Here is a 57671-nt window from a genome sequence, read left to right as displayed (position 1 = left end):
TGCCGAGCAACCAACACGATTTTTAGCAACCGCTGGCAGCTTGTATGGGGTGAAGAATATGTGTGGGAGCGTTTTGGAGAGGTTTCTGTATGCTTTCAACCGGCCAATTTTGCACAAGCCAACCTTTCCCTTTTTGAAGAGCTTCTCCAGAAAATTAAAGAATGGGTTCCTGACGGGGCAAAGGTTGCAGAGTTTTTTGCTGGAGTGGGGGTGATCGGTTTATTCATTGCTTCTAAGTGCACTTGGGTAAAGTGCGGGGAGGTCAATCCTCACGCCAAGCTCTGCTTTACCCTTTCACGGGCAAAGCTCCCCGCCGATGCGGCAGACAAAATATCTTTTTATACAGGATCTGATGAAGAAACTCTGGGTCTGATGCAAGCAGCCGATGTCGTCATCGTCGATCCTCCGAGGAAAGGTTTGAGCGAGGCTTTTATCGGTTCGCTGAAACACTCTTCTGTCAATCAATTGATTTACGTGAGCTGTGGATGGGAATCTTTTAAGAAGAACTGTCAACAACTGGCTCTAGATGGCTGGAAATTGGAAGATTTAGATGGGTATGCTTTTTTTCCAGGAAGCAATCACATTGAATTACTCGCTCGATTTATAAGGTAATCTTCCATGCACCCTTTAATTCCCTTTAATTTTTTAATATGGTGCGGTGATAGAGTATGACGTGGATGTTCATGCTTGGAATTGGCTGTTATTTCGTTCTTATGGCTTTCGTTGGATCGATGGGCAGCAAAAGAGTCAAAACGCTAGAGGACTATCTCCTTGCAGGAAGGAGCTTGCCCATCTATCTAGCTGTTCCAACAGTCGTGGCTACTTGGTTTGGAGCAGGTTCTGTGATGGGAGTCACAGGAACAGTATATTCGGAAGGTTTCTATGGAGTCTTGGCCGACCCATTTGGGTGTGCCTTTGCACTGCTGATTGGCGGGCTTTTCTTTGCTGCTCCTTTCAGGCGGATGCGCCTATTGACAATATCCGATTTGTTGCACAAGGTCTATGGAGGAGCTTTTGAGAGAGTATCAACCATAGTGGTCCTTCCTTTCTATGTTGGAACCCTTGCTTCGCAAATGCTGGCCATGGGGTATATTTTTCAAATTGTATCTGGGTCAGGTTTTGAGTTCGGAGTTGTGATCGGAGCCTTAATCGTCGTCCTCTATACGGTTTCTGGTGGAATGTGGGCGGTTACGCTCACAGACTTTATTCAATTGAGTTTGTTGAGCATTGGTTTGATTGTCATTGTCCCGATTTGTTTGAATAGAGTTCCTGATCATACTGTTGTTTTTGATAATGTATTGCAGGAGTTTGGCAATGTTTTTCCGCAAGACCCATCCTCTTCCTTCAGCTGGCTAGCTTATGGAGGACGCCTCTTCCTGACGGGACTTGGTGGAATCATGGGACAAGACTTGCTGCAGCGATTTTTGGCGAGCAAATCTGAAAAAGTTGCCCGAAATAGCGGTATTTTGGGAGCTGTTTGCTATGTATTTTTAGGCCTCATTCCCCTTTTTATCGGAATTGCAGGCCGCGAAATCTATCCTGTTTTGGAAAAACCCGAGCATCTCATCCCCCTCCTCGCTAAAGAGTTTTTCTCTCCTTTACTCTTTACCCTCTTTGCCTGCGGTTTATTTTCAGCCATCATGAGCACGGCAGATAGTTATTTGTTGGCGGGAACCTCGCTTGTTACACACAACATTGTTTTAAAGGTGTGGCCGGTGCAAGAGGAAAGAAAGAAAATCATCGTCATGCGCTTTGTCAACGTGGGTATCGCCTTGGTGGCCCTGATGCTGGCCTTTAGCGGTCAGTCCATTTTCATCTTGATGGTTCATTCGGGAGCCACCCTGTTTGTCGCAATTTTTGTGCCTGTTTCGGCTGCCCTTTTCTGGAAGGGGGCGAATGCTGCTTCGGCTTGGATGGCGATGATCTCTGGAGTTCTTGGATGGGCTGGATTCATCTTGCTGAGCGAATCTACCGGGGGAGTGTCAGAAGACTTGCTGTTTGCAGCTTCTGCATTTGGTGCTTTGTTATCATTGGGGGCCTATATTTTGACCTCGTGCTTAAAAGCCGCAGGTAAAAGAATCGAGCAATTTGAACACCTTTTTCCAAGTGGAACAGATTATCCGGTCCCCATTTTCCTGGCCGATGAATGAAACAGACTTTCTCTTTCGAGCAATCGCTTTTTCCGCTCGATGCCCCAGCGGTAGCCGTTGATCGATCCATCGTTTCTAACGACTCGATGGCAGGGGACTACAATGGCTAAGGCATTAGCGCCGCAGGCGGTTCCTACTGCACGAACCGCTTGCGGAGACCCGATTTTTTGAGCGATTTCGGTATAGCTGACGGTGGATCCGCAAGGAATTTCCTTAAGTGCTTTCCAAACTCTTTTTTGAAAAGAGGTTCCTCGTTCATCAAAAGGCATGTCTAATGATTTAGAAGGGTCTTCGATGCAGCCGATTACTTGGGTTAGTAGAGCTGTGGCAGCATCGCTCCCTTCGATCAATTCTGCTTCGGGGAAGCGGCTGCGCAATTCGCTTTTAAGCTCGTTGGGCTCATTGCCTAGCAAAACGGCACAGAGCCCTTTAGGGCTTTGTGCGGCAAGGACGTATCCGAGCCATGAATCGTCAATGGCAAATTGAATGTTTTCTTTGTTTGATCCGGTCATAGTTATTCCTCTCTTGTTAAAACCTAGGGTTGTCAGATTCCAACCCTGGCCATCCGTAGGTAGCAAGTCTGGTTAAGCCTCCCATCCTGCTTTCTAATCTACTATACCTGCCTTGTCAGTTTTTACGCTGGCCATTTTCGGACATCTAAGTCTTGGTTACATGTCCGAAAATGGCTAGCATTGCTTTATTTTAGTGGGGTATAATCAATGCATGGAAACAACAAATCCGATTTTTTACAAAGCCTATTGTTCACGCGACCCTCGCTTCGATGGAGTCTTTTATGTCGGTGTGACCTCGACGGGCATTTATTGCCGTCCGATTTGCCCAGCCAAGACTCCCAAGGAGGAGAATTGCCGGTTTTTTAAGAGCGCCGAGGCGGCTGAAAAGGTTTCTTTTCGCCCGTGTCTACGGTGCCGTCCTGAATTGGCGCCTGGAAATGCCCCTGTCGATGACGCCCATCGTCTGGCAAATTTAATCATCCATCGCCTCAAAGAGGGGATGCTAGATGAAGAGGAGAGCCTTGAGGAAATTGCCCACCACTTCAATTTGAGTTCCCGTCACATCCGGCGCATCATACAGCAAGAATTTGGCGTGTCCCCCATGGAACTTCTATTGACCCGTCGCTTATTGTTAGCCAAGCAACTTTTATCGGAAACGAGTCTATCAATTACTGAAATCGCCTTTTCCAGCGGATTTTCAAGTTTGCGAAGATTCAATGATGCCTTTAGCAAGCGATATGGTATGCCTCCAAGCCGTGTTCGCAAAGGGATAAAACAGCGATTCGTAAAGCCAGTACCATCCGAGACAATAACCCTTCAGCTTAACTATCGCCCTCCATTCGATTGGGAGGCTCTTTTAACATTTTTAAAGGCCCGCTCGCTCAAAGGAGTGGAATATATTTGGGATGGCAATTATGCGCGCACGGTTCAACTCGGACAACAGCGTGGCTGGGTCTGTGTCCGCCATGCACCTGAAAAAAATGCCCTCTATGTCGAGGTTTCTCAATCGCTCTTGTCTGTTCTTCCAGCCTTGCTGGGGAGACTGCGCAATCTATTTGACTTGAGTGCAAGACCGGACTCCATTGCAACTCAGCTCGGACAGGATCCCTTGTTGGCAGAGGCTTTGACTAAAAATCCGGGGCTGCGCGTTCCAGGGGCATTCGATGGGTTTGAATTGGCTGTTCGGGCTGTATTGGGTCAGCAGATCACGGTAAAGGCTGCCACAACGTTTGGCGGACGTGTCGTAAAGGCCTTTGGAGAATGCATTGAAACCCCTTATCCGGAGTTGTATCGATTGGCTCCAACACCGCAGCGGATGGCTTCTTTAAGAGTCGAAGAACTGACGGCGCTTGGCATCATCCAAGCGCGCGCTAAAACGATTATCACTTTGGCAGAAGAGATGGCTTCCAATCGCTTAAAAATCGAGGCTGGTTTGCATCCTGAAGAGACGATCAAGCAATTGATTGCACTGCCTGGAATAGGGAAGTGGACGGCTCATTACATTGCTATGCGAGCCCTTCGATGGCCAGACGCCTTTCCCAAAGAAGACATTGTGCTGCGCAAAAAATTAGGCGGGGTATCAGCCTCGCAAGCAGAGATTTTATCTCAAGCTTGGCGTCCTTGGCGCAGCTACGCGACGCTCTATCTGTGGCTGCTGTAAAACTCAGTCTTTTTTGTATTTTTTTGATTGAAAGAAGGCGTTCTTGTTTGTTAAAAACACAAGCTGTCAAATTTTTTGCTTTTTTCGAAAACACACTGTAATGGAATGAAAATGAATCACGATCTAACCATGATTTCCCATTTCGAAGTCCTGTTAAGGCTCATGCTAGCAGCCATCTTAGGTGGCTTGATTGGACTCGAAAGAGAACGGACAAGCTGGTTTGCCGGACTCAGGACGCATATGTTGGTGTGCATGGGGTCGACGCTAATCATGATCGTTTCCCAATATGGTTTTCAAGACGTATTGCAAAAACAGATGATCATTCTCGACCCCTCACGTGTCGCTGCTCAAGTGGTCAGCGGGATTGGATTTTTGGGAACGGGTACGATTTTATTCTGGAAAAATACGATTAAAGGACTCACCACGGCCGCCAGTTTGTGGGCGGTTGCCGCGGTCGGCCTTTCCATTGGAGGCGGTCTTTATCTGGCAGCCGTTAGCATGACCATCATGATTTTCATTGTCCTGGCGGGCATAAAACCGCTCGAAAAAATATTGTTCAAAAGAAAATTCACCAAAGAAATCAAGCTGTCTGTCAAACCTACTATCTCTCTCAAAAACGTAGAAGAGATCCTCACTCAATTAAACCTGCGCCTCTATCTGGTCAACTTTCAAGTCGATGTGGAAGAGAATCGAGAAATTATCCGCCTATATTTTAAGTCGAGTCCTGACATCGATCCCTTAATCATTCTCGACGCCTTTAAAAATCTTCCCGGAATCGAAAAATTAGAATCTGTCGAATAAAAATTTATAAAAAAAGCAGTTCCAAACAGTTAATGCTGAGCTTTCCTACGACTCGTCTTTGGTTAATGCCGAAAGAGCGACTGATCCAGCATGAGTTTTAAGAACAGCCAAAAGATGTTTAAAAAAAATCAGATCCCTTAATTAATTTTAGTTTGTTGTTTTAAATAAATGATTGAATTACCATTTATTGGTTGTTAATTATAATTTAATAAGGTTTAATGTGCTTAATTTATCAAACATTTTTAACTATCCTCCAGAGAATCATGCTCTTGTTTGCGAGTATTTAGACGTTGAGACGCTAACCAAGCTGAGAAGTCTCAACAGCGATTGGAAGTATTTAGTCGAACATCCAACGAATGGAGCGTGGCCTAATCTTTATTTAAAGCTTTGGGGTGAAAGAGTTACATCCCATAGTTTTCCAGGTCATTCGCCTTATCAACTTTTCACCCATCGTTTTAAGTTGCTTGGTTTAGATTCTCTTTGCCAGCGTTTAGCGCCTTTGGGTGTGTCACATATTGCCGCTCAGATTGGAATGATAAGGAAAAATAACAGTACAGTCTTTTTGAATACCCGGTTGATTCAAGAGAAAAGAGAGGAGATCTTGGAGCGCTGTCCGGCTACCCTTCATTTTTTTAATACGAATCCTGTTGTGATGAATTTGGCTAATTTAGGCGTTAGTCAATGGGAAGCGAATGAGTGGTTGACAACTGAACATGTGTATCGACAGTATAATGAGATAGAGTCCCATATTAATCGAGTCAATATAGCGTTGGTGGTCCATTTTGTAAAGACTCCCCTTTCCATTTCCCTGGACCGCTTGGAGGCTAAGTGGTTGTTAAAAGAGGCCATTCTATTGGCTCATTACCAGAATAACGCTTTTTTCTTGCACGACACGCAATACCGGCGCGATTTTAGCTGGTTGGCCAACAATTCTTTGGGGGATTATATCAATACCGAAAATTGTTTGACCATTTGGCAAGAATTGGCCCCCGCCTTTTTTGAAGTCAACACGAGAGAGCTCTTGTTTGTGGCGGCTAAAAGAGGATGTTGGACAGCCATCATTCCTCTTCTTTTTGAAAGAAATTGCTCCGCGAAGGATCAGAAATTGAGAACGGCTCTTCATTATTTAAGTAAACACCATGTTACAGAAAAGAGCGCTACTTTTTATGGTGTTCTTTACGCGCTAATGGAGCAGGGATGCTCTCCTTTGCAAAAAGATGCAAAGGGCTACTCCCCTTTAATGTTAGCAATGAAGTACCGCTCTCTCGATGCATTGGCTTTCTTTTTAGATCGATTTGAGGAAGAGGACTTGGAAGAGGCCATCGAGCAAATCGTTGAGGTATGCCATGAGCGCACTGAATCATATGATGAATATGATTTGAAGGTACTAGAATTGATCGTTCAAAAAGGACTACCTCTCGGTTACGATTCTCTCTTATTTCGCAGCCTGTTGCTTCAGAGCGAATGGAAACTCCTTTTATTTTGCTACAAGCATAGTTCTGAGGTGGAACTCGAAAACATCTTCGATAACCTCTTTACTCTCATGGCTTACGACAGTTCGCAAAGTTGCGATATCTTATCCCGATGCAAAAACTTTAGTACGACTCTTCCTCGAATGGAAAAATTCATTGCTAAAATGATTGAAAGATTTGGTGTAGATTATATTCATCGGGAAGGTAAAACTCCTCTACATGCCTGCATCGGTTTCTTCGAAAAAGAGATCAAAGAAACCAGGGAGATGGCTTTCAATGCAGATATCGACTTTGACGATACCTCTGATCAACTCTTAATAATGCTCGAAGAATCGTATCTGACTTGCGTAAAGCTGCTCGCTACACCCAAAAATCTTACCCTATTAAATGGCGACCAACAAGCTCCCTTGGACTTGATTTTAGACAGAGACAGTTCTGTTTACAAATACCTATTCGATGGGCTTAACCCCAAGAAACGAGTCAGGTAATCTTATCTTTGAGAGGTTGAAAGCCTCTCTCTCTAAACCCTGTCTGAATCTACGACTCAATCACTTTTCTCTTGTTTTATGTTATATATAATATTTAAAGAAAATAATGTAATCGTCAATACCTTGTTTTTTTGATTATTGATAGAAATCAATTATTGAAATAGAATTACCACCTTTTAATGTTTTTTAGTTTAAAAATAAGGTTAAATTAATCATGGCTAATTTAGAATTAAATTTATCTACGACCTTTAATTTTCCTGTAGAGGTCTATGGGCATATGCTAGGGTATATGAGTGTGGCGAGTTTGAATGTACTGGGAGGTGTTTCTCGTGATTGGCGCCACTTTATCAATCAACATCCCTATAATCATGCATGGGATGACCTTTTTAAAAAGCTCTGGGCAGAATCAATAACTTCTTACGCTCATTTAGGCTATTCTCCTTATAGACTGTTTATGCATCGCTTTAAGCTGCTTGGATTGCATGAACTAGATCAAGGATTGAGGCAGATTAATGCTCCGGACGCTGTTGCTCAACTTAATACGATCAGAAAAATTGCAAGCTTCTCTTTTTTCAATACTCTCCTTATCGAAAAAAAAAGAGAACAGGTTTTTAATCATTGCTCTCATTATCTTGGCAATTTTCTCATTCAAAGTGTGGCATTCAATCTGGATAGCTTAAGAGTTGGCCAAGAGGAGGGACAACGTTGGATGAGGGCCGCTACTTCCTACGAAAATTATCAGATTCTTGCCCCCTATTTTACTCGGGTCAATAGTGTCTTGATGGCTCACTGCACCAACTCCCCCCTCCATTCCATGTCGATTCCTCGCTTGAAAGCTCAATGGTTTTTGCATGAAGCGGTTATCTTAGCAAATAGGCAGAACAATGCTATCTTTCATCAGTCAGCCCCCCATTGGCGCAATTATTCGTGGCTATCGAACGACAAGGACTACATCTATTTAAATTTTATAAATACGCAAAATTGCTTGACCGTTTGGAAACAACTGTCTCCAGATAATTTTGAAGAATATTCAAAGAAGCTGCTGTTTCATGCGGCAACAAGGCAGCACTGGGAAGTCATAGCAGCTCTGATTGCTGAAAGAGACTGTTCTGTGAAAGATGATAATGGACGGACTGTCTTACACCACCTTTCTACTTTATCGGTCCGAGAAGATATGCATGAGCCTATCCACGATACTCTCAAAGCCTTGATTGATGAGGGATGTTCTGTTTTAGATTTGGATAACGATCGCTCTTCTCCATTGATCTTGGCTGTTGAGCAGAATAATTTAAAGCTGCTCGATTTCTTTTTAGACCATGTCAAGGTTGAAGAGAGAGGCAAAGCATTGAGCCAAATCGCATTCATACTAAATGATCATATTGATGAATATGATGATAATGAGTTGGATGTATTGGAGTGTATGGTACGCAAAGGATTCTATCCAGATTTGGGTTCACCCCTATTTTTAGAAATTCTTGTTCAAAGCGAATGGTACCTTCTTTCTTTTTTGAGTTCGGAAAGTCATCTCCAACAAACCCTTTTTTCTCACATTTTCGACTATCTCGAATACGACAGTTCGCAGAATTGTGACATCTCCGGGAAGCTGGATGCTTTCACTGCAATACTGCCCAAAATAGAGACATTCATTCATCAAATGAGTGGACAGATGGATCTTGATCTCAAAGGCACAACTCTTTTACACGAATGCATTCGATTCTTTGAAAATGAAATGGAAGAAACAGACCTCATATTTGAACAAACGAATCAACGAATCGATTTTGAATTGCCCCCAAATATGCTTTTTGACAGCTGCTTAAATCAAGCAAGCACTGATCTGAATGCAGTATCGATGGGAGGAGAAGAAATCGAAGCGTCTGATGAAATGATCGATGCTTCCCTCCTCGAGGAGTATGAAATGTTGACGGCAATCCTCAAAGAATCGTACCTGAGTTGCGTTAAATCTCTGGCTACGCAGGCGGGCATTAAACGTGCCGATGGCAATGGCCACACTCCTATCGATTTGGTCAAAGATATGAAATCGGATGTCTATAACTATTTATTCGAGCTGCAACGCTATCCAAAAAGACGACGGATCGATAACAGCATGAGCTAGTCTTTACCCTAAGATAAAAATCTTTTGTTCAGATTGATTGACAAATTTTAATCCTCATGTAAAAAAACATGGCAGGGACATATAGATATGTTCAAAAGTCTAAACAAACCAGTTGGATAATGAGGGGGAATATCCCCTCATTAGATTCATAATTTAAATTACTAGGAGGCGCTATGCAACGTAAAGCAAGTGCTGTTTGGCAGGGAAATCTGGCCGGCGGTAAGGGCACTATTTCAACCGAAAGCCGAGTCTTGAAGCAAACTCAATATTCATTTAGTACTCGATTTGAAAATGGCATCGGTACCAATTCGGAAGAGTTATTAGCTGCAGCCCACGCTGGATGCTTCTCCATGGCTCTTTCTGCAGAACTTGGCAAAGTTGGCATGACTCCCGATAGTTTGGAAACAACGGCAACTGTCTCTATTGAGAAGAGTGAAGGGGGCTTTACGATCACAAAAAGCCATCTGGATCTCATTGCTCGCATTCCGAATGCAGATAAGGCGAAATTTGAAGCTGCCGTCAAAGCTGCTGAGCTTGGATGTCCTGTTTCCAAGCTTTTCAAAGCCGAAATCAGCGTCTCAGCACAATTGACTTCTTAAACGTCTAGAGATCTTTCTTTCCAGGAAAGGTCTCTGCTTTAATGGACAGTTGTAAAGCGGCTTTACATGCGTGCTATCGGCAATCATTTTCTTGTTTGCGAATGATTGCCTTAAACATGGGTTCTTTGATTTTCCGATATTTTTCACCGTCATGATTGGCTTCTAAGGCTGCCTGCTGCTTTAAGGCAGCATAATCTTGAACGGCCTGTGGATTGTTTAACAGATGGTCCCTAAAGGCAATCAAGTTGTGCCAGTCAGGGCTTTCTGGGTAAGTCAGGTGGAGATGATACCTCCTCTTCGTTTCTTCTGGATCGGGCAAGAAAATGACAAAATAGGCGCGCGTTGGAGTGCTGAAAGTGGGCCGGAATTCGTAGCCCAGGCTTTGCAAGAGTGGGATGGCGGCTTCCATGTCTGTTTGTTTGACGGCAACGGCGATATCGATGATTCCTTTTCCTCCAAGGCCTGGGATAGCGGTGCTCCCGACATGTTCAATGGCTAAAGCATTTTTAAGGTAGGGCATCAGCCTCTCCTTTTCCATTTGAAAGAGAGTGGGGAAAAGCGGGCTATAAGCTTTGAAGAGGTACTTGTTCATGATTTTAACGGCAATTGTTTAGATGATGGGATTAAGGATTTTTTCCATCTTAAAATTGGTGAGTTGGACGCCATCTTTAATGACACTCTGTTCACAGATTGTGGAAAACCTTTGCTTTTCGAAGAAGGGCTTCGCGGTAATGCTCACTTCGGCAAATAGGCGAGTTACCTTAATGCGCTCGGCTTCTATAAAAATGTGGTGCATAAGGGCTGATCCAACCCCTTTGCCGATCCAATTATGGTGGCAATAAAAACAGTCGATGTGGCCATCGGGCTCAAATTCGGCAAAGCCAACGATTTCCTGGTTGATGACGGCAACGTAAGGATTAGTTTTTAGGAACTTTTTTGCCCATCCTTCGCCTTCTAAACTGGTTAGCGGTGCCCATACATCTACTTGTTCCTTCGTATAGTGCTGAATATTGATTGTATGGATAGTGTGATAATAGATGCACGCCAAAGCCTGCGCATCTTCGGGTTGGTAGTTGCGGACATGAATCGGTTGAGCCATTTTTTACCTAAAAAGAATCTAGTATCGAACTATACTAAAAAAACTCTCTTTTCTATTCAATTGGTCATTATTTGCTCCTTGTTAGAACAGGAGCTAAAACGGCTTTTAGGGCGCAAGGCGTAGTAGCTCATGGCGATGAGCGCCATCAAGGCTGTCACAATTAAGCTTAAAGGGCAGCAGCAATCCTCCGCCAAATAGGCGGATTATGGCATCCCCTAAGCGGATGTTTTATAGAGCGTTCCCAACCAATGCTTTTATTAACAATTGACCGAGCCATTGTTCATAATCGTCCGAAGTCCATGCTTGTTCAATGACTAACATGCGGTAGAGATCTCGCCCCGTGAAAGCCCACAAGATATCGCGTGCCTTCGAAAGAGTGAGCCCTTTTTGAAGCGAATTTTCACTAATCATCTGCTTGATAGTCTCTTCTTGACGTGTGTAGCGGCGCATCTCTCTTTCTTTTTCGAGCTCCTTGAATTCTGGAGCCAACATAGAAGCACTGTGCAAAAGGTCGATTTGTGCTTTTTCCGCATCGTAGATGTGGCGGGCAATTTTAGCCGAAATCATCAGCCTTTGCTGCGGCGACCTTTCTGCTTTCGCTTGATTTACGAGAGCCTCAAATTGCTCGACTGGTAGCACCTCATCCAATAGGGCGCGCAAGACGCCACGCTTCGATTGAAAAAGAGCATAGATCGTAGGGGCAGAAACGTCGGCCGCATGTGCCAGCTTTTCAATCGTGACGCATTCAAAGCCATCACTCTCAAAGAGGTGTTTGGCAGCCGTAAGGATGCGTCCTCTAGTTTTGATGGCTTGTTCGAGGCGTCCTTCTGAGCGGTAAGCTCTTTTCTTTTGATTTGACATATTGGGTATAGTTTACTATATTTAATATTAAATCTCAAAAATCCAAAGGAGGATCTATGAGCCAGAATCATGCAGCCACAATTGAAGCTTACTATACAGCCCTTGCTGGAAAGAATGTATCGGCATTAGAAAAATATCTTCATCCTAATGTTCAATTCCTAGGACCGTTTGGCAGGGCAACTGGAAAAGAAGCTGTTTTAGGAGCCACGACTCATTTTGCGAATCTTTTTAAGAGTCTCAAGATACGTACCACATTTAGTTCTGAGGATCAGGCCATGATTGTGTATGACGTTGATTTTCCAGAGCCGGTGGGCCTCATTCGCACGGCTGCGCTCATGACCTTTCCAGGTGAGATAATAACCAAAATCGAAGTTTTTTTCGATGCTCGCCCGTTTGAAAAAATGCAAACAGTCAAATAGCTCGTTAATGTTTAGATTGTAAAAATCACAACACAATCCTACTACGAATATCTGTAAGCTCACTCAAGTAAACAACTAACCGCGGAGCGTCAGCAATCAGGATTGTGTCGATCAAAGGTGAATGCTTTTTTACTATTCACCGGATAACATTTTGCCAATTTCTGTGTCTTGAGGATCGGTTAAGAACCCATCTGGCTCATTAAATGGCATGGGGATGATTCGCAACGCAGCCCTAGTATGACCAAAGTTGAAGGTGTGCATAGCTAATGATCTCAGCTGCAAAGCGATTTTAGTGAACTATTCTAATAGGAACAGGGGCACTTTCTACGTCGTCTGAATTCACAGCTACAATTTGATAATTTTTAGCTTTATTTTTTGAACCCAAATAAGTTGTGAACTTGAGCTGACGTCTTGCTGAGATCTCCTCTATCAAATGCCCATTTTTATAAATCCGATAAAGTATAACGTTGGTAGAGGGGCTGGCATCCCAATGCGCTTTCAGTACATACTCTGTTTTATCTATAAATCTGTTCTTCTTAACCCGACCGATAAAGTGAGAGGGGGGAAGCGGAGCTGGGGGTGCAGTTTCTATGTAAGTGTATTGACCAGCAAAAACTATCGGTGTAACGCCAAATGGTGTGACCACTATGACATCAACTGTCCCCACTCCTGGCGGCACGGTTACAGTCATAGAAGTATCGGAAATGACTACAACATTCGTTGCGGCTATCGTCCCAAAATATACAGCTGTGTTGCTGCTAATGAAGCCAGATCCACTAATGGTTATTGTATTCCCCCCCACAAGCGGACCAAATGCTGGATTTATATTAGTGAGAATGGGTGATGCTGGAATAATAAAATCTAAAACCAGCCCGAGGGTAGGATCATTATGTTGGTCAAATATTTTTGTTAAAATTTGATTGAACTCGGCAAATGTGATATGCCCAGAAATTAATCCATCAAAGGAAACTGTTGCCGTAGATGGCCATACATCATTTGGAGCTGTATAAGGAGATGTCATTTCCTGAATATAGTATCCATTTGTACCTGTGAAAGAATCTCCATTCATGGTAATGAGCGGCCCGGTAGAAGGTGTGCCTGTCTTTCCATAGATAAGCAGACCGGTTTGACCGCCTATAAATTGATTATTCATCAATTGAAAAGGTTGATTTGTTCCATTGATCGTTAAGAGTTCCATGTTAAAATCGCGGAGGTCCATCACATTAGAAGTTAGGGTCGTAAGCCCGTTTGTGTCCCGAACAATAATGCCTTCGGCAAAGTTGACTCCTGGAGTGATGGTAAAACTTAAGGCATTGTTTTGGATTGTGAGATTATTCCCACATTGAGTAGCAAATATTCCAATATCATTATTACTGATGACGTTTCCCGAAATCATGACATTTGGGCCTGCGGTGGGAACATTAATTGCTGTGGATGAAGCTCCCAAGACGGTGGCAATATTACTTTCCACAAGATTATTTGTAATGCTTCCGATAGCGGAACCGCCAAATGTAATGCCGTTTGGTGTAGCTGTGGTAGTATTGGGTGTCAGAACATATCCACGATTAACCGTTGTATTAGAGATATTGGCCGTTAAATTAGGCCCCATGCAAACAATCCCATTTCTTTGATAAAAATCGACGAGGCAGTTATCGACATTGAATAGCGCAGTTCCACTATCAACTATATTAACAATCCCGCCTCCTGCCAGTTGTCCGAAATTGGTTGAATTCCTCGTATTGGTTGTGTGAACATTTTGGATCGTACCTCCGGCATTGTGATAGCCAATAGCAAAAAATCTATTTGAAAATCCATATTGGCCCGTTGAAGGAGGGGGCAGGGTCGCCGTATCTTGCTGATGATCTCCGTCAACCGTTAAATCCTTAATATTGACAGTCTGAGGAGATGGCGCTGCTAGATTGTTAACCATCAGTACGCACCAAATGTTAGGTCCGCTATTAAAAAATTGAGTCAGTGGTGTAGCGGGTCCTGGCGATTGAATAATGGTACTATTTCGGCCTGTGCCGGCGATATTCAAACTTTTAGAAATAACCTGTACTTGCTCAATATAGGTGCCGGTGGATAATTGAATCGTATCTCCAGAGTTAGCGCTATTAATAGCTGCTTGTATGCTGGCTGGAGGGGGGCCGACAAAAATAGTCGCGGCAATAAGTTTTCCTAAAAAACAGGCGAAAAAGCAGCCTAAGGAAAAAGAATATTTAAAGAAACGGCTGGACAAAAGATTAGAATGACAAATAAATTCCATAGAGACCTCATCGCCTGTCGAAAAACCATTGAAACATTCAAAGAATGGAAATGGAGGGGTTATATATTTTGCAACGTTAAGCAAATAAGACTGGTAGAGTCAATAAATTTCTAATCTAGAATCGCAAGCATATAAAAGCATACTTGAATAACTATGAAGCGAAAGCCCAAAATGTAATGAATACAAAGAGAGTCTTTAATGTTTAGTAGCAGAGGATCTTCTTGCCATTTTTGCCCTTTTTGCGAATTGTGAGATGAATGAAATGCAGATAAATAGCCCATTGATTGAACCCATGATTAAGCAGCATGAATAGAAAAAATTCTTGAGGCAATTCCTTTGCTTATTTCATCAAAGAAAAGGATAAGGAAACAAGAAGCATGGATGCAAACGGCTCTTAGAAACAACTGCAAGAATAGTAAGATCAATAGTCAATTCGCGAAGATTTTAAGGAATTGTGTAGGCTGGTGGGGATTTGACAATTACAAAGCTGGATTGTCGGGGCGAATTATCGAAAAAGACTACTATTTCAACTTGCCTCCAAACCTTTCAAAAAGAGTAGCTGGGATGGCTATTATCAATATTCTTCTCAATAAGAAATCTCCTGAAAATGCAGGAGAATTGCAGATATTAGGACAATTCCAGAACAGTCAGGTAAAGCAAAAGGCACAATGAATCGAGCTACGCTTGCCTTTTGAAGAGCTTACAGTGCGATTTGGATAGTTTCTATTAATTATTTTTTTCAAACATTAAAGCTATCAAGCGCCTCGTTAAAAGACAATGCTTCGCATCTTTTTAAAAGTTCCCCTAATGCATAAACTGCACCTTTTTGCCTTGCTTTGGGAGAAGTATCACCAAAAGGCATTATGAGAAAAGAAGGAAGGGCCTCTTTAGAATCCAACATTTTTTCCATTTCTTCTTTAGTTAGACGTTCTTGAGAAAGACCCTGAGTATATTGAGCTGATTTAAAGCGAACGATTACTATAACCATAAGAAGTGCAAGATCCATTAATTCAAAATGCGCCTGCTCTTGTCTTGTTGGAAGACGCTCTCCAACATACTCAGATAGCATATCCATGCGGCATTTTTGAGGCAACGCTACGGAGAATTTAACAACATCAAAAAGAGGGTCACCAATTGACATGGAGTCAAAATCTATTAGAAAGGGTGTTAACCTTCTTTCTTTGGATAGAAGGACATTTCCTTTGTGAAAATCACCATGGCAAAGAGTTGCATGATTCTTTAACCATGGCTTTAATCGCTCATAGATAATTTTTACTTTTTTTAATGCTATCGAAAAATGCATAGGCATGTCTGATGATTTTTCAAGGTCTTCGCTTTCATTAAAAATAAGCGTAAAAGGTGCATAAGGAATTTTTTTATCTGTGGAAAGATAGGGTTGCATATTCTCGTGAAAGCATTTCAATGCTTTCATTGTTGCTTTATAAGGTTGGAAATTCTCTTCGTAAGCGGGCCAGGGCACGTGTTCAATATATTCTAAAAGCATATGCTGATTATTTCTGTCTTCGCCTAAAATCTGTGGAGATATGCTGCATGTAAATGCCTTTTTGGATGTTTCAAGAATTTGTATGAAATCAGATGGTTTGTTTTTCTGTTTTGGTGAGCGAAGTATATAGGACCTTGTCTCTGTATCAATTCGCCAAAGATTGTTAGAGAAGCCCCCTTCTACTTTTTCAATTTTTTGAATGCTTTCACCTCGGGGCAACATTTGTTTGATGCATTCGTCCACATTCACTATTGAAGTCGCATATTTTTTTCGTCTAGCAAAATGGTAAGTTGCAGCCAGCAACAAAAAAGCTCCAAATGCTATTCCTGCAGTGATTTTTGTTTTGCTAGAATAAAGGTGAGAAGTAGCAAAAAGTAAGAAACGACTTATATATGAAGAACTGCTAATGGGGAAAAGATTACTATTCATCTGCTTCCTCTATATTGTTTGCGCACCTATGATACTGTGTATCATCCACCATTCGGAGAAAAAGAAGAACTTAAGAAAAGCGGTCAAGCTTTTGTAAGAAAAGAATCTGGGTGAGAAGATTTGAAATTCCGACCCCTTGCACCCCATGCAAGTATTTTCCTGTATTTTCCAATTGCATTCAATCTCATCTCCCACTCAAAAATAGACCTTAAAGCTATCTCTTGTCTTGATTTACATCAAGATTTTGTTGCATAATGTGCGATCCTTTATTAAGTGGTCTTATCCACCACCTGTCCACCACCCAAGACATGAGATTGATTATGAAAGAGATTATTCCGAAAACAAACGCCGATGACTACTGCCAAAAGCTTCAGCCTAAAGAAAAGCCCTATTACGTACGCGATTCACAGGTTAAAGGTCTTGTCTTACGAGTCAAACCAACCGGGTCTAAGTCATGGATTTTTTGTTATACGGTTCCATGCCACAAGCGTAAATGGCGTGAACGGAAAAAAGGACTTGGATGTTTTAAGGGTGGGCGCACTGGTGTTGCAGGAGTCAGCGTCAAAACAGCGCGGACAGAAGCCGAAAGGATGAAGCATGAAGTAAGGCATCATGGAGCAGATCCGGTAGAAGATAAGCGAAAGCGGGCAGCCGAGGTTATTCGCGAACAAGCGAGTCGGGTATTGGTAAAAGATTTATTTGAACGTTGGGCCAACACTGACCTAGTGAACCGCAAAGATAAGGGGGCTGAAGCGCGTCGAATGATGCTAAAGGACGTTATTCCCTCTATAGGAGAACTCAACATTAAAGAAGTCAGAAAGGGTCATATTACTGAAATCACGGATCAACTTTTACAAAGAGGCGTCAACCGAATGGCAAAAGTTGTTTTTAGCCTCATCAGGCAGATGTTTCGATTTGCCGTCACACGAGACCTTCTTGAATTTGATCCTACAGCCGCCATTAGCAAAACGACAATTGGAGGGGCCAATGTTGAACGCGATCGCGTATTAAGTGAGGATGAAATCCAAGAGCTTGCAGTAAAACTTTCATCTGCCGGTTTGGCAAATACAGCAACCATAGCAATTTGGCTTGTGCTTGGCACGTGTTGCCGCATAGGGGAACTCTTGAAAGCACGTTGGAGCCATTTTGACCATAACCGTAAGCTGTGGCGGATTCCTCATGAAAATAGCAAAAATGACCGTGAACACATTGTTTTCCTTTCTCCTTTTACTTTTGGTCTCTTCACTCAACTCCACGCAATCACAGGTGAAGGAGAATGGTGTTTTCCTGCCAGTCGTCTTGATAATCATCATGTTTGCCCTAAAACTATTACCAAGCAAATTACAGACCGTCAACGCTCTTTACCTAATCTCAAGAACCGGACAAAAAATAATGCGGCCCTTGTGCTTTCCCGAGGCCTTTGGAAACCGCATGATTTACGCAGAACGGGCGCTACAATGATGACTGCGCTTGGAGTTCTCCCTGAAGTTGCTGAGCGTTGCCTTAACCATACTGAAGAAAACCGTGTGAAGCGAATTTACCAGCGTCATACCTATGAATCTGAAATGAAAATGGCTTGGGAAAAATTGGGGAAACATCTTGAGACGCTAATGGGAATAACAGTAGATTTTGGAGTGGGAAATGGTTAAAACTTTCAAACCGGTTATTTCGGCGAATTTTTTAAAAATGCTAGAAGATAGCCGAGTAGGGAAAGCCCTTATAGAGGTTACAGGCTTTAGCGTGTATAAAATGCTTACCCGATTCAGCCTGAATTTGCCGACATTGTCAAACCCTACAGGTTGGTCGCTAGACTGTTATGATGTTAAACTTACTTATAATCAACCTGACGTCATCCTTTTTTTGAAGTATGCATGGCTTTATTCGGAAACAGAGACAAATGAGCATATTGATAACTTAATACATGCTGTAGCCCAAGACATAACAGGTTTTGAGAAAAATCTTTCGATTGAAGATGGTCAAAGAAAATTGAATGAAACAACTAAAATATTGAAAAACCAGGAAGGAGTAATCGTTCAAAAAAACGATGATATTAGAGCAGCTCATGATGAGTTAGAAAAAACTCATTTAGAATTAGAGACCAAAAAAACTCAAATAAGCCAGCAAGAAAAAAAACTGAGACAGACTTGTAAGGAACTGGAAGTCAAATTGCAAAAAGAAAAAGAAACCAGCATTCGAAATTCCAAATCAGCTAGCGAGCCTCGTGGTTGTGAGGAAGTTAATGAATACCTTGAGGAGTTAGTGCAAAAAAATCCCAAAAAAGGGCCGGCAGAATTATGGAAGCTTATTCCCAAAGGAAGAAATGGGAGCGACGTCTTGATAGAATTTGGTAAAATAACTCATGAAGAATGCGGTTGCACACACTTTGGTAAGAAAGCTTTTTATGCACGAATCCAAAAAAATTAAAAGAAAAATACCAAAAAAAATTCCAGCTAGCGCCGCTAAATAGAATTCGGTGTGAGACGCTGTAACACATAGTAACAACAAAGGAGACTATGTGGAAACGCAACCTACACCATATTTAAAGGATACGCAAGTTGCCAACCGTTATTCTGTTGACAGGTCTACAATTTGGCGATGGGTCAAGGAAGGAAAATTACCTAAGCCATGTAAGCTTGGGATTAGGTCAACACGATGGCGTATTGTTGAGCTAGAACAATGGGAAAGCTCACGGTTTTCTCGGGAGGATAAATGATGTCAAAATCAAATCCTACCGAAAAAAAAGATGCCGTCCGGGCAGTGGACGGCAATCTTATAAATCAGAATCCTGATTCAATCGACACAAAGTATATCCAAGATAGCCCTAAGAAACAACACAATGCTTTCAAAATCGTGAAAGGAAAAGGTGTTATTTTTACTCAATCTGTAAAAAATACCCTAAAACAAGAATTTGGATGTCGTTTTAGTGATTGCTATAGGCTGTTTATTGGCCCCATTGCAAAGAAGGGTGAAGTTCAATCTTTTTTGGACAAGTCAGGCATTGAAGTTAAGTTGATAGACATTTTCGCCGACCTTGAAAAAGGCCAAAAAGTGGATGGATTGCAAACGCGCTTAAGTATTCTTGATGAAGAAATATACACTTTATTTAAAGAATTTATTGTTCAAGCTCATCATTATGACCATACACGTCCATACCATGACTTTGAAGTTGAACCTAGTCCATATGAACCTGACAAGCCAAAAGATGACCTTAGATTCCGTATAGAAAACTGCCTGTATGATTCTGCCGTAAAAAGAAAGAATCTTGAAAAGGAGCGGAAAAACCTTCAACGTTCTTTAGATTTACACTTGCAAGAAGATGTAGACCTTCAAATAAAAGGAAGATTAGAGGGAATAAAGGATAGTTCAAAAGAGTTCACATTTGTGAAAGCTAGCGATCTTGAAATATCGCCTCCAAAATGGATCATTGAAGATTATTTTGAAGAAAATAGTTTAGCGCAGATTTTTGGAGATCCGGCCTCCGGCAAAACTTTTATTGCATTGGACTTGGCGGCATCGATTGCTACGGGAAAATCATGGATGGGAAAAGAAGTAAAAAAGGGAGTTGTCTTTTATATAGCCGGAGAAGGGCATAACGGTTTGTCACGTCGACTAAAGGCTTGGAGCGAATATCATGAATTAGTTGTAGAAGATTTATACATTAGCAAACAACCCGCCCAATTTATGGATGAAAATCACGCAAGGACTGTTGCCGAGGCAATCCGAAACTTATCAATAGCACATGGTAAGCCCGTGCTTATTGTCATAGATACCCTAGCGCGAAATTTCGGCGGGGGAGATGAAAATAAAACTCAAGACATGAATAAATTTATTTTTTCGATAGATGTGCATATTAGAATGCCTTTTTCGTGCTGCGTGTTGATTGTCCATCACACAGGCCATAATGATAAGGATCGTGCAAGGGGTGCAATGGCTTTAAAAGGTGCTTTGGATGCGGAGTATTGTATTAGAAAAAAGAATGAGTTGATTTCAATGACCGCTACCAAAATGAAGGATTCAGAGCTTCCTCCAACAATTTCGTTTCGTTTGTCCCCCGTCAGCATTGGCATTTTAGACCACAAGGGCAAAAATATTCATAGCGCAGTTCTTCAACCGGCATCTTGCGTAAATGATGCCAATCTTGAAAAAATTAGAACCCTAATTCCCGAAACAGGAATTAAGCAAGGGGATTTGATCATAAAGATCAAAGGCGGATTAACTGATATATCCAATAAAAAGGCTCAAGAGCTATTAGGTCAAGGGTTGACTACTCATTGGAACAAAGAGAAAGGGGACAGTAATGCGTCAATTTATAAGCCGTTTTTCGGTTTTCCATCATATAAGGATCAAGAAACCGAAAAACCAAAGAAATGAGAAAGGTCATGGCGGTTTTTTGGTTTTTTATAAGTGCCTGTGGAAAACCGAAAAACCATTCAAGTTAATAAAAGGTGGTTCATATGCCTGAAAATGCAGGACAAATGCAGGTACCAGGAAAATTCCGAAAAGGGCAGTCCGGCAACCCACAAGGCAAAGCCAAAGGTACAAAAAATCGGGCTACTCTTGCAGCTGAACGGCTCTTAAACGGTGACTTAGATAACATATGTCGCAAATTAATTGACGAGGCTTTAACTGGTAATGTACAGGCAATCAAGTTGGTTTTAGATCGGGTGTTACCGGCGAAAAGAGATCGAGACATTGATGTTAGACTTCCAAAGCTGCAAACAGTGGATGATGCGGTGAACGCAATGTCGTTGATTATTGAATCTGTAAGTTGTGGAAGCATCTCACCAAGCGAAGGGGAAGCGATGTCTAGAGTCGTTGACGCCTTTGTGAAGGCTATTCAAGCTTATGATGTTGAAAAACGGGTTCTCAAATTAGAGCAAGAGGTAAAGAAATGACGAAATCGATTGAAAGGAGGGTTAAAAACCTTGAGACCATACTGAAAGTCAAACAAAGCAAGCGCCGAATTGCGACTGTGATTTATAATGCTGATATTTGTCCTCAAGCCAATCTCCCTCATATCGATGCAGATGTAATTTTATGTTTGCCGGACAATGGTCGTAGATCACCAAGAGATAAGCCACTACCACCTGAAGGATATTTGATACGATATTCTTAAGTTGTTAATTTAGAAAAAATCTACCCAAATATAAAATTTGGGTAGATTTTGTAGATTTGTTTGGTGCCGTGCTTTACTTGATATTCACTTCAAGCCAATGATTTATTTTCGTTAAGAGGTCGGAAAATGAGAGCGGAAGAGCTTCAATGTTTTCTGTACGTAAATTCTTCAAATACTCTCCCCAAAAATTTTGCATGCGGACGAGTTCATCTTCTTGAAAAGAAATTGGCAAAAGTAACTTTGTTTCTCGATGTTCGAACACAACCCTAACGATGCTTTCTAAGCTTTTAAACGAAGGAAGAGTAGATGACGATATCATAGAAAAGATGTCATGAAAATCCTTCATACGGCTATTGAAAGACCCTCGATGAATGATGGTCTCTAACTTTTCAGCAAAGATGAATTCTTTCGGATAGCAAGCCAGCTCAACACTTTCTTCAAAAAGATCACCTTTTGAATAGTTTGTGAGTTTAATTTTATACGAAATAGCCTCAACAATATCTCCAAAACCGATATCTATCGCCACCTTAAATCGAGTACGCCCAAAATAAGCCATCATAGAAATTTCTACGCCAGGATAGCCCATGTGAGGATGAGTCAATTCGCTAGCCTTAACTTCTTTAAAGATGAATCCATCATTGAGATCAATCTCCGCTATTTCTTCAAAAACAGTTTGCAAAGACGAGACTTGATTACTGATTTTTTTAGCTAAAAAATCTAAATCGGTTGTCTCTCTTCCAATCTCTAGGTATCTAGAGAGGAGAATGCCTCCTTTCAATACAAGTTGATCTCGATATTTAGACCGAGCTAAGCGGACAAGGAAACGCTCTAATGTGAGAGTTTGCCAAAGATCTGCAGGATCACGTTTTTTTTCTTTTGCAATAGCTCTAAGCTTAGCTTTAAATGATTTTTCTAAGTCTGCTGTCATGTTGTATAAGATAAGATGTAAGGAGTGATATCTACTCGTAATTTTTTTGCGTAGGCGCCTAATTTTTTTAGATCCACCCTAATAGTAGTGTTTTTAAAATATCTTTGAAGAGCCTTGATGGCAATTTCTTTGCTAAGATAGCGAAAAGCATCGACAATGCAGCGTTCTTGATCAAAAATTTTAACCTTATACTCTCCTAAAAGAATTTCGGTTTTTCCTAGAGAGATGTTACGCATCCTAATGATTTTTGTATTCGGTCTTTTAGGGGCGTAAGATTCGTGGGGAACGGCAATCCAAATTTCTCTCATCACTTGATCCGTTAGCTCGTAATAGCAGAGGGCGGAAATCAAACAGATCACCCCATTGGGAATACTTGCAGCAGCTAGACCCAAGTTCTCCCATTGAAAATCAACTTCAGGTTCATATTCAGCAAAACGATATGTTCCAGGGTAAATCCTTTCTAAAATGCCCTTTTTGACTAGATAGGCGATTGCGTGCCTAGGTACGTTTAGATTTTCAGCTTGCTCGACCGTGAAGAAGGGAACCTGCCGAAAGGGCTCTAACTGTTTTTCATATTTTGAATGGGTCATATCTAAATTCTACAAAATCAACCCAAATTTGTCAAGTGGGTAGGTTTTGTGTGTTTTAGCGAGGATAAAAACTTCCAATCTGAGCTATTCAGACATTAAATTTTTCGGAGAAATATCAAGAGCCTTAGTCAAAGCTATAATGCTTTCAAAAGCGGGATTTCCTAACGTTCCCTCAATAATCTCAATGTAATTTAAACTGCAGAGGAAAAAATTTCCTTTTGGGTCACAAGATCTCCCAAAATTGAATCTCATGAGTTTTATCACTACAAAAATAATTTTTGGGATCATTTTCTCTTTGCGGGATAATTAATGACTTGACGGCTTACCTTCATTTTGGTAGTTTCTAGAGCAATTATTATTGCCAGGGACAGATTTTATGACAGTGCAAGAACCACCACCTCTCTCTAAAAAAGCGAAGACAACTATTTATATGTCCGAAGAAGATGAAAACATGCTGAATGAAATCTTCATAAAACGACTGAGAGATAAAAGGAAGACAGATAAATCCGCTTTGCTCTGCGAAGGAATCCGGCTTTTATATCAGATGGAAATGGCTGAAGCCGATTCAAAGCCTTCCGGCAGCCGATAGCTCTAACGATTTCTTCTCTAAATTCTATGCAAAAACGTCTTTTTAAGAAATTCGCGCTGATCGGACTCCCAGGAAGTGGGAAGTCCACATTCGCTGCCAAGCTTGGCCGAATTTTAGGCATTCCAGTCCACCACTTGGACAGGCATATGTTCGAGGTTGGAGGAAAGAAAAGAGATAAGCAGGAATTTATTGAAATTCAAAAGGCTATGCTCAGCGAAGAAGCCTGGGTGATCGAGGGATGCTCTTTTTCGACCTTCGAAATGAGATTCGCCAAAGCGGATGTTTTGATCTATTTCCAACTCCCCCGCCTAGTCTGTTTTTTGAGGCTTTTCAAAAGGCTCTTTAATTATAAAAAAGACTTTGGAGGCTTAAGGGCGGTTACCTGGGAAATTTTGAAATACACTTGGAATTTCGATAAGGAAAAAAAGAACCAGAATCGAAGAGCTCAGGAAGAAGTACCCGCGAACTGACTTTGTTATTTTCAAAAATCAAAAAGATGCAGATATCTTTTTGCAGTCTATAAATCAATAATTCTATTCACAATTCAAAAACTACAATTAATATTTTAATTATTACTAAGCGATAGCTTCCCTCGTTCTTTCACTTTTTTGCAAATGTCATAATGACTTGACGTTATGAAGTCATAATTGTATACTGCCTTTAAATTTTTGGCTTAGAAACATTTATTTTCAAAGTTTGCTCCAAAGCAAACAAGGACTGCAGGAGGAGCATTTTGTCTACTATTGAAATCGGGATTGATCTGGGAACCACGAATTCTTCCGTGGCCGTCATCCAAAATAATGAAACGCAGATTCTTAAAAATGCGCTAGGGGAAGAGAGCACTCCGTCTGTTGTTTATGCCGACCGCAATGGGAATATCGTCATAGGTTCGAAAGCCAGGCGCGTGATGAACAATTCGAAAGAAAACCTGCAGAACAGCAAGGCCGAAGTCAAACGCTTAATGGGCACAGGGGAATCCATCTTTTTCCCCAACTTAAAAAAAGCTCTTCTTCCGGAAGAAGTCTCAGCTGAAATATTGAAAGCTTTGAGAGGCGATGTGCAGCGCAAACATCCTGAAATGGCTCTGGATGCAGCTGTTATTACTGTTCCGGCTTATTTTTCTACAGTCCAATCGGAGGCTACGAAAAGGGCTGGAAATTTGGCAGGATTCAAGCAGGTAGTGCTTCTGCAAGAGCCCATTGCCGCAGCGATCGCCTACGGATTCCTTAACCAGAAGAATGAAAACTGGCTTGTCTATGATTTAGGCGGAGGAACGTTCGATGTCGCGCTGGTAGCTCTCAGAGACGGTTCGCTTACTGTGCTCGCCCATGCGGGCGACAACTTCCTTGGCGGGAAAGATTTCGACGCAGCCATCATCCAGAATCTCATCCAACCCTCTCTTGTCGCTGAAGGAATCTTGCTGGATCCAGTAATCCACTCCCAGATTTTCAGTTATTTGAAGGAACTGGCTGAAACAGCAAAAATAGAACTCACCATCAGCGAAAAAACAACGATCGATATTGATATTCAGACAGATCAAATCCAGATTCAGCACTCCATCGAAATATCAAGGCTGGATCTTCTTGAAAGCTGCAAAGATCTCCTTGGTAAAACGGCGGATCTCTGCAAGAAAACGATCGACGACTCAAAAGTAGAGCCTTCAACCGTTCAGAAGATCGTTCTTGTCGGAGGGCCGACCCAGATGCCGATTCTAAGGGAATTTTTAAGAGACGCTCTTCAAATTAAAGTGGATGGAAGCTTAGACCCCCTTACTGTAGTTGCAAAAGGCGCTGCCATGTTCGGGAACCAGACTGCGGTTTCCGTTCAGGAAAACAAGACCGGACGGCAGAATGCAGACTGCCAGCTTGAAGTAAACTACAACCCCGTAACATCGGACGACGAACAAACGATTACCGGCAAGATCGCTGTGTGCCAGGAAAGTTCCCAGCCTTATTCAATACAATTCGCCGGATCCGATGATTCATTTTCTTCCGAAGAAATTCTGATTAAAAACGGCAAGTTTATATTGACGCTTCCTACAGGAGCCAAGGGAACGCAATATTGGATTTATATCAAAGACAGCAGCGGGAAGCTTATAGCCTCTTCTCCGGACAGCATCCATATCGCCCGAGGGGTTTCTATCATGGGCGCACCGCTTCCCTACTCGATCGGCGTTTCCATTCTATCGCTTTCCGCTCTTCAGGGTTATGCCGATGCTTCCGAAACGATGGAATTCTTTTTCTCTAAAAACAGCATTCTCCCCCTCAAAGAGAAGAAACGGTTCCATACAGTCGCAGACCTGAAAGCGGGATCTTCAGACAACGGTCTCCCTATCTGTATTTATGAAGGAGAGTCCTTGATTACCAACCGCAACACCCTCGTGTGCCATCTGGCAATCACAGGAAAATCAATTGCTAAAGATTTGAAGCGCGGTTCTCCTGTGGACATCACTATCCAAATCAATGAATCCAGAGAATTATCGGTAACAGCGTATCTTCCTGAATCCGATATCACTATAAATGCCCGGCAAACTCTCTATTTCGATGCCGCTAAAATCGACGAGGTAAAAAAGGACTTTTCCGAGCAAATATCCAGATCGGAAGCTGTCATCGGAACTGAAGAGAATTCGAAGGAAGTTGGGATTATCAAGAACATGATCAAAGATATCCAGGCTACGATCGACAGGTCTGGATCGGATTCCGATCAACAGAGAAAAGCTGAGAAGCAGGTGAAAGATCTCATGATGGCCTTGGACCAGATGGAAGCGAAAACGAAATACAACGCCAACGTTGCAGCCTTCTGGCGGGAGTGCGATGAGATCTCAGAATACCTGCAGGACTGCAATCCGCCAGAAAAACGAACGGAATATGAGACTACTTACAATACCCTGCGCAAAGAGGGCCTTTCCGCTATTGCTAAACAGGACGCCGTATGGATTGAGCACATTGCCAAGAAACTGGACGAACTCCATTTCAGATGCCAATTCTCCGACCCGCGCATTTTAGCATCTTGGATGCAGTACATACTCCAGCAGGCACAAGAGAAGCAGAATCCTCATCCATCGCTTCCAGCTTTGATCAGCAGAGCACAGGATGCGCTAGCCAAGTCGGACATAAAGGAAATGCAAGAAGTCTTTTGGGCAATCCGCCCCTTTATCTGGCATGGAAAGACTCAAGTTAAATTTGTGAAATCCGGGATTATGTTATGACAGCAGCAACGCAGCTTCCACAAATCCTGATCAGAAATTCATTCAATATCCTGGGCTTATCCTCTTCATCGGCTTTGAAAGAAATTCGAAAGAGATCGCAGCAGCTTCTTCAGCTTGCAAAAATCGAAGAAGTGCAGGAATTCGCCATTGATATCGGCCATGTAAAAGAATTCAGAAATGAAGGCGATATACGCCTTGCTTTGGAAAGAGTTTCTGGAATCCAGGACCGTTTAAAGGAGATTTTTTTCTGGTTTGAAGACCACAGATTGGAAAGCCGCAAAGCGCTCGAGCTTATCTCTAATGGAAGCTATCAGAAAGCCATTGCCATTTTTAAAACAGCAGGCTCCGACTGGCTCGATAAGAAGAATCTTGCATTAGCTTTGATGTTCCACGCTTTTTCATCTTCCAGCATGGACAGCTTCTGCCAGTCTCTGGATGCCTGGAAGCTGATTTCCGATTCAGACGATTTCTGGAAATTCTACGAAAAACACTATCTGCTCCATGATGAACTCGGCACATCCTCCTCTCTTTTCGAAGAATTCAGAAGCTCTCTTTTTGAAACACTTTCAGCGAATGCAGTTTCATTCTATCAACAGACTAAAAACCCCGAGGCAGTCGGCGTCTGCTATTCAGCATTCGGAAGGATTGGAAAGACGGCCGATTCGGAAGTTCTACAGCCTATCATTCTGCGAGTCAAAAAGGAGATGGAAGAGCTGGAAAAAACGAGAGACGACGTTTCAGATGCCTCCGTCATTAAGAAAATTCTCAAGAAAATCCATAAATGCTTTTCAGAGTTGGACAAATTCGAACTCGCGGAATACAGCCCCCTTATTGTCTTGAAGAACGATACCGCAGAAAAATTAAGATCCAAAGCGGTAGATATTTACAATGAAAATGCTGATACCGAGACTGCCCGGCTTCTTCTAAACCAGAGTTCCAAGTTGGCTGTTTCGGAAGCCGTCCTTAATAAGATTGAAGCGGACAAAATACAACTCGCCAAAAATGATGCCTGGAAACGAGTTACAGATAAATTCGAAAAAATCGAATTGCTTATAGCTAATCAAAATTTTCAAGAAGCTAAGGATTCATATTTAGCCTTAGATAAAATATTTATTGAAGAAGATGCTGAAACTAGCGTGGAAGTACGCCTTCAACTTTTGATAAATTACTGTTCCTTAATAATACAGAAAGGACATGAACTTTTCGAGCATAAACGATTTGGAGTAAAGGTACTTGCTCTTCAATTTCTGCTAAACAGAAAGAGTCAGAAGATAGCAATCAAATTATTTGATCAAGCTATTGAATTATTAAAAAATAATATTCAATTAATTCGCTTTGATGATCAGACGAATGATGCAAGCGAACTTTTAAGGTTGGTAAAGGAGCTTTCGCACTCTTTGCTCATTTGTGAGAAGTCTAATCTAATCAATCACCATGAATATTGTATTTCGAAATTCACAGAACAATCCGAATCACAGACCGATTTTCAAACAAAAGAGTTGATTTCATTGATGGGAATCGCATCTTGCTTTGGCAGCTTGTATTACAGAGTTCGTGGAATTATGCAAGGTAAGATGTGGAAATGGATTGGTTGGACAGCTGCCATTTTATTTTATTTCTGCACTATTATCAATAATGATAAACCAGCTTCAAACTCATCTTACAGGAATAGTACATATCAAACAAAGCCTTCCTATAGTTCTAGGTCTTCGACACAACAGCTAACTAAAGAAGAAAAGTATGTTATCGAATATTTGCAAAAGAATGACTTTGAAGCGCTCAAGAATGCACGTAAAGCCGGTTATTCTGATAAGCAAATAGCCAGATATGTGATAGATCACGCGGAGGACGAAGAATGACACAGATTTCTAAACCATCGTTTCCTCCAGGATGGGTACTTCCCGGAGGGGCTAGGATTTTAAAACGAGTCGATAAACAACAGTTCGTCGAAGCATTTCTTTTAGACAGCGGAGAATATCTTTATCTATTCCATGACGAAGAAATAGCGAAGAAGCTGAAAAACCGAGACATCTCCCATGAAGTGCTGTTTGCCGGGGGTTTGGAAATCAAGGGGAAAAGATATCCCGACCACAAAGAAGGCGACATTCCAGAAAGGCTGAAAAACTTGATTCAAAGAAGAGGTTTGGATGCTATTGCTGGCATGGCGGAGCTGAAAAAGACACTTATCCGTGATGTAATCCAGCCATTTTTGAACTGGGAAGCCTATGAAAAATACGGGGTTACACCTTCCAATGGAATTCTGTTTTTCGGCCCTCCCGGGTGCGGGAAGACATTTATAGCAAAAAAATTAGCTGAAGCTCTAAGAGCGGAGCTCATTGAAATGAGCGAAGGAACAATAGGAAGCCCTTACATACATGCGACATCGAACAACATCGTGCAGGCATTTCGCAAGGCAGAGCAAATCGCTCCATGCATCCTCTTCGTAGATGAAATTTCCGGCCTCATGCCCCGCAGAGACAGCCTTTCTTCATGCGAGCAATACCGTGAAGCGGAAATCAGCGAGTTTCTCATGCACATGGAAGGAAGCGTTAAGAAAAAAGTCCTAGTTATCGGCGCTACAAATTTTCCTGAAAGAATAGACCCTGCAATCCTTAGATCGGGAAGGATGGATAAAAGAATCTTTATATCCCCTCCTGATAAGGAAGCAAGGCGTGAACTATTCTATCTTCTTTTAGAAGATAGGCCGGTCAGCAGCGATATTGATATTGAAACGCTTGCGGGAATGACCGAAGGGCTTATCTCATCAGATTTAAAATTGATCGCAAACAACGCTGCTTTGAAGGCTTTGCAAGATAATACCCTTATTTCAATGGACCTTCTTGTGGAAGAAGCTTCGAGGTTCAAACCATCTTTAAGCCAGCAGGATTTAAATAGATATCTTGAATTCGAAGGGTTTCATAGGAATTAAAAACATGAAGGAATTTTTATGAGTAAATCGAGCACGGTTAAGATTTGGATTGCAACTGCATTAGTCTTTTTGCATGCAACCTACAATTTTTTAACTGCCGAAAGTTTGGAAGCATTTGATGCAGCTCAATATTTTCTAGGTGCTATAGGCATTGTTATGGGGGCATATTTTGTTGCACAAAAACAGAAGAAAATCGGGATATTTCTATGGCTAGCAGGATTCACTCTTCCTAAAGTGTCTATGATGGTTTTTTTAGGAAGCTTGATTTCAAGCTTTGAATCTCAAGCAATGATGATTGTGATCGGTGCTATTATGTGTATCCTCTTGGCTATTTGCCTAATTGTCTGCCGTCTTTTTTTGCAATGGACTGTTCCTCTTTGGAAAAAGGAAAGCATGCTTAATGAAAAACAGATTCACACTAGACAGAAGTTTTGGAAATACTACATCAATGTAGAGTGTATTGCTGCATGTGGTGCCGGATTGGCTTTAATTCCGTTGATTCCAGCTTTCCTTCCAGAGCTAACCTCTTCGGAAACAATATTTAACTGGTCAATCTTATTGATGATAGTGGGTATTTCGAGTCTTTACAGGAAATATGTAAAAAAACAATGTCTGCCGATTCTTATCCCATCATAAAATCAAGCAAAGGTGCTTAAGTAGGGGAGCTGCTATTTCTATTTACAAAAATCATCTATCCGCTACGCAATGGCTGTCTGAGCAAACAGCAGACCGCTATTAAGCTACCACCTTGCACCTCATCGAAACGACCTAGTTTTTTTTCGTTCCTTTATGACATAGTCTTGATCTTATCGATGAAGGCGACTAAATAATTTTTCGATACTACAAAGACTGTTTTATTGTGGGTGTCTTTGAAGCGTTCATCGTTGTTGCGAATTTCTGAGATATGAGCGGGATTTCCTATGTGGCAGAGATTGTTTTCATAATGATGGCCCCATCTAAGAATCTCAGAATGATTGAAAGCTGCTGCAGTAATTGGTTTGAGAACAATCTTGGTTAAATCTGCATTGGAGTTGATGTCCGAGGCTTCATATGTACAACAGAAGAGCTGTGCATTAGTAACGACAACTGGAATAAAAATCCGATGGCTTTGGCCTCTCCAGGTCTCATCATTGAGGAGTTGGTCATGCATCAGGATTTCCAAGTTGAAAAGCGCCTGTCTGATAGCGGAACGTGCCAGATCTTCTCTAGTGCTACGCAAGGGCAGCATGATATTTTTTGTTTTCTGGTTTTGTGGTTGCCGGTACAAGGATGTTTTATCATCGGTAGTCAGAACCTCCATAACCTGCTTGCTGACGCAATCGACGCAATTCAATATCCTATTGCGTGCGGATACAGTTTTTTCCGGGCCGCTGATGATGTGAACGTCTTTTGTCGAATCTTGGTTCTGAAGAAAAATCCAGTCATATTCAGATTTTTTAGATTCGATCAAAAATACAAAGTTGCCGCTTTGCGCCCACAAATCAATCTCTATCCGATCATTGTCTCTATGCGGTACGCCTTCAAATACATCGCCTCGATGCAGCTTTATATCATACCGGTATGTGGACAAAGCCTCGTAGACCGCATCTTCCAGCGCAAAGCCTTCTCGATTTAAAAGATTTAACAGCACCTGTTGTTCGTTTGGATCTTCATACCAGTTGCTCGGAATACTTGTAGTCGGCGCATCTATAGAGTTTTTCTTTGGCTCTGTCAGAATCGGGCTTTGCTGTCGTGACATTGTTCACCACCTATCCACCACCTAGCATAAAATTGTGGTGTTTTTGAAGTTTAGGTTTTGTTGTAAGTCCTTGAGAGAAAAGAATCTGGGTGAGAAGATTTGAACTTCCGACCCCTTGCACCCCATGCAAGTGCGCTAGCCAAGCTGCGCTACACCCAGATATGAAATTAGACGCTGAGAAGCCCCTCAAATTGGAGCTTGATTTCAAACATGCGGACCGCTATGCGTCCACATTCTTCAATGATTTTTTCCAAGGTATCGCCCGCATGCACATTAGCCTGGCTAATATCAACGCTAATAGAAGAACTAAACGTTGCTCCACCCTTCATGCCCTTTACGCGAAAATTGGCAAACATGCCGTCTTTTTTCTTTGTGACACTAATAAAACGAACAACATTATTTTCAGCAATATCCATGGCGAATCTAACCTGTAAAAGGTCCATATCATAAAATGAATGGTGTTTCTCGTCAATATTTATGCGCCAAACATCGGAAAAATTGACTCTTAAAGGATGCGACAGGCGGTTTTATTTGGGAGGTTCGGCATTAAACTGGTCTTGTGTGTCGCAAGCAAAAGCTGAAAAGATCTTCAACATCGAAAGCGGGATCCTCTCGGGATGATAAACGACCATATCCCAGTTATCGACAGCATCCTCCACAAAGTTGCGCGAAAGGCGTGCAAGGACAAGGGCTGAATTATCGGGATCTACGACGCAAAATTCCATGCAATTTGAACTCAAAAAGGCCATGGCAATGCATGTGTCCTCTTCGTTGTAGAAATTAAATTTGGCCGGCTCCTTGGTGAAGAATTGCCCATCAATTAAGCCGACCTTATCCCCGTCGATGTTGAATACATCGATCTTAGCTCCCCAAGCGTACAGGAAGCCGAGGCAAAAAATGTGGCAGGCGCCATGCCCTTCGAATAATCCAAAGCGATTGTATAAATCATATTGCGTTGCCACGTGGAAAACGCTTTTGACGACGCTCCCCATCGGTTGTTTATCGTGCGTAATGTCGAAGACTGTCGAGAAAGTGTAGTCGCTCTTATCAATCCGGTAATGGGAGTATTCTACCGCTCCGGCTATAGGCATCCAGGCACTCAAACATAGGCCTAATGAAAGCATCCATTTTTTGACTAACATGTAATCATCTCAAATCAAGTAAAAGGGCCTTATTATAAATTGAAAATTTTTTTCCCGCAAGCTACCCCTTCCAACCCATGATTGTGGATAACTTGCAGATAAGCATCCAATAAGTAGAAGATAAGTCGTTTAAAGCTGTCGATATTATCAATAACTGCCTACTTATGGACAAGTTATAAACGAGTTATCAACAATTTATCCGCTGCTTTCCTCTCTTTCTATTGTTATTTTAAAAGGTCTAATACAAATACCTGTAGAGTACTTTTTCTTGAAATCTGCCTTCATAGAATTTTTGTGGAAAGTGTGTCTATTGCAGAGTTATCAACAAATCCACAACAACTGAAGAGGAAGATAAACATATATATCTTTCTCTTCTTCTTCAGTTGCTGTTGAAATGCCTACAAAAAAGTTTTGCCCTTTATCCAGCTTGTCCGCACAATGATCCTTTAAGTCATAAACAATTGCGCACCAGGAGTGTTCATATGATGGGTACCGGCGAAATCTTAGTCATCATGGTCGTTATTTTAATTTTGTTTGGCGGAAAGAAATTGCCTGAATTTGCCCAAAGTTTGGGTAAAGGGATTCGAGAATTTAAAAAAGCTTGTAACGGCGAGGATGAAGAGACGATTTCAGTTCCCACAAAAGTCGAAAAAGAATCGGTATCTTCAAAAAACTCTAAAGATAGTGAATGATGCTTGAAAATGAAGTTTGGAAAAGTCTGTGGGGACATCTTGCCGATTTGCGTTCAACGTTAATTCGCTCTTTTACGGCAATAGGGATCGGTTTTTTGATCGTTTTCAGCTTTTATCAACCGATTTTCCACACACTGACGGCAAATTGGGAGCGGACCCATTTCTCTTCTGTCACCAAAGAAATCATGCAACGCGAGCGGGTGGTCAATACCACTTCAGATTCCATTACCTATGTGCTTCCCCGAGGGGCTAACGTCGCTCAAAAAGAGAGCTTTGAATGGATCGATGCCCAAAGTCTTCGCCTCGCACCGAAACAGCTTCTAAGCTATGAATATCCTTTGCCCAATCGCTTACTCATCTTGGGTCCTCTAGAAGGAATGGTTCTGACTTTTAAGGTTTGCTTTTGGTGCAGCCTTGCCCTAACTGCACCCATTTGGGGCTACTTCTTTCTTCAATTTTTTTTGCCAGGACTCAGAAGCGGAGAAAAAGCCCTCCTAATCCCGTTTTTTGCTTGGTCGGGCCTTTGGATGGGAGCCGGCTTTGCCCTCGCCTATTTCGTCACCATTCCTTTGGCAAATAGTTATTTGGAGGCGTTCAATGCTCCGATTGGCCAAAACGCGTGGACCTTGACCCACTATATCGACTATACGCTAATGCTGTTTTTGGGACACGCCCTAGCCTTTGAAATGGGGCTGCTTTTACTCTGCCTCGTCCATTATCAGTGGATATCGGCAGACTGGCTCATTTCCAAAAGAAGGCACATGATCGTGTGCGCCTTTATCATCGGAGCTTTATTGACGCCCCCTGATATTCCGACGCAGTTCATGATGGCGATTCCCTTGATCAGCCTGTATGAACTTGCCATCCTCTACGGGAAATGGCAAGCTCGGCTGAAGCACGCTATTTTACCCTAACATGGACGAGATCGTTTTTGTCATGTTCGTCTAAGTACAAGCGCCACTGTTCGGCGAGCTGAGCAAATTCTTCAATCAAATCTTTGAGCTGTCGTTGGTTAAGAACATCTGGATGGCCCAAATAATTGAGATAGATTTGATACTGCTGCTCATCGATGGATAAATAGGTGCGAATAGATGGGTGAGAAAATGGGGATTTATGGGACAGGCAACGTCTTACACTAGAAGGAATGTAATTGCCCCCATAATAGATAGATGTTGTCAATGATAACTTAGAAGCATCATCTAGGAAACGTACCCTAATATCTGATCCTTCAAAAGGTACATCGATCGCATCTCCCCCTGCCAATTGATTCAATATTTTTTTAATATCTTTTTCAATTAACATATTTCCCACCCTAATTTGCGATTAAGATGATTAAGAGAAATAATATCATTCCTCTTAATTATTATTATATAACCAATGAAATTAAATATGAATAAAACTTGTTGAAATAATTAATAATTTTTTTATATTACAGTAATATGTGAAAATAAAGGGAATAAAAAAACTCCTTGCTTTGGTAAAAAGCGAAGGAGTTTTAGAGGATTATTCGAAATAGGTGTATTGGAAGGTGAGCTGAGTTCCAGTATCAGCGCCGCTATCAAAAGGGTATTCGGCAGTTGTTGGAAGGTCAGATTGAGTGATAACAAGAAGGCCTTGCAACACATCTGGAGCAGTGGCTGTTATAAAGGCACGATAGGTGCCAAATTCTGCATTGTTAATCACGATAGTATCACTTCCGCCGGGTGGGATAGGGCTGGCAGGTGATTCTAAAATGGTTTGGTCGGGCAAAACCACAGAAGCTATAAAAGGAGAACTAAAAGGGGGGGTATTCTCAAAGGTAAATGTTAGCGTAGCTGTTCCTTGTGGAAAAGTGATTCCTGGCAAGCCATTAGGCCCCGCAGGTCCTGTGGCTCCTGGCGCTCCTGCTTGTCCATCGACGCCGTTGGCTCCGGGCGTTCCCGAAAATCCCTTCGGTCCTCGATCTCCAGAACTGCTGTGTCTTGAGGAGCAAGAGCGCTCAATGATCACTCCAGCTCCGATGCCGACGATGGCTGCACCTGCGAACCATTTGGCTGCATTTGAAGAGGTGCAGGTTTTTTCTTCCTGTTCGCAACAGCTATCAGGATAATGTTCTGCAAACGGCTGTGCATTGAGAGGGGTCAATGAGCATAAACCGATGGTTAACCAACTCACGGCTTTTGAAAAGAGATTGGCTTTGTGGAGATGCCAGCTAAACATAAGAGAGGTCCTTTCTTAGTGAATGCGTGTTATGTTTTCATTAGGTCTTAAATTAAGGAACGTAGTTGTAAAAAAATGAAACTTGTCCGTTCGGTTGAAATAAGGGAGCTTCATACGTTTCGACTAAGACACCATTTTTAAAGATTTCTACGCGTCCCTCGCCTCCTCCATCTGCAGCAATATCTACGAATGAAACGACATAGGTTCCAGCAACTAGTGGAGGATCGTAAGTCAGCATTTGGGTCAAAATATTAAAGATACTAAGCTCTTGTGTAACTTGGACTTGTTGATCCGGAGTTGTCACAGCTCCTTTAAAAGCAACTCTAAAAAAGGTAGTATCTAAATTAGTGAAAGTAAAGCTAAGGGTGTCTGGTCCTGTAACGATAGGCAAGGTTCCTGGGTCTCCTGGGATACCGGCTGGGCCCGTAGGACCAATAGGACCATTTGGTCCAGGCTGCCCCGGATTGCCAGGTACTCCCGAGGAGCCTGAAAAACCAGAGGGTCCACTATGGCTATGCTTATGTGGCTTGCCGATTAAGAGCCCTGCTGCGGTACCAGCTAAAAGGGCACCTCCTATCCAATAGGCTTGAGAAAAACGTTCACAACACTCTTCTGCAGGATGGCAATTTTCACATTCATTGGCACTCAGTTGCTGAAAAGAAATTAGCAAGCTCAAGCAAAAGTAAGAGAAGCGCATCACCCAGTTTTTGATTTTTGGTAGCTTCAGCATAGTTAATCCTAAAAATTTAAACAGTTATATGGGTTCATGAGTAAAAACGATAAAATCGAAGGTGACTTGCTGGCCAGCCGTCGTGAGGTCTAGGGAATAGACCGTAAAATCGGTAGACAATACTTCAACACCGTCTAAAAATTGTTGGACATGAATGTTGATGATGTTTTCATCAGCTAGTGCAAAAACCGAATCAACCAAAATAACCAGTTTATAATCTCCGACTTCGGCTGGATCAACGGCAATAGAAGCCTCTGTTGGAAAAGGTGCATTGATTCCAAAAGAACTTGTCAAAGTTGTTTGTTGACTGGGGCTGATGACGCCACCACGAAAAGTTGCTGTGGCTGGAAGGTCTTGTTCAGCAGTTGAAAAAGTGATGAGTAGAGAAGCCCCTGGTTCAACAGGAAAAGGAAATGCGGGGCCATTTGGCCCAGCTGTTCCTGGCAGGCCAGTCAATCCGGCTATTCCATTAGGCCCCGCGGGTCCGTTGATTCCAGGAGAGCCGCGTGACCCACGAGGTCCGCTGTCACTGCTGCTAGAATGTGAATTGGATAGGGCTGTTCCCGCAACAACTCCTATTGCTGCTGCACCCCCTATCAAAAGAGCGCGAGTATTAGAAAAACATGTTTGGGGTTCTTCTTCGCATACGCATTCTTGGGAGTGGCAAAAAAGCGTTTGACTAACAAAAATCAAGATGAATAAACACTGCATCCAGGATCGACGCAAAAGAGATAGGGTACGGGTCATATCAAAGTCGCTATGCATAATGGTAAGCCTCAGATTTAAAAGGTAAAGGTGAAAATTAACAATATTTTATTTTAAAGTAAAAAAAAATAACATATTTTCTGAAATCTGATTCTATATGCCATTGTAAGGGCATTCAAAAATTACACTCGCGATTAGTCATAGACTCCTCTCGAAAGAAGCTTGATGAGGTTGAGTGCTTTTTTAGAATGTCTAGGAGCCAGAATGATGTATGGAATCAGAGGTAAGGATGGTTTTTATTAAAGGCAATTGTTTGGGTTTTAAGCCAGTATTTGTACGCAACCATAATTTAAGATGAATGCTTCGAAAAATAGCGCTTGGCAGCCTTTAAAAGCTGCTTACGCATCTTTTTCCAAGCCAGGTAGGATCGCTCGGCATCAGTCATAACTCGATCGAGCTCTGCTTCCTTGGTTAATGTGGGGAGATGGGCGATTTTGGGAAGTTTTTGCGAATAATAGGCATAAATGGGACTGTAGCTTTGACTCTTGCCTATTTCGGCATGGGAATCAATACCTGGAATTTGGATTTGCAGGTTTTGATCGACAAAGGGACGAGATTGTCCATTGATTTTATATTGAAAAAGCTTTTCTCGACAAAATTCTGAATAAACCATTTTCAAATCCTCTTCGCCATCTATCTTCCTTTTTATTCCCTATTTCTATTTCTATCAAGAGCATTTTTGCCTGGACTGGGGCTATTTTTTAAGGCAAGAGAATAAATGAGAATGACCTTTGATGTGGATAAAGGATCAAACAATAAAAGAATAGACTGAATGTTAAGACAATCTGTAAATAGGGGAAAGGCTCTTGCGTTTACCCAATGCTCTTTCACGGATTAAAATGGAAATCCATCTTAGTAATCCAATCCCCATTGGATAGGACTCTTGCCTTGCTGCTGCAGAAGGGAATTGATCTTTGAAAAGTGGCGACACCCAAAGAAACCATTTGCGGCTGAAAAAGGAGATGGGTGGGCTGCAGTCAAAATGTGGTGGCGGTTCGCCATGCTGTTGTCTTTTAAGAAGCGGCATTTGTCTTGGGCCGATTTACCCCAAAGAACAAAAATGACTGGATCTGTCCTTTTTTGCAGAGAACGAATGACAGCGTCTGTAAAGCGTTCCCAACCTCTTCCATGATGTGAAAGGGGCTCGCTTTGTTTAACTGTGAGAGTGGCATTAAGCAGCAAAACGCCTTGGTTGGCCCAAGACAAGAGGCAGCCGTGCGAAGGTGTCGGCAGTTGGATATCGCTATGGAGTTCCTTAAAAATATTTTGCAAGGAAGGAGGGGGCTTTATTCCCTTCGGAACGCTAAAGCTTAAGCCATGAGCCTGACCCGGACCATGATAGGGATCCTGCCCCATGATGACTACCTGGACCTTGTCATAAGGTGTATGCGTGAAGGCATTGAAGATGAGGTCGCGCGGAGGGTAAACCGGTTTGGGAGAGGTGGCATACTCTTTTTCGACGAAGGCTGCTAGTTCGATCATGTAAGGCTGCTTGAGCTCTTCCTGCATAACTCTTTGCCAGCTCGGTTCTAAGACAAAAGGGGTAAAACTAGAAGGCTGCACGTAACTATCCTATGAGTTGTTGAATTTGCTGAAGCAGCGTTTGAACTTGCTCTCTTTGAGAAGCATTTAATTCGCCCGGAGCTTGCTTGATTTGGGTGTAAAGGCGCTCGAGATTCTGAATGAATCCTTTTCCAACTTTTTGCTGACGCTTGTCTTTGTAATCCAAGGGAAAAGTCTGCCTGATCAAAGTCAGCACTTCAGCCTTTGTCTCGCCTTGGTAATTTTCGACAATGCTTTGCTTTTTTTCAATGCTACCATTTCGGCTGGCTAAAACATAAACGGCTTGGCGCGGCATCCATTCGATCTGTGGCCTTAAATTTTTGGGCATCGTCTCATAAAATTCATAGTATTGCATGAGATTATAAGGAGTCTGCCGGTTACCATAAGCAGCCATGAGCCAAGCTGTGAAGGCTCCATCGCGATAACGTATCAGGACCTGGTGGGCTTTTTTGATCCGTTCGCCGTGCAAGATGGCTGCTTGGTTGTTAATGGCCTTGACCTCTGAGGTCAAAGAAATTAACAGCTGTAAGTCAGCTTGAATATCTCGGCTTTCTTGCTCATATTCCTTTAAGAGATTTTCGAGGGAGCCTTTTTCCTTATCGCTCAATTCTGCAACGCTAAAGACACCCGAAAAACTGGTGAGATTGCCTGTAGCCGATTGCTTGGCCATGGCCGCCATCTTAGAGGTATGGGGGGAATTTTTTACCCTTTGCGTGAGGATTGAGTTGACATTAGCCATTTGCCGCATCCTTATGTTCGAAATCTATGGACTTCTTGCTTAATGGGAAGCCTAATTATGGGGATGAATTGTTAAAAAGTAAAGTGGGTTTGCACGGATAGGGCAGCTGTCAAATTCGCTTTACAGCTGCCTTACATCAAATTTAGATTATCGGCCGAATCTACTTGAGCCGCTTTAAAAGCTCTTTGGCGACCGCTATGTAATCTTCGGCAGCCCGACTTTCAGGATCGGTTTCAAAAACGGGTTTGCCAAAGATAGAGGCTTCGGAAACGGAAATGTCGCGCCTAATTTTGCTTTGTAGAATCTTGGCTGGAAAGGTGCGTTCGATGACATCTAAAAAGGCTTGATTACTTTTGCCGCGTGCATTCCAAAAAGATAGAATGACTCCTAAGACATTCAAAGGATGACGCTGCCCAATGCTTTCCATAAACTGACTTAGGCGTTCGAGCCCCTTGACACTGTAAAATTCGGGAGTTACGCAGACGAGGGTGTGTTGCGCCGCAATCAAAGCCGACTCGGTTAGCCAACAGAGGGAAGGGGGGGTATCGATAATAATAAAGTCGTATTTGAGAGGATTAATCAAATCGCGCAGTTTTTCATGCGAATAGCGGTCTGCCGCTAATTGCCCCGTCACCTCAACCCGCTCCAGCCATGTGTCGGCCGGAATCAGGTCGAGGGAGGGAAGGTTCGTCTTCTTAATGACATCATCCACAGTTTTATTGCCTTGCAGAACGGGAGCTAAGCTGTCGTTTTCATCGGGGTCGAATCCTAGCCCCGTTGTCAAATTGGCTTGCGCATCAAAATCGATCAATAAAACCTTTTTTTTATGAAACTTTGCCAAAGCAGCCCCTACGTGTAGGGCTGTAGACGTTTTGGCCGTTCCCCCTTTGAAGCTGCTAATAGCAATCGTTTGCATGGTTTTAAGCCCCTTCTGTTGTGGATTGAGAAGCATAAGGAGACAGCGGCTGCCGTTGTTGCCTTTCAATATCAATTTTTTGAATAAAGCCATCGATTTGAATTTCGCCGTGAACGACGTTATCGCGCGTACGTAAATTAGCCGTCTGATGTTCCATCTCTTGATCGCCAATTGTCAAGATATAGTTGTATTGGGCAAGCTGGGCATTGCGAACTTTTTTGCTAACCGATTCTTGAGCACTATCAACGTCGACGTGAAAACCAGCGTCTTTGAACCGCTTCGCTAGCTGGCGGGCGTATGGTTCGTGGCGATCGGCGACGGTTAAAATACGAATCTGAGAAGGGCTGAGCCATAGCGGGAATTTGCCGACGTAATGCTCGATCAAAATGCCAAAGAAGCGTTCGATCGATCCAAAAATGGCGCGGTGAATCATCACAGGACGCTTACGGGTTCCGTCGGGAGCTGTATATTCCAGCTCGAATTTTTCTGGCAAGGCCATATCCAGCTGGATTGTTCCACACTGCCAGCTTCGGTTGATGGCATCGCGAATGTGAAAGTCGATCTTTGGACCGTAAAATGCTCCATCTCCTTCGTTGATGCGGTATTCGCGTCCCATCTCATCCAACGCCCCTTTCAAACCAGCCGTTGCAATGTCCCACTCTTCGTCTGTTCCGATAGTATTCTTTTCCGGGCGGGTCGAGAGTTCGAGCCGGTACTTAAGACCAAAAGTTGAGTAAATTTCGTCAGCCAGTGCCAGGACAGCCAAGATTTCTTGCTGGATGTCTGTAGGCTTCATAAAAATGTGCGCATCGTCCTGGTGGAAGCTGCGTACTCTAAATAGACCTGACAAAGAACCTGAGGGTTCGTAGCGGTGCACATTGCCGATTTCTGCCACTCTTAAAGGAAGCTCACGATAGCTATGTGTTTGGCCGCGATAGTAAAGCATACAGCCTGGACAGTTCATGGGCTTAATGGCAAAATCGCGATCTTCGATTTGAGAGGTAAACATGTTTTGGCGGTAATTGCTCCAGTGGCCCGATGTTTCCCAAAGCTCGCGGGTCATCATAGTTGGCGTTTTAATCTCGATGTAGTCATGGCGGCTCAGGCATTCTCTAATATAGGCAACCAGCTGATTCCAGACTATGAGCCCTTTAGGATGAATAAAGGGCATACCAGGACCCTCTTCCTTTAAGGAGAAAAGATCAAGCTTTGGACCAAGGATTTTATGATCTCGTTTTTTGGCTTCTTCGAGCTGATGCAAGTGCTCTTTTAATAGCTTGCGGTCTGGAAAAGTAATGGCGTAAATGCGAGTTAGCATTTCATTGTTAGAATCGCCTCTCCAATAGGCACCCGCTGTTTTCATCACCTTTAATGCTTTAATCTTGCCTAAGTTAAAGAGATGAGGGCCGCGGCATAAATCAAAAAATTCTCCTTGACGGTAAGCTGTCAAAGGACTTCCTTCTTCAAAACTATTAATCAGCTCACACTTATAAGGATTGCTGGCAAAGAGACGTAAAGCTTCTTCTTTCGACGACAGCATTTCGCGTTGAGAGACATAATTGGCAGAGACAATGGCCTGCATTTCCTTTTCAATGCGCTCAAAATCAGCATCCGAAATATTTAAGTTGGCAAAATCATAGTAAAAGCCTGCATCGATTGGAGGGCCAATGGTCGGCTGGGCATCAGGCCACAAACGCAAAATAGCTTGAGCTAAGACGTGAGCAGAGGTGTGCCAGAAAATTTCTTTCCCTTCGGGATCGTCGAAGCTCCACAAAACCACATTGTCGCCGTCACTAAGAGGATGAGAAAGATCGACCGTCTTTCCATTAATAGACGCGCCTAATGCTTCGTGCGGTCCTTTTAAATTCAATTTGTCTGCCAAATCTTTTGCGGTGCTTCCCGGTGGGAGCTCTAAAGAGGATTGATCTTTCAATGTAATAAGCATGAATTGTACTTCCTTATCTGTTGACTTAAGGATACCAGTTTACACAAAGTGCGAAAAAAAAAGAAGTTAGAGGATTGTCAAATTCTTCAAAATATACGATTAAAATAATTGGTTTTAATTGCTTTAGGTTAAGATCTTCTAATAAGTAAAGAATATTAGTTGGTGTAAGCGCATTTAATCTAAATGAGTGCAGTTTATTTATCTTTTATAAAAATTTATTGCTTGAAGAGGAGGCTAGTGCGGATTCAAGTTCGGGATTATCTATTTAGGGTATCTTTTTTTGTAAAAAACCCCAATTTTCTCAACTGGCTTTTTACTTTCTAAAGCGGTATATTCTCAAACATTTACCGCACCAATTGATTTTAACTTATTTAAATAGAGCATGCAGTGCTTAATCAGCCTATAGCGGCTATGTAAGCAAGACTTGCCAGGTTTCAAATTAGAAGTCATTCAAGAGTAGATTTTTAAGTTGGATCCTTATGAAGGGATTTGAGATAAGAGAATTAGAAAACCATAAGTGGCTTTAACGAGTTTATTGTGAAACAAGAAAAAATCGAGCGCATTTTAGCTTCTGTTAAAGCTCCACTGAATCACCCTCTCTTCTATCCTCGCGTATTTGCTTTGACTGTCAAAGAAAGAAAGCAGGAGAGGACAGCTTCAGATAAGCTTTCTCAAATGGTTGTGGAAGAGTATGAAGAACTTTCAAGGCGCTTGGATCGTTCTCAGATTCAAGAGGGGTGCTCTGTCCGCAATATATTGCGCACGACCCACTTGGTGAAATGCCTGGTCGATGACAAAGGCGAAATAAATCTTGCCATCCTTCCCACTTTGATCCAGCAGCTAAAGAGGCATCTCTATTCACTCGGACCTTATCGACAATACGATTCAAAGCGGCAAGAGCACATCTTAAAGGTTTTGCAGCTCTTGTTGCTAAACAAAGATTTAGTGCGGATGCTCAAAAAAATAAGCCGCCCACTCTCCAACAAGTTGGCTGAAGATGTGATTAGGGAGACATTGCAGCTTCCTGCTCAAACGGTCATTTCTGATGCCCATACGCGACGAGCTGTATTAGCAGCTTGGCTGTGCTATTTGAGGCAAAATGTGGGATCCTGCTTTGCCACGGCTCCCGCCGAAATCGTTCAAAGCGAACAACCAGAACTTTTTTTGCAAGATCTCTCTGATTTAATCGCAACGGGTCGATTGAAGCGAACGTTTGGAGGGATTGAATACTCAGCTCCCATCAGCGCCAGTTGGGGAAGTGGCGATCTTAAGAAGCCTATTTTCATGCAACTTTCAACCAAGGGAATGATGCCAGAAATTTGGTATTCTCCTGGTTTGATGATGGCTTTCGAGGTGGTTGGTTTAATCAACAAAGAAAGTACGACCAAACAAAAAGCCAAACAGATTCAAGATTGGCTCAGCCCCATCATTTTGCAGCACGCGAGCCACGCCTCTTTTTGCATCATTACGACCGAAGAGATTCTACGCATTGTCTTGCTGCAAGCCTTTGGACTCACTGAGCACCAGATAATAGAGTATGAAAACAGGCCGCGCGCCATGATTCAAAGCAGCCTTCTCATGCAAACGCCTCTCATTGGAAAGCACTCAGGAGGGATTGGGGAGAGGTGTGCCAATTTTCTTTATCAATTCGAGGCAGCAAAAAATGCCTTCAAGTCGCTTTCTGATAATGCTTTATTAAAAACATGGGAATTCACCCTCGCCTCTTTCTCAGAAACCAAGCTCGAATTTACACGTTGGAACTTATATGCAAGCCTGGGAATGGGAACTAATGAGCCGGGCGGCATCGGACAATGCATTCAGCAAAATATTCAGCAAAAGCTTGACCAAGTCAACAAGCTTGCCCAAGATTTGCAGTATGACTATGAGATGATTTATACCCAGGTTAAGACGCTGGAATCGCGTATGAGGCACTCTTCGGAAAAAGAGGTGCAATGGCTGAAAATGGAGTATCAGACGAGAACCAATGAATTCTACTTCATTCAAGAGCAGCGAGACGATGCTCAAAGCCGTGCATCTGCCCTTGTAGACCTATATGATTCCCTTTATCAAATTTATTTAGAGTTATTCAAAGAGTACTTTCAAGAAGTCTATGATGCCGATATGCAAGAAGTCTCAACGGGTCCCTTTGATGACAGTCCAGCCGGCTTCAGACTCCTTTATAAGCATGGACGTAGCAATACGTCGCAGTGGACGCGTATTAAAAATCAAACCGATTTTATCGATTCGTTAGCCTCATTCTTTGTGGCAACTGAGCCGCAAATCGCCTCAGCCCTAGAAAAGCAGGGGGTTGAGAAAGATCTTGCAGACGTGGTCACCGCTATCATCAATCACGTCAAAACAAAGGAATTTTTAGAGACGGCCTTTTTTCGCATGGCTGCTGCCCACAATGTTCCCATTGTCAAAGATCCTCTCCATCACCTAGATCAGGTAGAGAAAAAGCCTTGGGTTTACACCTCGGGCGGAACGATGAATACATTGGTTAGCTGTTATTATCGCATCGAAGACAAACCCAAAGAGGCGGCTAAATGGGTCGAAAGCGAAGTGGAGTTGCTTGTTTTTTTAGCAGATACCTTAAAGCACATTCCGCGAACCTTAATGAATCCCTATCTTGAAGGCCAGCGCAGCTTGATGCTCATGCAGTCGCCTACACATGCTTTTTTGTTAAAACCTTGTGCAAGCCCTTTCAAAGAAGCATGGATGGGCGAAGAATTTACCTATACATCGATCAGAGATCTGTTTGTGAAGCCATCTGAAATGTTTGTCGACAATATTTACCTAGACACCGAGATGATTCAATTTCTGGTTCAAGAGCTCGCCGAAAAAGTTCCAGAGAATTTTCAGCCTAGATTTAGAGCCCTTTTTAATGCTCTTTCGGGGCCTTTAAACCCAGTCTACTTTAGAGATGTACTGGTAGATACGATGCAGCAAGATAGAGGCCTGCGCTATGGTTCAAGGCCTGTTTTGGCAACTGATGAAATCGACAGCCTGCTCTATTCCAGGCTCCCTCTCTTTCCCATCCACGAATTGAAGGATCGGCTGCATAAAATTCTGATTTTATTGCCAGGATTAAGTGCTGCGAAAGCCGATGAAATCCTCGCTCTCTTTGATCGCATTCCTTTGTCCCGCAGTCAGCACATTGCTAGCGCTAACCAGTTGCAGGATGCTTGCAAAGCCCTACTTTGTTTGAGTGAAGTGAAAACAACCATGCCATTTGACTATCATCTCCATGTCAGCTCGGCTTGCCAAAAACTTGGATTTGCCATGCCCACTCCCATCATTTTTGCTGATACCAATTGGGTCAAAGATGAGTTTGGCTTTGTGATTAATCCTGGAACTGGGCGGCTCGAGCTGTGGCGCTTAGATTATACTGGATCCACTGGATACCCCATGTCCAGCTGGAAAGAATGGGTTGACGGTTCGCGGACAGACCTAAAATGGGGAATCTATGTCAAACCGCCCGAATATGGCCAAGTCTAAAAGAGTTGCCTAACTCTGTCTTTTTATTATAAAAAAATATTTTAAAAATAAAAGATGACAAATATTGAAATAAAATATAAAGTATTTCGTTTTTCATCAATTAACTATGCTTCACAAGGCCTTGTCAATTAGAAAGGCTTTTCTTCAAATAAGCCAGTTAGTGTTTTGTAAATCGCTTATATATAGATTCTTACCTTTTTAAACCTATTTGTAAGACACTTTTTTACTAACTTACTGTTGACTTTAACGTTTAAAGCGATTAAAACCATTAGCAAAATTTGTGAATTAACATCAAAAAGTGAATTTTCTTACTTATTAAAGCCTACCTGTTCTTTTTCATAAATTTTCTGAAATCAAAAAGATAATTGAATACTTCAATTAATTTCTATTCTACAACAAATGGAGTCGACATGAAACTTGTAAAGTATCTGATGCCTTTATTAGTGGCAGCAGGATTTACATCTGTTACTGTTTTTGCGCAGCAACAAGAAACCGCATTTGAGCGCCAACTTAATGAACGTGATGATCAGCCTCTAAGAGAGTTTGTTCAATCTAAAGAAAATATTGACGTTAAAAAGAAAGCGAACAACCTAGACATCAGCGGAGATATTCGCTTCGAGTGGCGTTCGATCAGAGAAAAAGGTGTTGTATTATTTGCAGAGGAAGATTGTTCAGGCTCTTCTTGCTCTAGCGGATCATCTAGCTCTTCTACTTCAAGCAGCTCTTCAAGCGACAGTTCTGCTTATTATAATTCTAAAACGCACTTTTTCCTTCTTGGTAAAGATGGCGATTTGATCCCTGTTGGAAAAGATTATAGAAACTTGCGCGGCGGCAATCACGTTGATGCTAGAGGCTTGCCAATTTCTACTAACGACTTCGACGTTGAGTTCAACTTTAAACTTAAGTATTCATTTGGACGTGCATGGGCAGCTGCTCACCTCCAATTTGACAATCCAGCAGGTATTCGAGGCCGCAACGATTGTTTCGGTGTTTATCCTGTATTCAATGCCGATGGAAGTGAAGTCGAATCTCTTCGTCCACGCAACATGAAGCGTTGTGGCAAGGGAAGCGGCGAAGCTAATGCAATCAACTTGAAGCGCGCTTACATGGGTTACAATGTATGGGCCGATGGTAAGCACCGCTTTGACATTGAAATTGGTCGTCGCAAGCTCGATGACGTTTTTGATTCTGAAATTCAATTCTCTAGCCGCTTTGACGGGGTATTGTTGAAGTTTGCAAGTGCGATTGATGATGTCACAGACTGGTACTGGGAAGGTGCTATGTTCGTCATTGACGAGCGTGTCAACCACTTTGGCTGGGTAACTGAAATCGGTGTACTGAATCTTTTCGATACAGGTTTAGACATTCGTTACTCGTTTATCGACTGGCAAAAAGTTGGTAGAAACCGCTGCCATAAACGCAACCCATATGGCACGGAATTTAGAAACTCGCAAATTACTTTGACCTATACAATTACACCAGAGCTTTTCTGCAAGACTGTACCGGTTGAATTCTATAGCGGTTTCTTGGTTAACCATGCAGCTAAAGCTAACAGATTCACCAACAACAAGAAGAAAAACTTGGGTGCCTACGCAGGTGTTTACGTCGGTGAAGTGAAGAAAGAAGGCGACTGGTCGTTCGATATCGAGTATATCTATGTTCAAGCACAAGCTGTTTCTGACTTTGACGTTGGAAGCATTGGCCGTGGTAACATTTTAGATGACAACATGGTGGACATCGTTGGTTTCTCAGACTTCAGCAGTGGAAGCAGCAGTGGTATGATTGGGTACTACCCACGCCGCGGTAATGCGAACTTCAAAGGTTGGAGATTCGAATTCTTGTATGCGATCACTGACAACTTCTCAATCGATACGATCTTCGAATTCAGCAAAGAAGAAGATAAAAGAATCGGTGGACGTCATCGCTACAACGATTTCGAAATCGAAGCAATCTATGCATTCTAATCTTGGATAGCCTTTTTTCAAAAAGCTATCGCATGAGAGGGGATCCCAGGGATCCCAGGGATCCCAGGGATCCCCTCTTCCGTATTTAAGAGCCTGTTTTATAAGGCCACTTCCAATTTCTGACCTCCGGCATATCTTCGCCAACTTTTGTGATATACTCGTTGTGCTCGATTAACTTATGGCGCATTTCTTGTTTGGTGTAAGCTGCTAAGTAGCCCAAACGTGGGACGCGATCGATGACATCGCCTACGAGATGGAACCGATCGATTTCATTCAGCACGACCATGTCGAATGGTGTTGTCGTTGTCCCCTCTTCTTTATACCCCCTTACATGAATGTTATCATGATTTGTACGTCTATAAGTCAAGCGGTGGATGAGCCAAGGATAGCCATGATAGGCAAAGATGATTGGCTTGTCAGTTGTAAACATTTCGTCAAAATCGGCATTAGAAAGGCCGTGCGGATGCTCCTCTTTTGGTTGTAGAGTCATCAAATCGACGACATTGATTACCCGGATTTTTAAATCGGGAATATTGCGCCGCAAGATGTCGACTGCTGCCAAGGTTTCAAGGGTCGGAATATCGCCTGCACAGGCCATGACTACATCCGGCTCGGTTCCTTTGTCATTGCTGGCCCATTCCCAAATGCCAATTCCTGCCGTGCAGTGTTTGATAGCAGCGTCCATGCTTAAGTATTGCAGAGCAGGCTGCTTGCCGGCTACGATGACGTTGATATAGTTTAAGCTTTTGAGGCAGTGATTGGTGACAGAAAGCAGGGTATTGGCATCTGGCGGAAGGTAGACGCGCACGACTGAGGCTTTCTTATTGATCACATGATCGATAAATCCAGGATCTTGGTGCGAGAATCCGTTGTGGTCTTGGCGCCAAACGTGAGAGCTGAGCAAAATGTTGATTGATGCAATCGGAGCGCGCCAAGGAATGTGCGCCGTTGTTTGCAGCCACTTGGCATGCTGGTTGAACATTGAATCGATGATGTGGGCAAAGGCTTCATAAGTCGAGAAGAATCCATGCCTTCCGGTTAATACGTAGCCTTCCAGCCAGCCTAGGCACGTGTGCTCACTTAAAATCTCCATCACACGCCCATCGACTCCTAAATTGCCTCCATCACTGTCTTCTGGAAGGTAGTCACCGAGCCAACGTCTTTGCGTGACTTCAAACAGGTTGCCGAGACGATTAGAAGCTGTTTCATCGGGTCCCATGATGAGGAAATTGCGGGGGTTGTATTTCATAACATCGCGCAAAAATGTTCCCATGACTCGAGTGGCTTCTGCTTCGGCTGTACCCGGTGTCTTGACATCAAAGGCATAATTGCGAAAGTCAGGCATGCGCAAGTTGCGTCTTAGAAGGCCTCCGTTAGCATGCGGATTATCTCCCATCCGCCTCTTCCCTTTTGGCGCTAACTTAGCTAGATCGGAAACAAATCTGCCTTCTTTATCAAATAACTCGTCAGGGCCGTAGCTTTTTAGCCATTCCTCGAGCAGCAAGATGTGATCAGATTGCATATCGGAAAAAGGGACTTGATGGGAGCGCCAAAAATCTTCGGTTTTCTTGCCATCCACTTCTTTAGGCCCTGTCCATCCTTTTGGAGTGCGCAAAATGATCATGGGCCAGAGAGGGCGCTCGTGTACACCATTCTCCCGTGCTTCTCTTTGAATATCCTTGATCTCGCGAATGACGGTGTCGAGAGTTTCTGCCATCAGGCGGTGCATGCTTTCTGGATCCGAGCCTTCAAGATAATAGGGCTTATAGCCATAGCCAATAAATAGGCTTTCAAGCTCTTCTTGGCTGATACGAGCCAAGATACTAGGATTGGCAATTTTGTAGCCGTTGAGGTGCAAAATAGGTAGGACAGCTCCATCAGTGGCTGGATTGAGGAATTTATTTGAGTGCCACGAGGTTGCAAGGGGGCCTGTTTCGGCTTCTCCATCTCCAACGATACAGCCCACGATTAGGCCTGGATTGTCAAAGGCGGCGCCAAAAGCGTGAGAGAGGGAATAGCCGAGCTCTCCTCCTTCGTGAATCGACCCCGGAATTTCGGGAGCGACGTGGCTTGGAATTCCCCCGGGAAAAGAAAATTGCTTGAATAAGCGCCGCATGCCTTCTTCATCTTGGGATACATTGGGGTAATATTCGCTATAGGTGCCTTCTAAATAGGTATTGGCGACGATGCCGGGACCTCCGTGACCTGGACCAATGATGTAAATCATATCCAAGTCAAACTTTTTTATGATGCGGTTGAAGTGGACATAGATGAAATTTAAACCTGGAGTCGTTCCCCAATGCCCTAGCAGGCGGGGCTTAATGTCTTCTTTTTTTAAAGGTCTGCGTAAAAGAGGATTGTCCATGAGATAAATTTGTCCGACCGACAAGTAGTTTGCCGCCCGCCAGTAAGCATTCATCTTATGCAATAATTCATCTGTCAAAGCGTCTTCTGTGTAGGGCTCAAGTTCTAATTTTGTCAACATAAACTATCCTCATGTCAAATGATGAATGGTCCTCATAAATTACTCAGAAAGCCTTTCCGAATCTTTGATTGTAGGTTTTAAGACTAATCTCTAAAAGGAGAGGCGTCAGTAAAAGATGACTTTAAAATAAACTTTTTAAAGATTAATTCAAATGGATCTTAAAAAAATAATTGGGTAGGGTAGGGAGGAGAAGGCTCTGGTCCTAAAACAGGAAAAGATGACCTTGTAGCCAGCTGACCTATTAGATTCTAACTGCAATTCGAATCACTGATTCGGCCAGGCATTTGACCTCGGCCAGCTTAAATTCTATAGTGGTTAAAAAATTGCTTGCAGACGAGTTATAATGACTGATTCTCCGTCTATTTTGTGTTTGCCTAGATGAACTCGATTGTCGAAGAAGTACCTTTCCCAATCGACTTTAAAGGCCATGAATGCATTGGGATAGAGATTGACGCCAACCACAAAGCCGTGCACGCGCCGTGTTCCTTTGGCGAGGCCTCTTTTTAAGCTACTGTCGTCCAAATTTAAATATTCGTAGCGACCAGCCAGTTCCCAGGCTCCTGAGCCGTTGGGGAAATTGGAAAAGGGGATCACCGATTTAAAGCGTTCCTTTTTCTCACCTGTCAAAATGTAACAGGCCTCTATATAAGCGCTATTGGCCTTAAAATGAGCCTCCTGGCTGGGCCCTCTTGTGACTCTTCCCCAGTCAACTGATAAATATTCACCCCTTAGAGAAAAAGAGCCGTAGAGCCATTCGAAATCTGCTCCCCATCGATTGCGTATATCATCCCATCGGACTCCTTCTTCCCATTCCCAAAAAATGGTGTCTGTGCCCGTTCGGAACGTGTGTCCTGAGAGATCTTGAAATTGATGAGAAGTTGATCCTGAAATTCCGAGATAGAATGCCTTAAATGGACTTTGAGTATTCAGAAAAGGGGCGAGCACTAAGCGGCCCACGTATTCTTTTTTGGAATTGTTCTCGAGCTCTCTGCCCTTTCCGTTGAAAACACCGATTCCATATTCTAGCTGTTCATCCCACAACGCACCAAACAACATGACGCCAATGTCTTCGCCTTGAATAAAGTTGATGACTCCCAAACTGCGTTCATTGAATTCGATTAAGAGATCGGATCTGAGCGCTTGCTGTGTGATGGGCTCTTTAAATAAGCCGAATCTGAGCCGTGCATAAGAGGGCTTAAGCGTTTCGATGTAGGCATATTGAAACGTTGTTTCGGCATGGGTGAAAAAGTAGGGTACGAATAAAAATCCAAAGTAATCTTGTATCGTTCCCTCTAGGATGATACGTGCACGCCTGATGCGGAAATTGGATGGTTGGTTCGAATGCTGCAAATAGGAGCGGGTATCGACTTGAATGTCGCCTCCAATACGCAACGTGTTGCCGCCCCCCTTCATCCAAAAACCCCGCTCATAATAGATGTCGATGGGAATTTTTAGCGCATGGGTTGAGGGATCGGCTTGACTTGAAACGCTTTCGGAGCGCTCAGCTGTTTCTGTTTCTTGCGAAATGGCCGCAAAAGGAGCCAAGTATTCATCAACGCTTGATGTTTTTTGAGAAGTGTCTTGTACTTGTTGTTCGAGAGAAGGCGGATCCAATTCATCTTGTGCCACTAGCCATCCGTTTAGGCTCAATAGGCATGTCGTCAACAAACAGAGAGTGTATGCGTTTTTCATAAGTACATTGCAAAAGTAAAAATGCAATTTTATGAATAAAAATATTATGAGCAATCTATTTAATCGATCAGGCGAGAGCTTGCCTGTTAGGACAGAGGGTAGATGGCTCTAGAGCCATCTACCAAGAGGTGAGTCTTTAGTCTTCAAAGCAGAGTTCATGCTCGTGCTTGGATTCGAGAAGCGATTGGTGTCCGGTGTAAATTAAACTGCCAAAAGCGACCGAGGCGGGAACTCGATACTTATTAAGGAGTCTCTTCAGGAATTGAAAGCGGGGATGCTTAATCCCTTTTTCAATGCGGACAGGAATAATGGGATAATTGGCTGCTTCAATGATGTGATTGAAGGGAGCCGAATGGTTGAGCTTCTCGACTTCAGAATAAATGTCCCAGCTTTGAATAAAAATGCAAACCGAAATCCCTTTTTTGAGGGTATTTTGGATAGCCATTAAGCATTCCTGATTTTTCTCGAGAGGCTCAATATCCGGGATGAAGACGACTCGCAAGAGGCGGTATAGGCGCCGCATCCAACGCGAATGATCTTGCTCCTGTTCAATGAAAAAACGCATTCTGCGTCTTTGCGATCCGAGTAAGAGCAGAGTGTCGTTCCAAGCCGTATGGGTACAAACATAGAGAGCCGGGCAATCGGGAATATTTTCTTTGCCTTTAAAGACCGTTCTGAAGTGAAGTTTGGATAGGATAGAGGCAATAAAACGGGCTAAATAATCAAAGAATTGGAAAGAGAAGGCAATAGTCACACCAATGGCCAGAAAACCCATTAACGAAAAACCTTTGTCGGCTGCAATTCCTAAGATTTCTGAATTGAGATAAATCAAGGCTGAAGCTAAGAGCACCCCGACAAAACTAAAAAAGTTGGTGGCTGCAACCATTTGTCCGCGTGATTGTTTGGGGCTTGCGACCTGAATGTAAGAATCGAGAGGGATTTCAAAAATTCCCCCGAAGACGCCCAAACACGTCACGGTTGGAATAATAGCCCATATGTTGTCAGAGAAAATATCTAGGAAAAATGAGCAGATAGAGATGCCCAAAGCACCAATTGGAACTAAGCCCAATTCTACAATCCGTCCCGAAATTTTACCCGCAATCAAAGAACCCGTCCCAATTCCCAAAGCCGTTAAGAAGAAGAGGTAGCCGCCTTCAATGTCAGACAAATGGAGCGACTGGACGGCAAAAGGAATAATGTTTAATTGTGTAAACGCTCCCACGAAGAGAAAGTAAGCCGAACCAAAAATAGCTGGCAATAGTGAGACTTCTTGGCTGGCAAGCTTCAAAGTTTGGAAAATTTCCTTTAAAAAAAAGAATTGAATCTTCTTTTCCGATCCCGAAGGGGGAGTTGGTTCAATACAAAAACTCGTAACCAGACCAATCAAGGCAATAAACGTGCAAAAAATCGAAGAAATAATAAAATTGCGACCTGTGATCTGAATCAGAAAAGAAGAGAGAAACGTTCCAAGGATGATGGCTAAAAAGGTGAAGGAGGTCATCAATCCATTAGCCTTAGAAATTTTTTCTCTTGCAACCAACTCAGGAACAATTCCGTACTTGGATGGGCCGAATATGGCACTTTGAGTGGCGAGTAAAAAGAGAATGGCATACGATCCCCATTTACTCTGAAAGGCAAAGGCGCACACACCAAGCCCCATGATTACTAACTCTAGAATTTTCGTCGTAACAATGATGTCCCTTTTGCTGAAACGATCAGCCAAGGTGCCTGAAATGGCAGAAAAAAGCAGAAAAGGAATGACGAAAGTCGCTCCCGTAGAAGCTAGAATTTGGTGGCTATATTCAATTCCCTCTAATTGAATGAAGAAATAAACAATTAAGAGTTTGTAGATGTTGTCGTTTAACGCTCCAAGAAATTGAGTCACATTGAGATAGGTAAACGATGAAAAACGCTGTAAAAAAGAAGAAATCATAAATTACTTAATCTATAAAGTTGATGTTATACACAAAATAACCACAAAAATTGACTCTGGACGCCACATGCGTAATACTCAAAATAAATTTCCAGGCGCTTTGTCTATAGGCTTTTTATCCCGCCATTTTTGAGGATAAAGATTTTTGCAAATCGGGCTATTTATTGCACTCTTTGAAGAACAATCAGAAATCGCCATCCCCGCTAATTTTAAAGGATTTTTTCCAGCCTTCGATCATTTACCTCTAAAGAGTATTCATTCTTTATAATGGAGAGTATGAACGGTTAAACCTTTAGCCTCAAGCTTTTTTAGTTATCCCATCCTTTGATTTGATTCTAATTAATTCGATTATCGTTGTTTTGTTTTTAATTAAAATTGATATTATTGTTATAATAAAAAAGCGAATTAGTTAAAAATGTCATTTAATTTTCATGAGATTGTTTTATGAACAGTTTAGGCGATTCATCGATACCATCTCAACCCTCTCAAGTTCACGTTTCAGATCCGATTGTAAGTGGCAATCAAGGAAAAGTTGCACTTGGACCTCCTGCAAAAATAACTGATCAAGAGATCAAGCAGCTGGCTAATAAGCTTTTTAAAGGGGATAGGCTATCTCAATCAGAATTGCAGTCTTTAAAGTCTCTGACTGAAAAGAAGTTGGGCTTTTTTCAACGCCTTGGTAGTGGTTTGTTTAAAGTTAAGATTGACAGAGTCCGCAATGACCTTCTTAATAAGAAGGGAAAAATTGCCAATACTCACAAAGCCATGCAAAAACTCGAGTCTTTTGGCATGCTGACCGTTGGTTCGCGAAGGGCAATGGCCAAATTATTAATCGCCTATGATCAATCTCTACAGCAAGCTCCTTCATTTGGTAAAGCGCAAAAATTATTAGATAAAGGCCAAGAGGTGAGTGAGAATACATTAAGGGAATGTATTCAGGCTCATAATAAAGTGGCGCCTCCTAACATCCGTTTGGCCGGGACATTGGCACTCGGTATAGGCGATCGTCAAGTTTTTTATACAAAGAAGGGCTTGCTTGAATTAGCCCCACCTCACAAGAAAACGACAATTCCCATCGGAATGGCCAAGGGAAATCTGAACCTAGATCAACCTCAAGTTGAGCAGCTCAAGGACGTCTTTAAGGATGTTTATGAGGGAACTCCTTATAATAATATGAGCCCCATGCTAGAATTTGTTAAATTTTTTAAAGAAGCCAAAGAGTCCAATCCCAATTTGACTCTTCATCAAGCCTATTTAGCTTTCAACCCGTCGCCTGAGGAGCTCTTTGACAAATACCAATCGGGTGATTGCGTCATAGTAGCAGGTAAAGTTCAGGCAGCCTTTCAACACATGGGGGTTGAGGCCGGAGTTGTCGGTCAATTCACGCGTCCTCCTTGGGCCGATCCACCTATACCTAATAATCGTGAAGGGCCGGCTTGGCCCCACTACGATAAAGTGACAGAAAATGTCCACCATTGCGCGATTGCTCTCAAGTATACAAGCCGAAGCGGAGAGGAAAAAGGGTTGTATATGGATCCTTTGTTTGGGTCTGGCGAAGAGATCAAGGAGGTAGATTCTTACGATGATCGCAATCATGGAATGAAGACATTGATTGCGATTGATTCGAGAGATACTTCTGAAAACATCACCAATGTTGGCCATATTCTGAAAATGCAGATGGCGGGAAAAACCAAAATGAATCTGATGGGCAAGGCGGGAATGTCTCAAATTTGCGGCATCGATCTCTTGAATGGCAATATTTATTTGAATGGGGAGGGGGCAAAGGGGTTGAAAGGGTTGCCGCTTGGAGCTAATGGCCGTTTTTCGATTAAGTTAGAAGATTTGAAGGATCCTCAAGCAACGGGAAACTATATAATAGTAGAGGGAGAAGCTGTGCAAATGTCTCATCGGGAAGCTTTGGAAAAGTTTGCAGAGGTTGCTAAAGACCGTTTTCAACTTCCCGATGATTTTGTAGGTAATATGATCGTTTTGGCAGAGAATGCGGAGGAGATTGTAAAAACTGTTTTGTTGCCGCCCGCTCAGACTGCTAAGGATACATTGAAAGAGGCAAACGGTGCTTTCGCAGCTTTAAAAAGTGTCGAGCCTAAAAGCTACGAATACGCGCGCCTGGCATCCCGAAATGATACTCCTGAAGATATTAAAAAAATGGCGAAAGAGTATCAGGCAAAATTTACTAAAATGAATGCCGAATTTTCTAAGCTACAAAAAGCTATTGTTCAAGATAAGCCAGACGATGTGCGCATGCTGGCGACAGAAATTGGTAAACTGAAAGGGGAGTTGGTGGCTCTCTGTCTGGTTATTGAAAACCAGTCGAACGATCAAGATATTACCATTACATAATTTTTCAAGGAATATTGCATGCTTCCCATCCAATCAGACCCAACACCTGCTGCATGGCCTAATGGGTGGAATCCTCCTTCCTCTTTGGATACTAAACTATTTAAAAATTTTGCTTCTTACTTGCATCATAGAGCTGCGCTGGAAATACTTCCCTCTTTGAATATTTCAAAGCTTGATTTGGCAAATGAGCGCCAAAGCATGCAAAGATACGCAGATCGTGCGCAGAGAATGCAGTTTTTAACGGCTGATGATGAGCAAATTGATGGAGTGATTGTCTGGGCCTTGCCTGCAGATGGCAAAGAAGAGAATTATACCAAGCAAAACTGGATTCTCTACTTAAATGGAAATGGTGAAACGTACGAAGATAATCTTGCCTTTCTGAATTGGTATGCCAAGGAAACAGGTTGCAATCTAATCTCTTTCAATTACCGCGGCGTAGGCGAAAGTAGCGGCTATCCCAATTGCTTTAAGGATCTCGTCATCGATGCTGATGCTGTCTTCCAGCATTTGGAACGCCATGGGGTCGCTAGCAATCGAATCCTGATTCACGCCCGCTCTTTAGGCGGAGCAGTTGGAGTGGCTTTAAGGGCACTTCATGAAGATGGACCCATTTGCAATGAGCGATCTCTTTCGTCTTGGGGAGCCGTGGAGGTCTGTTTAAGTGGAAAAATTTCTGGCTCCCTTTTCAATCTTTACTTGCAGGCAATGGGGTGGAATATACAACCTCTGGAAGACTGGGAAAAGATTCAAGGTTATAAGTGGGTCATCGTCTCTCCCACCGATGAAGTGATCGACTTTAAAAAAGCGTCTTTTTATGCGGGGTTAAGGCGGGCTTATGGTCTTTCTGAAAAAGAACTTGAGGAACAAATACCTGTGATTAAATTACCCCCATTTTATTCCGAATTGAACGGAAATAGGCCCGAAGGGCATAATATTCCTTTAAATAGCAAAGTCATTAATGATGTATGGAAAGAGCATAAACGTATGATACAAAAAGCCTTTAAGGGGGAATAGAATGAATTTCATCACACCTCATTCGCCAACTCCGATTTCCATGATTGCACCTTCGCTTTTTTCTCAGGATATCAATCGAATCATTCAAGCTTATCAAGAATTGACCCACGATTTAGACTATAATTCATTAGGTGTTGTTCTGGACTTGATTGGGGAACTCAAGCTGCAATCATCTCATACTTCTTGGGAAGAGTTCTTCGCTCATTATCAACCCTTGAGCGAAAAAATCTTGAGCACCTATCATGGAGGAACCACTGCTATGATCGCTACAGTGGCTCAGCAAGAACTAGCTAAGCACAACCTCAAAATAGAAATAGGGGCAGAGTCGCGCCCAACCCACAATTTTAATTTTCCTCAGCCTTTTCAAGCATCTAAGCAGCTACCGTCTTTATGGGAAGCGGCCAAAGAGCTGGGACAAGGATATACGCTTTTTTTTAACCTGGTCAAATATGTAGGAGAGGCAAATCAAGAGCAGGTCATCGTTTTACAGCAAGCTTTCATCCCTCAGAAAGAATTGGCTACCCATTTCGACTCAATACAAGCTTTTGAAGAAAAATTCAAA

At 42.6% G+C, this 57671-nt stretch carries 50 protein-coding genes and 1 tRNA gene (2 of these 51 cut by a window edge); 27 read left to right on the top strand and 24 right to left on the bottom strand.

The features are described 5' to 3' along the window. Positions 1-612 carry the 3' portion of a class I SAM-dependent RNA methyltransferase gene (locus tag PNK_RS12200; protein WP_059062287.1) on the top strand. 534 nt of this gene lie to the left of the window's left edge, so only the last 612 of its 1146 coding nucleotides appear in the window; the start codon falls outside the window, past its left edge; the stop codon is at positions 610-612. Positions 613-668: 56 nt separating this feature from the next. Beyond that, positions 669-2150 carry a high affinity choline transporter 1 gene (locus PNK_RS12195; protein ID WP_079992931.1) on the top strand — a complete coding sequence of 494 codons (1482 nt, stop codon included), beginning with the start codon at positions 669-671 and terminating at the stop codon, positions 2148-2150. On the opposite strand, the gene PNK_RS12190 is transcribed toward PNK_RS12195, so the two are convergent. Continuing rightward, positions 2117-2662 (bottom strand): methylated-DNA--[protein]-cysteine S-methyltransferase, encoded by a 546-nt coding sequence (locus tag PNK_RS12190; protein ID WP_051981794.1) that lies wholly within the window; start codon positions 2660-2662, stop codon positions 2117-2119. The two genes, PNK_RS12195 and PNK_RS12190, sit on opposite strands and share 34 nt — an antisense overlap. Positions 2663-2873: 211 nt before the next feature. Here PNK_RS12190 and PNK_RS12185 point away from each other — a divergent pair, with 211 nt between their 5' ends. The 5 genes from PNK_RS12185 (at position 2874) to PNK_RS12165 (ending at position 9795) form a co-directional block, all read left to right on the top strand. Beyond that, on the top strand, positions 2874-4322 hold the full coding sequence (locus PNK_RS12185; protein ID WP_032124690.1) for an AlkA N-terminal domain-containing protein: 1449 nt from the start codon (positions 2874-2876) through the stop codon (positions 4320-4322). 111 nt (positions 4323-4433) lie between these two features. Continuing rightward, the gene (locus PNK_RS12180) at positions 4434-5123 is read left to right on the top strand and encodes an MgtC/SapB family protein (RefSeq protein WP_032124689.1); all 690 of its coding nucleotides are present in this window, start codon (positions 4434-4436) and stop codon (positions 5121-5123) included. Between the two features lie 220 nt (positions 5124-5343). Then, positions 5344-7083 (top strand): ankyrin repeat domain-containing protein, encoded by a 1740-nt coding sequence (locus PNK_RS12175; RefSeq protein ID WP_059062283.1) that lies wholly within the window; start codon positions 5344-5346, stop codon positions 7081-7083. Between the two features lie 214 nt (positions 7084-7297). Beyond that, on the top strand, positions 7298-9196 hold the full coding sequence (locus tag PNK_RS12170) for an ankyrin repeat domain-containing protein (protein ID WP_032124687.1): 1899 nt from the start codon (positions 7298-7300) through the stop codon (positions 9194-9196). A 173-nt stretch (positions 9197-9369) separates the two neighbouring features. After that, the gene (locus PNK_RS12165) at positions 9370-9795 is read left to right on the top strand and encodes an OsmC family protein (RefSeq protein WP_059062281.1); all 426 of its coding nucleotides are present in this window, start codon (positions 9370-9372) and stop codon (positions 9793-9795) included. A gap of 73 nt (positions 9796-9868) precedes the next feature. Here the strand turns inward: PNK_RS12165 and PNK_RS12160 are convergent, their stop codons facing one another. The 3 genes from PNK_RS12160 to PNK_RS12150 all read right to left on the bottom strand — a co-directional run bounded on the left by PNK_RS12160 (position 9869) and on the right by PNK_RS12150 (position 11755). Continuing rightward, positions 9869-10387, bottom strand: a complete 519-nt coding sequence (locus PNK_RS12160; protein ID WP_079992930.1) for a GrpB family protein — start codon at positions 10385-10387, stop codon at positions 9869-9871. 18 nt (positions 10388-10405) lie between these two features. Beyond that, positions 10406-10894 carry a GNAT family N-acetyltransferase gene (locus PNK_RS12155; RefSeq protein ID WP_032124684.1) on the bottom strand — a complete coding sequence of 163 codons (489 nt, stop codon included), beginning with the start codon at positions 10892-10894 and terminating at the stop codon, positions 10406-10408. Between the two features lie 228 nt (positions 10895-11122). Then, positions 11123-11755 carry a TetR/AcrR family transcriptional regulator gene (locus PNK_RS12150; RefSeq protein WP_032124683.1) on the bottom strand — a complete coding sequence of 211 codons (633 nt, stop codon included), beginning with the start codon at positions 11753-11755 and terminating at the stop codon, positions 11123-11125. A gap of 56 nt (positions 11756-11811) precedes the next feature. On the opposite strand from PNK_RS12150, the gene PNK_RS12145 reads away from it, so the two are divergent. After that, the gene (locus tag PNK_RS12145; RefSeq protein ID WP_032124682.1) at positions 11812-12174 is read left to right on the top strand and encodes a nuclear transport factor 2 family protein; all 363 of its coding nucleotides are present in this window, start codon (positions 11812-11814) and stop codon (positions 12172-12174) included. Between the two features lie 289 nt (positions 12175-12463). Here PNK_RS12145 and PNK_RS12140 read toward each other — a convergent pair whose 3' ends face one another. Continuing rightward, positions 12464-14440, bottom strand: a complete 1977-nt coding sequence (locus PNK_RS12140; RefSeq protein WP_032124681.1) for an IPT/TIG domain-containing protein — start codon at positions 14438-14440, stop codon at positions 12464-12466. Positions 14441-14821: 381 nt separating this feature from the next. Between PNK_RS12140 and PNK_RS12135 the strand changes: the two genes are divergently transcribed. Next, positions 14822-15112: a hypothetical protein gene (locus PNK_RS12135; RefSeq protein WP_032124680.1), complete on the top strand. Its 291-nt coding sequence runs from the start codon at positions 14822-14824 to the stop codon at positions 15110-15112. A 67-nt stretch (positions 15113-15179) separates the two neighbouring features. Here the strand turns inward: PNK_RS12135 and PNK_RS12130 are convergent, their stop codons facing one another. Beyond that, a complete protein-coding gene (locus tag PNK_RS12130; protein WP_032124679.1) occupies positions 15180-16373 on the bottom strand; it encodes an aminoglycoside phosphotransferase family protein in 1194 nt (397 codons plus the stop codon). A gap of 320 nt (positions 16374-16693) precedes the next feature. Here PNK_RS12130 and PNK_RS12125 point away from each other — a divergent pair, with 320 nt between their 5' ends. The 5 genes from PNK_RS12125 to PNK_RS12105 all read left to right on the top strand — a co-directional run bounded on the left by PNK_RS12125 (position 16694) and on the right by PNK_RS12105 (position 21268). Then, positions 16694-18022: a tyrosine-type recombinase/integrase gene (locus PNK_RS12125; RefSeq protein WP_231909258.1), complete on the top strand. Its 1329-nt coding sequence runs from the start codon at positions 16694-16696 to the stop codon at positions 18020-18022. Then, complete coding sequence (locus PNK_RS12120) at positions 18015-18797, top strand: hypothetical protein (RefSeq protein ID WP_059062279.1); 783 nt, start codon at positions 18015-18017, stop codon at positions 18795-18797. The genes PNK_RS12125 and PNK_RS12120 overlap by 8 nt, the downstream gene beginning before the upstream one ends. Before the next feature lie 91 nt (positions 18798-18888). Beyond that, complete coding sequence (locus PNK_RS12115; RefSeq protein ID WP_032124676.1) at positions 18889-19086, top strand: helix-turn-helix transcriptional regulator; 198 nt, start codon at positions 18889-18891, stop codon at positions 19084-19086. Then, positions 19083-20744 carry an AAA family ATPase gene (locus tag PNK_RS12110; protein ID WP_079992929.1) on the top strand — a complete coding sequence of 554 codons (1662 nt, stop codon included), beginning with the start codon at positions 19083-19085 and terminating at the stop codon, positions 20742-20744. Before PNK_RS12115 ends, PNK_RS12110 begins: the two co-directional genes overlap by 4 nt. 83 nt (positions 20745-20827) lie before the next feature. Then, positions 20828-21268: a DUF5681 domain-containing protein gene (locus PNK_RS12105; RefSeq protein WP_032124674.1), complete on the top strand. Its 441-nt coding sequence runs from the start codon at positions 20828-20830 to the stop codon at positions 21266-21268. A gap of 294 nt (positions 21269-21562) precedes the next feature. Here PNK_RS12105 and PNK_RS12095 read toward each other — a convergent pair whose 3' ends face one another. Both PNK_RS12095 and PNK_RS12090 read right to left on the bottom strand, forming a co-directional pair. Further along, positions 21563-22417 (bottom strand): nucleotidyl transferase AbiEii/AbiGii toxin family protein, encoded by an 855-nt coding sequence (locus PNK_RS12095; RefSeq protein WP_051981792.1) that lies wholly within the window; start codon positions 22415-22417, stop codon positions 21563-21565. Then, entirely contained in the window at positions 22414-23007 is a 594-nt protein-coding gene (locus PNK_RS12090; protein WP_032124672.1) for a type IV toxin-antitoxin system AbiEi family antitoxin domain-containing protein, read from the bottom strand. Before PNK_RS12090 ends, PNK_RS12095 begins: the two co-directional genes overlap by 4 nt. A gap of 376 nt (positions 23008-23383) precedes the next feature. Here PNK_RS12090 and PNK_RS12080 point away from each other — a divergent pair, with 376 nt between their 5' ends. The 6 genes from PNK_RS12080 (at position 23384) to PNK_RS12055 (ending at position 30369) form a co-directional block, all read left to right on the top strand. Next, positions 23384-23596 (top strand): hypothetical protein, encoded by a 213-nt coding sequence (locus PNK_RS12080; RefSeq protein WP_032124670.1) that lies wholly within the window; start codon positions 23384-23386, stop codon positions 23594-23596. A gap of 26 nt (positions 23597-23622) precedes the next feature. Continuing rightward, complete coding sequence (locus PNK_RS12075; RefSeq protein WP_158021810.1) at positions 23623-24066, top strand: P-loop NTPase family protein; 444 nt, start codon at positions 23623-23625, stop codon at positions 24064-24066. 263 nt (positions 24067-24329) lie between these two features. Further along, positions 24330-26804, top strand: coding sequence for an Hsp70 family protein (locus PNK_RS12070; protein ID WP_032124668.1), 2475 nt, complete (start codon positions 24330-24332; stop codon positions 26802-26804). Next, the gene (locus tag PNK_RS12065) at positions 26801-28663 is read left to right on the top strand and encodes a hypothetical protein (protein ID WP_032124667.1); all 1863 of its coding nucleotides are present in this window, start codon (positions 26801-26803) and stop codon (positions 28661-28663) included. The genes PNK_RS12070 and PNK_RS12065 overlap by 4 nt, the downstream gene beginning before the upstream one ends. Next, positions 28660-29733 (top strand): ATP-binding protein, encoded by a 1074-nt coding sequence (locus PNK_RS12060; protein ID WP_051981791.1) that lies wholly within the window; start codon positions 28660-28662, stop codon positions 29731-29733. Before PNK_RS12065 ends, PNK_RS12060 begins: the two co-directional genes overlap by 4 nt. A gap of 18 nt (positions 29734-29751) precedes the next feature. Further along, entirely contained in the window at positions 29752-30369 is a 618-nt protein-coding gene (locus tag PNK_RS12055; protein WP_032124666.1) for a hypothetical protein, read from the top strand. Positions 30370-30520: 151 nt separating this feature from the next. Here the strand turns inward: PNK_RS12055 and PNK_RS12050 are convergent, their stop codons facing one another. The 4 genes from PNK_RS12050 to PNK_RS12035 form a co-directional block, all read right to left on the bottom strand. Beyond that, positions 30521-31471 carry a hypothetical protein gene (locus PNK_RS12050; RefSeq protein WP_059062273.1) on the bottom strand — a complete coding sequence of 317 codons (951 nt, stop codon included), beginning with the start codon at positions 31469-31471 and terminating at the stop codon, positions 30521-30523. An 84-nt stretch (positions 31472-31555) separates the two neighbouring features. Continuing rightward, positions 31556-31630, bottom strand: a tRNA-Pro gene (locus PNK_RS12045). Between the two features lie 8 nt (positions 31631-31638). After that, entirely contained in the window at positions 31639-31887 is a 249-nt protein-coding gene (locus PNK_RS12040; RefSeq protein WP_051981790.1) for a hypothetical protein, read from the bottom strand. 111 nt (positions 31888-31998) lie between these two features. Then, a complete protein-coding gene (locus PNK_RS12035; RefSeq protein ID WP_032124663.1) occupies positions 31999-32613 on the bottom strand; it encodes a hypothetical protein in 615 nt (204 codons plus the stop codon). Between the two features lie 482 nt (positions 32614-33095). On the opposite strand from PNK_RS12035, the gene PNK_RS12030 reads away from it, so the two are divergent. Together PNK_RS12030 and tatC are read left to right on the top strand one after the other, a co-directional pair. Further along, positions 33096-33305, top strand: coding sequence for a Sec-independent protein translocase subunit TatA/TatB (locus PNK_RS12030; protein WP_032124662.1), 210 nt, complete (start codon positions 33096-33098; stop codon positions 33303-33305). Next, entirely contained in the window at positions 33302-34219 is a 918-nt protein-coding gene (gene tatC / locus PNK_RS12025) for a twin-arginine translocase subunit TatC (RefSeq protein ID WP_032124661.1), read from the top strand. Before PNK_RS12030 ends, tatC begins: the two co-directional genes overlap by 4 nt. Here the strand turns inward: tatC and PNK_RS12020 are convergent. The 9 genes from PNK_RS12020 to thrS form a co-directional block, all read right to left on the bottom strand. Continuing rightward, the gene (locus tag PNK_RS12020) at positions 34206-34607 is read right to left on the bottom strand and encodes a type III secretion system chaperone (RefSeq protein ID WP_032124660.1); all 402 of its coding nucleotides are present in this window, start codon (positions 34605-34607) and stop codon (positions 34206-34208) included. The two genes, tatC and PNK_RS12020, sit on opposite strands and share 14 nt — an antisense overlap. Before the next feature lie 201 nt (positions 34608-34808). Beyond that, positions 34809-35504, bottom strand: a complete 696-nt coding sequence (locus PNK_RS12015) for a collagen-like triple helix repeat-containing protein (RefSeq protein ID WP_032124659.1) — start codon at positions 35502-35504, stop codon at positions 34809-34811. Positions 35505-35556: 52 nt separating this feature from the next. Continuing rightward, a complete protein-coding gene (locus PNK_RS12010; protein WP_032124658.1) occupies positions 35557-36234 on the bottom strand; it encodes a hypothetical protein in 678 nt (225 codons plus the stop codon). A gap of 24 nt (positions 36235-36258) precedes the next feature. Then, positions 36259-36999 (bottom strand): collagen-like triple helix repeat-containing protein, encoded by a 741-nt coding sequence (locus tag PNK_RS12005; protein ID WP_059062271.1) that lies wholly within the window; start codon positions 36997-36999, stop codon positions 36259-36261. Positions 37000-37288: 289 nt separating this feature from the next. After that, positions 37289-37612, bottom strand: a complete 324-nt coding sequence (locus tag PNK_RS12000; RefSeq protein ID WP_032124656.1) for a hypothetical protein — start codon at positions 37610-37612, stop codon at positions 37289-37291. Positions 37613-37851: 239 nt separating this feature from the next. Continuing rightward, positions 37852-38562 (bottom strand): uracil-DNA glycosylase, encoded by a 711-nt coding sequence (gene ung, locus PNK_RS11995; protein ID WP_032124655.1) that lies wholly within the window; start codon positions 38560-38562, stop codon positions 37852-37854. A 4-nt stretch (positions 38563-38566) separates the two neighbouring features. Further along, a complete protein-coding gene (locus tag PNK_RS11990) occupies positions 38567-39301 on the bottom strand; it encodes a CT583 family protein (RefSeq protein ID WP_059062268.1) in 735 nt (244 codons plus the stop codon). 160 nt (positions 39302-39461) lie between these two features. Next, positions 39462-40217: a ParA family protein gene (locus tag PNK_RS11985; protein ID WP_032125823.1), complete on the bottom strand. Its 756-nt coding sequence runs from the start codon at positions 40215-40217 to the stop codon at positions 39462-39464. A gap of 4 nt (positions 40218-40221) precedes the next feature. Continuing rightward, on the bottom strand, positions 40222-42162 hold the full coding sequence (thrS, locus tag PNK_RS11980; RefSeq protein ID WP_032124653.1) for a threonine--tRNA ligase: 1941 nt from the start codon (positions 42160-42162) through the stop codon (positions 40222-40224). Between the two features lie 537 nt (positions 42163-42699). Between thrS and PNK_RS11975 the strand changes: the two genes are divergently transcribed. Next, entirely contained in the window at positions 42700-45660 is a 2961-nt protein-coding gene (locus PNK_RS11975) for a hypothetical protein (protein WP_059062266.1), read from the top strand. A gap of 410 nt (positions 45661-46070) precedes the next feature. Beyond that, entirely contained in the window at positions 46071-47624 is a 1554-nt protein-coding gene (locus PNK_RS11970; protein WP_032124651.1) for a hypothetical protein, read from the top strand. 85 nt (positions 47625-47709) lie between these two features. On the opposite strand, the gene PNK_RS11965 is transcribed toward PNK_RS11970, so the two are convergent. The 3 genes from PNK_RS11965 to PNK_RS11955 form a co-directional block, all read right to left on the bottom strand. Beyond that, positions 47710-50109, bottom strand: coding sequence for a phosphoketolase family protein (locus tag PNK_RS11965; protein WP_059062264.1), 2400 nt, complete (start codon positions 50107-50109; stop codon positions 47710-47712). A gap of 315 nt (positions 50110-50424) precedes the next feature. After that, complete coding sequence (locus PNK_RS11960) at positions 50425-51801, bottom strand: OprO/OprP family phosphate-selective porin (RefSeq protein WP_079992927.1); 1377 nt, start codon at positions 51799-51801, stop codon at positions 50425-50427. A 136-nt stretch (positions 51802-51937) separates the two neighbouring features. After that, positions 51938-53734: an MFS transporter gene (locus PNK_RS11955; RefSeq protein WP_079992926.1), complete on the bottom strand. Its 1797-nt coding sequence runs from the start codon at positions 53732-53734 to the stop codon at positions 51938-51940. 444 nt (positions 53735-54178) lie between these two features. On the opposite strand from PNK_RS11955, the gene PNK_RS11950 reads away from it, so the two are divergent. The 3 genes in view from PNK_RS11950 to PNK_RS11940 are tightly spaced (at most 18 nt apart) and all read left to right on the top strand, a layout consistent with a single transcriptional unit that may run on beyond the window. Continuing rightward, entirely contained in the window at positions 54179-56095 is a 1917-nt protein-coding gene (locus PNK_RS11950) for a hypothetical protein (RefSeq protein ID WP_059062260.1), read from the top strand. 18 nt (positions 56096-56113) lie between these two features. After that, complete coding sequence (locus PNK_RS11945) at positions 56114-57109, top strand: alpha/beta hydrolase (RefSeq protein WP_059062258.1); 996 nt, start codon at positions 56114-56116, stop codon at positions 57107-57109. 1 nt (position 57110) lies between these two features. After that, a protein-coding gene (locus PNK_RS11940) for a hypothetical protein (RefSeq protein ID WP_059062256.1) crosses the window boundary here: on the top strand, positions 57111-57671 show its beginning. Its footprint extends 642 nt past the window's final position; the window shows 561 of its 1203 coding nt (coding positions 1-561); its start codon is at positions 57111-57113; the stop codon falls past the right edge of the window.

Origin of the sequence: Candidatus Protochlamydia naegleriophila (genome assembly GCF_001499655.1) — a bacterium.
Lineage (GTDB): Bacteria > Chlamydiota > Chlamydiia > Chlamydiales > Parachlamydiaceae > Protochlamydia > Protochlamydia naegleriophila.
This window is presented reverse-complemented; position numbering and strand designations above follow the sequence as displayed.

What these genes read in the sequence shown, in the direction of transcription:
- PNK_RS12130 (WP_032124679.1), bottom strand. Translation starts at nt 16,373, where the DNA reads ATGAATAGTAATCTTTTCCCCATTAGCAGTTCTTCATATATAAGTCGT.
- PNK_RS12180 (WP_032124689.1), top strand. Translation starts at nt 4,434, where the DNA reads ATGAATCACGATCTAACCATGATTTCCCATTTCGAAGTCCTGTTAAGG.
- PNK_RS11970 (WP_032124651.1), top strand. Translation starts at nt 46,071, where the DNA reads ATGAAACTTGTAAAGTATCTGATGCCTTTATTAGTGGCAGCAGGATTT.
- PNK_RS11965 (WP_059062264.1), bottom strand. Translation starts at nt 50,109, where the DNA reads ATGTTGACAAAATTAGAACTTGAGCCCTACACAGAAGACGCTTTGACA.
- PNK_RS11960 (WP_079992927.1), bottom strand. Translation starts at nt 51,801, where the DNA reads ATGAAAAACGCATACACTCTCTGTTTGTTGACGACATGCCTATTGAGC.
- PNK_RS12095 (WP_051981792.1), bottom strand. Translation starts at nt 22,417, where the DNA reads ATGACAGCAGACTTAGAAAAATCATTTAAAGCTAAGCTTAGAGCTATT.
- PNK_RS12015 (WP_032124659.1), bottom strand. Translation starts at nt 35,504, where the DNA reads ATGTTTAGCTGGCATCTCCACAAAGCCAATCTCTTTTCAAAAGCCGTG.
- PNK_RS12050 (WP_059062273.1), bottom strand. Translation starts at nt 31,471, where the DNA reads ATGTCACGACAGCAAAGCCCGATTCTGACAGAGCCAAAGAAAAACTCT.
- PNK_RS12060 (WP_051981791.1), top strand. Translation starts at nt 28,660, where the DNA reads ATGACACAGATTTCTAAACCATCGTTTCCTCCAGGATGGGTACTTCCC.
- tatC (WP_032124661.1), top strand. Translation starts at nt 33,302, where the DNA reads ATGATGCTTGAAAATGAAGTTTGGAAAAGTCTGTGGGGACATCTTGCC.
- PNK_RS12155 (WP_032124684.1), bottom strand. Translation starts at nt 10,894, where the DNA reads ATGGCTCAACCGATTCATGTCCGCAACTACCAACCCGAAGATGCGCAG.
- PNK_RS12000 (WP_032124656.1), bottom strand. Translation starts at nt 37,612, where the DNA reads ATGGTTTATTCAGAATTTTGTCGAGAAAAGCTTTTTCAATATAAAATC.
- PNK_RS12195 (WP_079992931.1), top strand. Translation starts at nt 669, where the DNA reads ATGACGTGGATGTTCATGCTTGGAATTGGCTGTTATTTCGTTCTTATG.
- PNK_RS12055 (WP_032124666.1), top strand. Translation starts at nt 29,752, where the DNA reads ATGAGTAAATCGAGCACGGTTAAGATTTGGATTGCAACTGCATTAGTC.
- PNK_RS12030 (WP_032124662.1), top strand. Translation starts at nt 33,096, where the DNA reads ATGATGGGTACCGGCGAAATCTTAGTCATCATGGTCGTTATTTTAATT.
- PNK_RS11950 (WP_059062260.1), top strand. Translation starts at nt 54,179, where the DNA reads ATGAACAGTTTAGGCGATTCATCGATACCATCTCAACCCTCTCAAGTT.
- PNK_RS12075 (WP_158021810.1), top strand. Translation starts at nt 23,623, where the DNA reads ATGCAAAAACGTCTTTTTAAGAAATTCGCGCTGATCGGACTCCCAGGA.
- PNK_RS12065 (WP_032124667.1), top strand. Translation starts at nt 26,801, where the DNA reads ATGACAGCAGCAACGCAGCTTCCACAAATCCTGATCAGAAATTCATTC.
- PNK_RS12120 (WP_059062279.1), top strand. Translation starts at nt 18,015, where the DNA reads ATGGTTAAAACTTTCAAACCGGTTATTTCGGCGAATTTTTTAAAAATG.
- PNK_RS12165 (WP_059062281.1), top strand. Translation starts at nt 9,370, where the DNA reads ATGCAACGTAAAGCAAGTGCTGTTTGGCAGGGAAATCTGGCCGGCGGT.
- thrS (WP_032124653.1), bottom strand. Translation starts at nt 42,162, where the DNA reads ATGCTTATTACATTGAAAGATCAATCCTCTTTAGAGCTCCCACCGGGA.
- PNK_RS12020 (WP_032124660.1), bottom strand. Translation starts at nt 34,607, where the DNA reads ATGTTAATTGAAAAAGATATTAAAAAAATATTGAATCAATTGGCAGGG.
- PNK_RS12190 (WP_051981794.1), bottom strand. Translation starts at nt 2,662, where the DNA reads ATGACCGGATCAAACAAAGAAAACATTCAATTTGCCATTGACGATTCA.
- PNK_RS12080 (WP_032124670.1), top strand. Translation starts at nt 23,384, where the DNA reads ATGACAGTGCAAGAACCACCACCTCTCTCTAAAAAAGCGAAGACAACT.
- PNK_RS12090 (WP_032124672.1), bottom strand. Translation starts at nt 23,007, where the DNA reads ATGACCCATTCAAAATATGAAAAACAGTTAGAGCCCTTTCGGCAGGTT.
- PNK_RS12010 (WP_032124658.1), bottom strand. Translation starts at nt 36,234, where the DNA reads ATGCTGAAGCTACCAAAAATCAAAAACTGGGTGATGCGCTTCTCTTAC.
- PNK_RS12110 (WP_079992929.1), top strand. Translation starts at nt 19,083, where the DNA reads ATGATGTCAAAATCAAATCCTACCGAAAAAAAAGATGCCGTCCGGGCA.
- PNK_RS11990 (WP_059062268.1), bottom strand. Translation starts at nt 39,301, where the DNA reads ATGGCTAATGTCAACTCAATCCTCACGCAAAGGGTAAAAAATTCCCCC.
- PNK_RS12005 (WP_059062271.1), bottom strand. Translation starts at nt 36,999, where the DNA reads ATGCATAGCGACTTTGATATGACCCGTACCCTATCTCTTTTGCGTCGA.
- PNK_RS11985 (WP_032125823.1), bottom strand. Translation starts at nt 40,217, where the DNA reads ATGCAAACGATTGCTATTAGCAGCTTCAAAGGGGGAACGGCCAAAACG.
- PNK_RS12105 (WP_032124674.1), top strand. Translation starts at nt 20,828, where the DNA reads ATGCCTGAAAATGCAGGACAAATGCAGGTACCAGGAAAATTCCGAAAA.
- PNK_RS12040 (WP_051981790.1), bottom strand. Translation starts at nt 31,887, where the DNA reads ATGGATATTGCTGAAAATAATGTTGTTCGTTTTATTAGTGTCACAAAG.
- PNK_RS12140 (WP_032124681.1), bottom strand. Translation starts at nt 14,440, where the DNA reads ATGGAATTTATTTGTCATTCTAATCTTTTGTCCAGCCGTTTCTTTAAA.
- PNK_RS12160 (WP_079992930.1), bottom strand. Translation starts at nt 10,387, where the DNA reads ATGAACAAGTACCTCTTCAAAGCTTATAGCCCGCTTTTCCCCACTCTC.
- PNK_RS12035 (WP_032124663.1), bottom strand. Translation starts at nt 32,613, where the DNA reads ATGTTAGTCAAAAAATGGATGCTTTCATTAGGCCTATGTTTGAGTGCC.
- PNK_RS12150 (WP_032124683.1), bottom strand. Translation starts at nt 11,755, where the DNA reads ATGTCAAATCAAAAGAAAAGAGCTTACCGCTCAGAAGGACGCCTCGAA.
- PNK_RS12125 (WP_231909258.1), top strand. Translation starts at nt 16,694, where the DNA reads ATGAAAGAGATTATTCCGAAAACAAACGCCGATGACTACTGCCAAAAG.
- PNK_RS12145 (WP_032124682.1), top strand. Translation starts at nt 11,812, where the DNA reads ATGAGCCAGAATCATGCAGCCACAATTGAAGCTTACTATACAGCCCTT.
- PNK_RS12135 (WP_032124680.1), top strand. Translation starts at nt 14,822, where the DNA reads ATGCAAACGGCTCTTAGAAACAACTGCAAGAATAGTAAGATCAATAGT.
- PNK_RS12170 (WP_032124687.1), top strand. Translation starts at nt 7,298, where the DNA reads ATGGCTAATTTAGAATTAAATTTATCTACGACCTTTAATTTTCCTGTA.
- PNK_RS12185 (WP_032124690.1), top strand. Translation starts at nt 2,874, where the DNA reads ATGGAAACAACAAATCCGATTTTTTACAAAGCCTATTGTTCACGCGAC.
- PNK_RS11955 (WP_079992926.1), bottom strand. Translation starts at nt 53,734, where the DNA reads ATGATTTCTTCTTTTTTACAGCGTTTTTCATCGTTTACCTATCTCAAT.
- PNK_RS11945 (WP_059062258.1), top strand. Translation starts at nt 56,114, where the DNA reads ATGCTTCCCATCCAATCAGACCCAACACCTGCTGCATGGCCTAATGGG.